This window comes from Caulobacter sp. GW821-FHT09B11 (assembly GCF_059418205.1).
This window is the reverse complement of sequence record NZ_JBWKPK010000011.1, coordinates 1-56,071: the sequence shown is the minus strand read 5'-3', so window position 1 is coordinate 56,071 and position 56,071 is coordinate 1. Positions and strand designations below refer to the sequence as shown.

Genomic DNA, 56,071 nt, shown 5'->3' with positions numbered 1-56,071 from the left:
GTGCGCCAGGCGCTTGAAGGGCGGCTTGTCGTGCGAGCCCCAGCCCAGCTCCAGGGTCACGCGCTCGGCGCGGCCGAACATCGCCCCGGCCACGGCGCGGGCCGTGTCCAGTTCACGCAGCAGGCGCGCCGACGGGCTGAAGGCCGGGGGGAGGGGATCGGGGGCCGCGGCGTCGGGGATCAGTTCGATCCGCGTCCAGGCCGGCCCCCGGAAGTCGTGCAGACGCTCGGCGCCGAAGACGTCGAGCATCCGCTGGCGGGTGGGATGGAGGCTGGCCTCTCCCACGGTCCGCCCCTAGGCGATGTCGATGCGGTAGCTTTCGATGACCGTGTTGGCCAGCAGCTTCTCGCACATGGCCTTGACCTCGGTCTTGGCGGCCTCGGCGTCCGTGGCGTCGAGATCGAACTCGATGACGCGGCCGACGCGGGCTTCCTTCACCGACGGCCAGCCCAGGCCGTGCAGGGCGTTCTCGACGGCCTTGCCTTGGACGTCGAGCACGCCGGGCTTCAGGAACACGTGGACGGTGGCTTTCAACGCAAAATCTCCCCAGCGGCGCACGGCGCCGCGACGCCTCCCGTCAGGGAGGCGTCCTGACTGACTTAGTGCACGCCGCCTTGGATGACGGTGGGCATTTCCTTCATGATGCCGAGGCGGCGGGCCACTTCGGTATAGCTCTCGATGACGTTGCCGAGGTCGCGACGGAAGCGGTCCTTGTCCAGCTTCTCGTTGGTGGCGGCGTCCCATAGGCGGCAGCTGTCGGGGCTGATCTCGTCGGCCAGGATGATCCGCGAGAAGTCGCCCTCGTAGATGCGGCCGAACTCGATCTTGAAGTCCACCAGCGTGATGCCGACGCCGCTGAACAGGCCCGACAGGTAGTCGTTCACCCGCAGGGCCATGGCCATCATGTCGTCGATCTCCTGGGTGGCGGCCCAGTTGAACGCGGTGATGTGCTCTTCCGACACCATCGGGTCGTTGAGCTTGTCTTCCTTGTAGTAGAACTCGATGATCGAGCGCGGCAGCGGCTGGCCTTCGGTCAGGCCCAGGCGCGTGGCGATCGAGCCGGCGGCGATGTTGCGCACGACGACTTCCAGCGGAACGATCTCGACTTCCTTGATCAGCTGCTCGCGCAGGTTCAGGCGGCGGATGAAGTGGTTCTGCACGCCGATCGCGTTCAAGCGAGTCATGATGTACTCGCTGATGCGGTTGTTGATTACGCCCTTGCCTTCCAGCTGGGCCTTCTTCTCGCCGTTGAAGGCGGTGGCGTCGTCCTTGAAGTACTGGATCAGCGTGCCGGGCTCGGGGCCCTCGTACAGGATCTTGGCCTTGCCTTCGTAAATCTTCTTGCGACGGGTCATGGCTCTCGTCGAGGCCCTTCCTGCGAATAAGCGCGCCGCCCTAGCCCGGTAAGGACTCCTGGAGAAACGAAAAGCGCGCGCGGCGGATAGCTGCGCGCGGCGTTCGACTCAAGGCCGCTCACTGAAAAATGTCTGTTGGAACCTACTCGAACGCGGCCTTTGGCGCAAACGTGGCCTGCCATCGTGGTAAACCTTCGCCCTGCGGCGTCGCGGGCGATTGCCCCCCGCCTCGCCACGGGATATGGAGCCGCCACAAGAACTACTTCGCCTCGCGGACACCCTATGTTCGCACGGGACGAAACCGATCTACTCTCTTACACTGGATCGCCGCTATACCGCTCTGGGTTGCAACCCATCGGCGGGGGCGTTTCAGAAAACTTGGGGCTTTCATGACGACCTTCGACGACCGCGAGCAGGCTTTCGAACGCAAGTTCGCGAACGACCAGGAGCTGGAGTTCAAGGCCACCGCTCGCCGCAACCGCCTGGTCGGCGAATGGGCCGCCGGCCTGATGGGCCTGGCCACGGTCGAGGAATACGCCCGCGCGGTGGTGAAGTCCGACTTCGAACAGCCGGGCGACGACGACGTGGTCCGCAAGGTCTTCGAGGACCTGAAGGGCTCGGGCGTGGCCGTGTCCGAAGGCGAGGTCCGGATGAAGATGGCCGAGCTGCTGGCCTTCGCCCGCGAGCAGATCCGCTCGGGCGAATAGGCCAAGCCGCCTTCCAGGGCGGAAAAATGAAGAGGCCCGGCCCGGTTCGCACCGGCCGGGCCTTTTCTTTTGGTCGCTATCGCCGCTCTGTGAAAACGCGCACCTTAAGGTTGTTGAAAATCTGAGATCGTCCTCAGGCTTTATCGGGCGATGAATTCGCCCGTCAGGCGCATCGTCGAAAGACGGGGCGGCGACCAAGCGACCGTCCCGCTAACCCGGAGGACGACACATGGCTGACGACGTCGGCAACCTGCACTCCCAAACCACCGAAATCAGCCCGGTCGGGCTTTATCTGGTCAAGCTCGTGGTCGGTAACGTCGGCACGCCCGGCGCCCCGATCGTCAGCCTGGCCCTGACCGTCGACGCGCCTTCGGGCCATGTCAGCGGCATCGCCGAGATCAACCAGGCGATCATCGGCGGCCAGCATCGCTTCCCGGTGCAGGGCAACATCTACCACACCGGCCTCGGCCAGGATCAGCTGCTGGTCGCCCTGCACGGCCAGTTCGTGGCCAGCGTGCCGCCGCCCGCCATCGGCGCGTTCCTGGTGCAGTTCCGCGCCGGCCTCGTGGTCGATAAGAGCTGGAACGGCCACGGCGGCTTCGACTACCTCAACACCCACGTCGACAACGTGCCGGTGAAGAACGTCGGCTGAGGCCTCTTTCTCCTCCCCCGCGTGCGGGGGAGGGGGACCGCGAAGCGGTGGAGGGGGCGAGACCGGGCGCAGAGCTTTGTCACTCGCCCCCTCCGTCACGCTGCGTATCCGCAGCGCGCCACCTCCCCCGTTTCACGGGGGAGGAGCAAGCCACGCCCTAAGCTCCAGCCACGCCTCGCGCTTGGCCTCGAATCCCAGGGCCGCATGGGCCGGGCTCGACGAGGGCAGGGGCGCCAGGGCCAGGCCCGAGCCCGCCAGCAGCCGCGTCCCCGCCTTGGCCGCCGCGCCGCCGTTGAAGGCCACGGCCCGCAGGCGCGGCAAGGTCGCGATCAGGCCCAGCAGGTCGTTGTTCGCCGCGTCCTTGATCGCCGCGTCCAGGCTGCCAGGGCGCACCGCCTCGGCATGCACGTCCCACAGGCCCACGCCCGCCGCCAGCAGGGCCGCCAGGCGCTCGTCGTAGGGCAGGGGAACGAGGTCGCGGTCGATGACCGCGCCGATCAGCCGCCAGAAACCGTTGCGGGGGTGGCCGTAGTACTGCGCCGCCGCCAGCGAGGCGTCGCCGGGCAGGCTGCCCAGCACAAGCAGGCGCACATCGGGGTTCACCACCGGCGGGAAGCCGCGTTTGCGTCCCGCCTCCATGGTCATTGCGCCCGCGGCGTGCCCGACGGCGGGCTGTCCTTCAGCCAGCCGGTCACCATCAGCCGCGGCGCGCCGGCATAGGGCGCGACGGGGGCCACCGAGTGCTGCCGGGGCACCTTGAAGATGGTCATGACGTTGAAGGCCGGGGCGAAGCCGCGCTCGATGTCGCCCTCGGCGTCGTGGAACAGCAGCTGGCCGCCCCAGTCGCTGCGCCATTCGCGCGTCAGGCTGATGGTGTAGGCCGCTCGCCGGTCGCCCTCGCCGGTGTCGTCGTGGCGCGTGAGAAAGTCGCCGGGACGGTACAGCGTCGCCTGGGCGTCGAGCTTGGTGATCCCGCTCTCGCCGGTCACCGCCGCCCCGAAGGCGATCATCTCGGGGCTGTTGAGGAAGTCGGTCAGGTCGTGGATCGGGTGACCCTTGTCGCGGCCCGTCAGGTAGGCGTTGATCATCGGATAGCCGAGATAGACGTAAGCAAAGCCGTTGCGGGCCCGCAGGGTGGCGGCCTTCAGCTTCTCGCCGACCCCGGCCGCGCCCAGCTTCTGGATCGTCGCCCGGTCCAGCACCTCGGCCTTGCCGGTCTCGGTGGACAGGACGACGTCCCAGTTCATGCCCTGCTCGAGCATGCCGGCCAGGACGTCGGCCGTGGCCGGCTCGAAGATCCCCGGGATCCGCACCACGCCGTCGCGAGCATAGGCGACCGCGAAGGCCGCCGGATCCAGCGCCGGGTTCAGACGAAGGATCGGCGGCTCGCTCAAGCGGTTCAGGCCTGTTCGCCGAAGACGCGCTTGAAGATCACGTCGACGTTCTTGGTGTGGTAGCCGAAGTCGAACAGCTCCTCGAGTTCGGCGTCGGTCAGGGCCTTGGAGACCACCGGGTCGGCCTTGAGGAAGTCGATGAAGCGGCCCTCGCCGCGCCACACCTTCATGGCGTTGCCCTGCACGGCGGCATAGGCGTCTTCACGCGACACGTCCTTGTGCGTCAGGGCCAGCATGACCCGCTGCGAGAACACCAGGCCCCCGAGCTTGTCGAGGTTCTTGGCCATGTTGTCGGGATAGATGTTGAAGCGCTCGATCACGCCCGCCAGGCGGCGCAGGGCGAAGTCGAGGTGGATGGTGGCGTCCGGACCGATGCCGCGCTCGACCGACGAGTGGCTGATGTCGCGCTCGTGCCAGAGGGCGACGTTCTCCATGGCCGGCACCACGGCCGAGCGGACCAGGCGGGCCAGGCCCGTCAGGTTCTCGGTCAGGATCGGGTTACGCTTGTGCGGCATGGCCGACGAGCCCTTCTGGCCCGGATCGAACGGCTCTTCGGCCTCCAGCACCTCGGTGCGCTGCAGGTGGCGGATCTCGGTGGCCAGGCGCTCGATCGACGAGGCCACGACGCCCAGGGCGGCGAAATAGGCGGCGTGACGGTCGCGCGGGATCACCTGGGTCGAGACCGGCTCGACGGCCAGGCCCATCTTGTCGGCCACGTGCTGTTCGACGCGCGGATCGACATTGGCGAAGGTGCCGACGGCGCCCGAGATCGCGCAGGTGGCGATCTCGAACTTGGCCATCGCCAGGCGCTCCTTGGCGCGCTGGAACTCGGCGTAGTAGCCGGCCAGCTTCAGGCCGAAGGTGATCGGCTCGGCGTGGATGCCGTGGCTGCGGCCGACGCAGACGGTCAGCTTGTGTTCCAGGGCGCGGCGCTTCAGGGCGGCCAGCACCAGGTCGACGCCGTCCAGCAGCAGGTCGGTGGCGCGCGACAGCTGCACGGCGAAGCAGGTGTCCAGCACGTCCGAGCTGGTCATGCCCTGGTGCAGGAAGCGGGCCTCGGGGCCGACGATTTCCGACACGTGGGTCAGGAAGGCGATGACGTCATGCTTGGTGACGCGTTCGATCTCGTCGATGCGGTCGCTGTCCCAGACCGCGTCGCGGCCTTTTTCCCAGATCGTCTCGGCGGCGAGCTTGGGGATGACCCCCAGTTCGGCCATGGCGTCGGCGGCATGGGCCTCGATCTCGAACCAGATCTTGTACTTGGTCTGGCTGGACCAGATGGCGGCGGCTTCGGGGCGGGCGTAGCGGCTGATCATGGGCCGGGGGTTTCGTCGCGTGAGGCCGCGGAGTCAAGGGAAGCGGCTTATTACTTAGGCTCGGCCTTGCTCCTCCGGGAAACGGGGGAGGGGCCGCGGGGCGATGGAGACGGGCGTCGTCACCAGACGATGTCGGAGGCCTGGAAGGTCGGCGAGATGATCTGGATCAGCATCTCGTTGACCCCGTCGCCGCCCTTGTCGACGAACAGGAAGGTCGCGCCGTCCTGGATGATCCAGCCATAGGCGTCGCTGGCCGAGGTGTGGATCGCCGACAGGTCGATCCTGTCGACCCCGCTCTGGAAGTCGTGGATGAAGTCGGCGGTGCTGACCGCCGACTCCGTCAGCGCCTTGTAGCGGAAGATGTCGGCGCCGGTTCCGCCATAGAGGGCGTCGGCGCCCTGGCCGCCCACGATCACGTCGTCGCCGGCCCCGCCCACGATGCTGTCGCGCTCGGATCCGCCGATCAGGAGGTCGGCGCCCTGGTCGCCCAGCATGTAGACGCCGCCGACATAGGACAGGTCGCTGGCGTTGATGTCCTGGGTCGAGCCGATGACGAAGGTCGAGCCGCCCGATACGCCCGAGACGAAGGTCCCGCCGCCCGAACGGACGATGCTGACGCTGCCGGCGTTGAGGGCATAGAGCGAGAGCCTGTCCACGCCCGTCTCGAAGTCGTGGATGATGTCGAGGCCGGCGTTCGTGGAGTCGCCCGCGCCGAGGTACATGAACCAGTCGGCCCCCGCGCCGCCGTAGAGGGCGTCCGCGCCGCCGCCGCCGGTGATGATGTCGCCGCCGCCGCCTCCGACGATGGTGTCCTGGTTCTGGCTGCCGGTCAGGGTGTTGGAGTTCTCGTCGCCCGCCACGTAGACGCCGCCGGTCAGGCCCAGGATGTCGGCGCCGGCGATGGTCCTGGTCGAGGCGATCTCGAAGGTCTCCGCGCCCGAACCGCCGAACACGAAGGTCCCGCCGTTGTAGCTGAGGATGCTGACGTTCGAGGGGGCCAGGGCGGTCAGGTCCAGCCGGTCGGTGCCGGTCTGGAAGTCGTGCAGCATGTCGTAGGCCGCGGCGTTGGAGTCGGACGCGGCCAGGTAGACGAAGGTGTCGGCCCCGGTCCCGCCCATCAGGGCGTCGCCGCCGCCGCCGCCGGTGATCACGTCGTCGCCGTCGTAGCCGAGCAGGTGTTCGACGCCGGCGGTTCCGGTCAGGGCGTCGCCCGCCGTCGAGCCGACCGTCCAGATCGGCCCCGGCGCGTAGCCGGCGAAGTTGGCGGCGGTCAGGCTCGCGGCGTCCACGTTCTTGAGCAGGAGGTAGGGCGTCGTGCCCTGGAAGGTGTTGCCGAGCACGAACACCGCCGTGTCTGTCCCCATCTGGCCGAGGAAGTAGGCCATGCCGCCGAGGAACAGGTTGCCGCCGCCGATCACGGTCAGGCTGTCGTGCTCGGCGCCGCCGACGGTGAAGTCGGTCACCGTGATCGTCGCCGGGCGCGTGCTGAGGCCAAGGCTGGGGCCGCCGGCGACCAGAGCGATGGTGTCGGCGCCCGCGCCGGTGGTCACGGTCGTGCTCGCGACGCTCGCCGACCAGCCGGCGAGGTAGCGGACCGACAGGTTGATGACGTCGTCGCCCGCCCCGGCGTCGATCGCGCCGTAGATCTCGTAGGAGGCGGTGATCCGGTCGTTTCCGTCGCCGCCCAGGATGGTCACGCCGCCCTGGCCCTGCGACCAGACGTTGGCGTAGGCGGTGATCACGTCGTCGCCCGCGCCGCCGTCCAGCAGGTCGCCGCGCCCGCCGTCGAGGGCGTCGTTCCCCGCCTCGCCGAACAGCTGGTTGCCGCCGGCGTCGCCGATATAGGCCGAGCCGAGAATGTCGGTGCGGCCGGTCGGGGTCTTGGCGCCGCTGTCGAGGGCGTCGTCGCCGTCGCCTCCGTGGAGGACGTCGACGCCCAGGGCGCCCTTCAGGGTGTCGGCGCCGCCCAGGCCGTCGATGGCGTCGTTCTCGCCGGTCCCGGTCAGGACGTCGGCGTCGTTGGTCCCGGTCAGCGTCGCCATGTCGGAGCTCCTGAAAGCCGCCCTTACCAGAGGTGGAGCAATCTATCCTCCGCTCGCCCCGGCGTGGTCAACGACGTTCGTGTGACATTCACGTCCCCGCCCGCGACTTCATGTGCTTGACCATGCCGATCGCCGCCAGGGCGTAGTGCACGCCGGCCCAGGCGTAGAAGCACAGCGAGACGATGATCCCCTGCTGGGTGGCGCGGGCCATGGCCGCGCCGCAGGCCTTGGCGACCTCGATCGGCGCGCCCTTTGGCGCGACGCCGCCGGGGCAGGCGCCGGCGAAGTCGATGGCGCCGGGCGAGAACATGCCGGAGAGGGCGGCGAAGATGCCGCCGGCCTGCGGATGGTTGAAATGGAAGCCGGCCAGGTGGTCGATCAGCCAGCCGGTGAACACCGGGCCGCCGCCAAGCGCGATCAGGTTGAGGAAGAAGAACAGCAGGGCCGTGGCCGTGGCCCGCCGGCGCGGCTCGACCGAGTTCTGCACCACCCCGAAGGTCGGGGCGAGATAGACGTAGTGGAAGACGCCCGGGATCAGCAGGATCAGGGCGGTCATCTGCCAGTCGGTCTGCAGGTAGGCGGCGATGTAGATCGGCGTGCAGACGATCAGGCCGATGGCCGGCGTCAGGGCGTACCACTTGGCGCTGCGCTTGCCGGCCCAGTCGCTGAGGAAGCCGCCGACCAGGGTGCCGACCCCGGCCGAGAAGCCGCCGATCAGCCCGACGATCAGGCCGACCTGCGCCAGGCCGAGCCCGAAGGCGCGGACGAAATAGGGCGGCACGAACGCGCCCGAGCCGTAGGAGCCGAACGAGGCGATGGTCACCCCCAGCACCATGTGCAGCACCGGCCACTTGCCGAACAGCACCTTGGTCACGGCCCAAAGCTCGGAGAATTCCGTGGCCAGCGAGAAGGCGGGCTTGGCGGGCTCCGCGGGCGTCACGGCCTCCGGCTCCAGCGGCGTCTCGACGACGTCGGAATGGCCGCGCGGCGGCTCCTTGACCACCAGCTTGACCAGCAGGGCCAGCAGGATGCCCGGCAGGCCGACGATGACGAAGGCGGCCCGCCAGCTCAGTTCCTGGGCCAGCCAGCCGCCGGCCACCGCGCCGAACATCGTGCCCAGCGGAATGCCGAAGCTGTAGATCGACAGGGCCGAGGCCCGCTGCTTGGGGGCGTAGTAGTCGCTGATCAGCGAGTGGCTGGGCGGCGAGCAGCCGGCCTCGCCGACCCCCACCCCGAAGCGGTAGAGCGCCAGCTGGGCGAAGCTGGCCGCCGTGCCGCAAAGCGCGGTGAAGCCCGACCAGATGACCAGCGAGATCGAGATGATCGACACCCGGTTCCAGCGCTCGGCCAGGCGGGCGATCGGAATACCGAGGATGGTGTAGAGCAGGGCGAAATAGAGCCCGCCCAGCAGGCCCAGCTGGGTGTCGGTGAGGTGCAGGTCGACCTTGATAGCCTGGCCGATGGTGGCGATGATCGTGCGGTCGATGAAGTTGAAGGTGTAGGTCGCCAGCAGCAGCGCCAGCACGGAGGCCTTGTAACCCTTGGAATAGAGCGGTGTCCCACCGCCCGGCGCACGCGCCTGGCCCATCCTGACTCTCTCCCTTCAAACGTTTGTTCTATTTGCGCCGACTGTGACCCAACGGCAGGGCGAGCGCCACCCTCTTTTCGAAGCTTCGGAATGGTGGCGGCTTTGCGGCGCGGGGATGAACCCCAGACAACGAACGGGGGCGCAGACGTTCAGGAAGGCGAGCGCCTACTCGGGCTACACAAGGCCGCTCGAACGGCCGCCGCGTCGGAAGTCCCTCATGCCAGCCGCCCGCCCGATCCAGCAGGAAACGCCCGCCCGTTCGGCCAAGGTCATCTCCCTGGCCGAGTTCAACCACGCCCGCTCGATGCGGGCCCTGGAGCGCTGGGACCTCGACGTTCCCGCCGACCGCTATCCGTTCGCATACGCCTTTCCGAGGTCTTGAACGATCCTTCTCCCCTTGCGGGAGAAGGTGGCGGCGAAGCCGTCGGATGAGGGGTCTCTCAAACGTCGGAGGCCCCGCCCACCCCAATCCGTAAAATCCCCGTGCAAGCGGGGACCTAGGCTTTGTCTGCCACCCGCGGCGCTCGACGATAAAACACCTGGGTCCCCGCTTTCGCGGGGATTTTACGGGAAGAGGGACAGGCCCCTACTCGTAATGTCCCTCGCCCCCCAACACCGCCTTCCTGGGCCTTGTGCCCAGGATCCATCGTTCAGCTGCTCAGACCTGTCGAGGACGGCCTAGGTCTGAGCGGTCGCCGGCATGGGCCCTCGCCACAGGGGCGAGGGAGGCGGGTTTGGGGACGAACTCGGGACGGAGCAAAAGCCTGGGTCCACGCTTTCGCGGGGACTTTACGGTGAAAAGATGCGGCCGGCGCGGCGGCGGCAGAAAACGGCCACCCTCCGTCGCTCCGCGACACCTCCCTCAGAGGGGGAGGATTTCGAATTACCCCACCATGTCCTCGCGGATGGTCTTCCGCGCCGCCCAGAACAGGGCGAAGGCCACAAGGCCGAACATCGTCGAGACGATCAGCGCCCAGCGCACGCCCTGCGCCTCGCCCAGGCCGACCGGTCCGGCCAGGACGTCGCTGAGCGCGCCGACGGCGACGGGGCCGAGGCCCAGGCCGATCAGGTTGATCACGAACAGCAGCACGGCCGAGGCCGTGGCCCGCATGGCGGGCGGCACGATGCTCTGGGTGGTCGCATAGACCGGTCCATACCACAGCGTGCCCAGCAGCATCGGCACGGCCAGGATCAGGATCGCCGCGCCCACGGCGTCGAGGCTGACCACGGCGATGTAGAACGGCAGGGTCGCCAGCGAGGCGATGGCCGGCACGGTGACGTAGGCCCGCACGTCCTTGGCCCCCAGGCGGTCGGCCAGCTGTCCGCCCAGCCAGGCGCCGATGACGCCGGCCGTGCCGCCGATCAGACCAAGCGAGAGCCCCAGGAAGCCGGCCGACTTCAGGCCGAACTGGGCGGCCAGGGCGGCGATGTCGGCGCCGTGGACGCGGAAGAAGTACGAGGCGATGAACGGCGCCTGGCCATAGCCGACGAAGGCCTTCACCGAGGCGGCGAAGGCCACCAGCCAGAAGGTCTTCTTGGCCATCAGCACCGCCAGGGCCGCGCCGAAACCGATCGGCTGGGCGGCGCGGGCGGCCAGGTCCTGGACCAGGCGCTTGCGGGGCTCGACCAGGGTGAAGGCCGCGATCAGGGCGAAGACCACGCCCGGCGCGCCGGCGATCATGAAGGCCACGCGCCAGCCGTAGGCGTCGGCGACCAGACCGCCCATGGCCATGCCGGCCAGGGTGCCCAGCGGCGTGCCGATCGAATAGAAGGCGATGGCGCTGGCCCGCTTTTCCTTGGGCACATAGTCGGTGATCAGCGAGTGGGCCGGCGGGGTGCAGCCGGCCTCGCCGACGCCCACCCCGATGCGGGCGGCGATCAGCTGCCAGACGTTCTGGGCCAGGCCGCACAGCAGGGTGAAGGCGCTCCAGGCCAGGATCGAGACGGCGATGATCCGCGGCCGGTTCCTGCGCTCGGCCAGCCGCGCGATCGGGATGCCCAGCACGGTGTAGAAGATCGCGAAGGCCAGGCCCGTCATCATGCCCAGCTGCCAGTCGGCCAGGCCCAGGTCGCGCTTGATCGGCTCGGCCAGGATGTTGACCACCTGCCGGTCGAGGAAGTTCAGGGTGTAGATGATCAGCAGCACCCAGAGGGCGTAGCGACGGTAGCCGCTCGACACAGGGGTGATCAAAGGCGACGGGGCAGCCGTCTCCGCCATGGACTCTCTCCCTCGAACATTTGTTCTAATCGTTGAGGCGACTGTAGACGCGGGGTAAGCGAGAAGGCCAGACGGCATCGCACAGGAGACCCTCATGGAACTCGTCATCGGCACCAAGAAGTGGTCGACCTGGTCGCTGCGCCCCTGGCTGGTGCTCAAGCGCGCCGGCGTCTCGTTCAAGGAGACGCTGATCCCGCTGCGCCAGGCCGAGGTCACCGACGCCGAGATCGCCAAGCACTCGCCCAGCAAGCTGATTCCGGTGCTCAAGGACGGCGACCTGACGGTCTGGGACTCGCTGGCGATCTGCGAATACCTGGCCGAGAAATTCCCCGAGGCCGGGCTGTGGCCGGCCGATCCGGAACTGCGGGCCCTGGCCCGCGCCGCGGCGGCCGAAATGCATTCGGGCTTCTCGTCGCTGCGCGGCGAGTGCCCGATGGACCTGGGCGTCATCAAGCACGCCGACCTCTCCGAGGCGACCCAGAAGGACATCCGCAAGATCGTCGAGCGCTGGAACCAGCTCCTGAAGCGCTCGGGCGGGCCGTTCCTGCTGGGCGAATGGTCGATCGCCGACGCCTTCTACACGCCGGTCGCCACCCGCTTCCGCACCTACGGCGTCCATCTGTCCGACTACGGCGACGCCGGGGCGGCCGGGACCTATTGCGAGCGCCTGCTGGAGACGCCGGAATTCCTGGCCTGGGAAGCCGAGGCCTAGGCTTCCGGGAACATGTGCAGGTAGGGTCCGGCCTCCTCCAGCGTCCGCGCATAGGAGGGACGGGCCCTCAGCCGCTCCAGATAGGCCGCCGCGTTGGGCCGGTCGGCCGCCAGCGGCGCGATCTTGTCGGCATAGAACAGGGCCGGGGCGGCGGCGCAGTCGGCCAGGCTGAAGGCCTCGCCGGCGACCCAGGTGCGTCCGGCCATCTCGCGCTCGACGATGTCGAGGCCGCGGGCCAGGTCGGCGTGGGCCGCGGCCAGGCCGTGCGGGTCCTTGGCGTCGGCCGGCCGGATGCGGTCCGCCACCACCTTCTGCATCGGCACGTGCACCGACAGGTCGAAGAACCGGTCCTTGGCGCGCACGTCCAGGGCGGCGTCCGGATCCTCGGGGATCAGGCGCACGGCGACCGGATGATGGATCTGCAGATATTCGATCAGGATCGAGCTTTCGGGCACGACCCGGCCGCGCCCGGCGTCCTCCAGCACCGGCATCCTCGCCATCGGCCACAGCGCCCGGAACGCCGCCGCCGAGGTCGGGTCGCCGAAGTCGACCATGCGCTGCTCGAAGGGCAGGCCGAACTCGTACAGGGCGATCAGCGCCTTGTGGCAGAACGACGAGAGCGGGTGGGCGTGCAGGATCAGCGCCATGCGGTGGTTTCCTTCGTTCGGTCCTCTCCTGCGGAGAGGCCCCCTCCGGCCCTTTGGGCCACCTCCCCCAGAGGGGGAGGATCTAGCTAAGCAGATGCTCCCCCTCTGGGGGAGCTGTCGCCCCCGGGTCCGGCCGTAGGCCGGCCCAAGGATAAACTAAGCGACTGAAGGGGTTTTTACAGTCCGAACGCCTTCAGCAGCCGATCCGCCGCCGCCGAGGCCGGCAGGTCGCCGGCGCGGACGGCGGCTTCGGTTTCTCCGACCAGGGCCGCCACGGACGGGGCGGCGCGGAAGGCTTCGGCCAGGCGGTCGTTGACCATCGCCCACATCCAGCGGCCGTCCTGGTCGGCGCGGCGCGCGGCTCGGGCGCCGTTGGCGGTCATCACCTCGCGATGGCGCTGGACCTGGCCCCACAGCAGGTCGAGGCCCGCGCCGGTCAGGCCCGAGACGGTAAGCACCGGCGGCGTCCAGTCGCGATGGGCCGGCGTCAGGATATGCAGGGCGTTGCGATAGTCGCGGGCCGAGCGCTCGGCCCTGGCCGGATCGGCGTCGGCCTTGTTGATCACCAAGAGGTCGGCCAGCTCGATCAGGCCCTTCTTGATGCCCTGCAGCTCGTCGCCGCCGCCGGGGATCAGCAGGGCCACGAAGATGTCGACCATGTCGGCCACGACGGTCTCGGACTGGCCCACGCCCACGGTCTCGACGATCACCACGTCGAAGCCGGCGGCCTCGCACAGCAGCATGGCCTCGCGGGTCTTGCGGGCGACGCCCCCGAGCGCGCCGCCGGACGGGGAGGGGCGGATGAAGGCGTGCGGATCGACGCTCAGCCGCTCCATCCGGGTCTTGTCGCCCAGGATCGAGCCGCCGTGCCGGCCGGACGAGGGATCGACAGCCAGCACCGCCACGCGATGGCCGGCGGCGGTCAGGGCGCAGCCCAGGCTCTCGATGGTGGTCGACTTGCCCGCGCCGGGCACGCCGGTGATCCCGACCCGCTGGGCCTTGCCTGTGCGCGGCATCAGGCGTTGCAGCAGGTCGCGGGCGGCGGCCTGGTGGTCGGCGCGGCGGCTCTCGACCAGGGTGATGGCGCGGGCCAGGGCCGCGCGCTCGCCGGCGACGAGGCGGTCGGCCAGATCGGCGATGTCGAGAACGGGCGGGCTCACCCTGCCGGACTTAGAGGACGACCGCCGTGCCGGAAACCGAAACCATCATCATCTGGCCGTTGGGGCCGACGGTGTTGTAGTCGAGGTCGACCGCCAGGATGGCGTTGCCGCCGACCTTCTGGGCTTCCTTGATCAGGCCCTTGAGGGCGTCCTCGCGGGCCCGTTCCAGCACCCGCTCGTAGGAACTGGAGCGTCCGCCGATGAAGTCGCGGATCGAGGCCAGCAGGTCGAGCACCACGTTGGCGCCGAGGATCGCCTGGGAATAGACCGCGCCCTTGTACTCCTGGACCGGGCGGCCCTCGATGAACGGGGTGGTCGAGATCAGCATCGGCGGCGGTCCTTCGATCGATGGCGCATAGTTAAGCATAAATGGCGAGCGCCGCGAGGGGCTCCCCGATCGCGTGCAGGTCGTGGAGCGAAGTTTCGCCTCTGGCGGGAAACCGGCTTCCGGGAAGCCTGGCCTTGAGGCAGATTGCCCCCGCTTACGCTGGGGGGCTGGCCGTTGTTCTTCGCCAAATCGCATCTCGACCTGCACAACATCCGGGGCAGCGTCGAACGCACGGTCAAGCTGTCCGACAACATCGTCGGCGTCGGGCCGGTCGGCATCGGCCTGGACGGCATTCTCGCCTGGTTCGGCGGGGCGGGCTCGCTCTACTCGCTGGGCGCGGGCGGGGTGCTGCTGTTCGACGGCGTGCGGGCCCGGGCCGCGCCCATGGTGCTGATCCAGATGACCGCCGTGCTGCTGATCGACGCCCTGCTGCCGCTGGGCCCGCCGGGCCTGGGCGCGGTGGCCGACACCCTGTTCACCGGCCAGAAGTGGGCCGGCGGCATGCTGATCAAGCACATGGACGACACCATCTATTTCGAGGGCTCGCGCAAGGACGCGCAGGGCACCGCCGAGTATCGCGACCTGCTCGAGCGCATCCGCTCGGGCAAGGAAAAGCGCCGGGTGGTGTTCCTGGGCTGACAACCAAGCTTGCGTCGAGGCGTTGAGACGACATGACCGACGAAGCCGCCCTGCATGGCGAAGTGATCGATGAAGGCCCCGCCGGCCACCGGCGCCGGGCGCACAAGGCCTGGCGCAACGCCGAGACCATCAAGCGGCTGTCCGACCGGCTGATCGGTCTGGGTCCCGTCGGCATCGGCCTCGACGGCGTGCTGGCCTGGGTGCCGGGCGCGGGCTTGGCCTATGGCCTGGGGGCGGGCGCGTTGCTGATGTTCCACGCGGTGCAGGCCAAGGCGGGCGCGGCGACCATGGCGCGGATGCTTGCCTATCTGGCCGCCGACAACCTGTCGGACACCGTGCCGGTGCTGGGCTGGGCGGTCGACACCCTGTTCCCCGGCCACCTGATGGCCGCCAAGGCCCTGCAGAAGGACATCGAGGCTCGCCACGGTCTGCCCGACGACGTCGATGTGAAACGGCGCAAGAAGGTCAAGGCCAAGGCCGGGAAGCGCTGACGTTCAGTCGTCGAGCGGCAAGTCCGTGACGTTGATCTCCAGATGCGGGAAGGCGGCCGGCGCGATCGATCCTCGCGCTCCGATCTCCTGCACGGCGCGATAGCCGCCCGCCGACGGTTCGCGGTGCACGACGATCCGGCGGCGGGGCGCATCGACCACCCAGTATTCGCGGATCCCGCTCTGGGCGTAGAGCTCGGCCTTGCGGCCCAGGTCGAAGGCCTGACTGGAAACCGAAACCTCGATCGCCAGCACGATGTCGACGCCGCGCACGTCGCGGTCGTGCAGGCGGCTCGGGAAGATCGCGAGATCGGGCTCGGGCGCGGTCAGGTCATCGAGGCGGGCCGGAGCGTCTGAATTGACCTCCCACTGGCCCTCGGCCAAGCGGCGGATAAAGAACTGGGTCAGCCACCGCCGGCAGCGGACGTGAGGCACGCTTTCCGGCGACACCGCGATCAGTTCCCCCTCGATCAGCTCCACGTGCGCGTCTTCCGTAAGGATGCCTGCCTCGACCATCCGCAGCACGTCGTCATACGTGAAGCGGTAGGGCGTGACGGTCTCTGCGGGGCGGCCCGGAGCGTTCATGGGTTTGAGAATAGCACGAGCGTTGCTGAACGTAATGCCGTGCGCTCAGCGGATGGGCGGCAGGTCGGCGAGGCACAGGCTGAGCTGCGGCAGCACCAGTGAAGTCACCGTGTCGCGCGCCGAATAGCGGACGACGTCGCGATAGACGCCGCCGTTGAGGGTGCGGTGCACGACGATCTCGGCGCTGTTGACGTCCACCACCCAATAGTCGCGCACGCCATGCTCGGCGTAGAATTCGGCCTTCACCGACAGGTCCTTGGCCACCGTGCTCTGGGCGACCTCGATGACGAGGCCGACGTTGCGGCCATCCACGGTGTTCAGCGGCAGGCGAGCGTCGTAGGCGTAGAGATCCGGATCGGGTGCGTAGGTCGCCGACAGCCGGAGCGTCGAGTCGACGATCACCTCGATCGCCTGCCCCGCCTGCGCGAGAAACGCCTTGGCGATCTGCATTTTCGCGCGGGTGTGCTCCGCGCCTTCCGAAGCCATCTCGACCAGCCCCCCGTCGATCAGCTCCACCCTGGCGTCGGCGTCGAGGATGCCGGCGTCCTGCATGCGCAGGACGTCTTCCAGCGTGAACCGGTGCGGTTCGGAGGTTTCGAGCGCGCGGGCCAGGGCGTTCATGGGGTGGACGATAGCACGGGCGTCACGGCGCGTAACGCCGTGCGCTCAGAGCACGAGCCGGCCGCGCGGAGGCTTGGCCACGGGGGCGAGTGCGGCTTGCCGGCCATAGGCGATCCACCACACCCCCAGGCCCGTCACCAGGCCGACGCCGATGCAGAGGGGATAGGCGATCGGCAGCTGAAAGAAGCTTCCGTTTCGGAAGGAGAACAGCGCCACGCCCGCGCCGACGACGAGGCCGACCAGGGCGGCGGCCCACGGGTGGTGGCGTTCGATCTGGTCGAGCATGGCCCAGACGGCCAGTCCGAAGATCACGTAGGGCCAGCCGAGCAGCAGCCCGAACATCGGCGCGGCCAGGATGGCGGACAAGGCTTCCGAGCCGTTGCGCGCGGCGCCGGGCGCGAACAGGCCATACACCGCGCCCAGCGTCATCGATGGCGCCAGCAGGCTGAACGCCGCGCCCGCGATCACCCTCGACAAGGTCGTCCGCTCGCTCGCCCGTCGCATGCCTGTCTCCCGCCCATGGCTGTAAGCCTATGGGGCGGCGCCTGGATGCAATCTATCCGGCGTTCGCGATGGAGAAACGGTGCAGACGCCGGTTAGCCGGTCAGGCACGTTCTCACCTCGGTTAGGATCCGGCCCAGCAGGTTCTCGCCTTTCCAGTCCTCCGGCCGCTGCAAGGCGGGATCGTCGGCGGAAAGGCCGACGCCCCAGTTCCAGTCGCGGGGATTGGCCTCGACCAGCATCGCCTCGCCGGTGGCCATGAGTTGGCGGCGCGCGCCGTCGTTCTGGCCGAACTTGGCCAGGCTGCCGCGATGGACGATATCGACCTTCCAGGCGTCCCAGGTCTCCTGCGCGAAGCCGGCGACGGTCTGGCCGAGACGTTTCTGCACCGAGGGATCCGGCGTGGCCAGGATTGCCGTGGCGACCGCCTCGTCGCCGAACAGGCGGGCCTTGCCGTACATCATCCACTGCTCGGCGGTGGCGAAGTCCAGGCCCTCCAGCGTGAACGGCGTGACGTGCCACTGGCTGAACACCCCCTTCAGGAAGGGATGGAAACTCGTGAACGCGGACGGATGCGGCAGGTCGTCGGCCGTGACCGTCACGCCGCCTCGCCTTGGGTGTAGCCCAGCTGCTTGTTCAGCTTGTCGAGCAGCTCGATCACCGCCTCGGCGATCACCGTGCCGGGCGGGAAGATCGCCGCGGCGCCGGCGTCGCGCAGGGCCTGGAAGTCCTGCGGCGGGATCACGCCGCCGACCACCATCATGATGTCGGCACGGCCCTGCTTGCCGAGTTCGGCCTTCAGTTCCGGCGCCAGGGTCAGGTGCCCGGCCGCCAGCGACGAGGCGCCGACGATGTGGACGTCGTTTTCCACGGCCTGCCTGGCGGCCTCGGCCGGTGTTTGAAATAGCGGGCCGATGTCGACGTCGAAACCGAGGTCGGCGAAGGCGGTGGCGATCACCTTCTGGCCGCGGTCGTGGCCGTCCTGGCCCATCTTGGCGACCAGGATGCGCGGGCGGCGACCGTCGGCCTGGGCGAAGGCCTCGACCATGGCCTTGGCGCGGGCGGTGGTGGGGTCCGAACCGGCTTCCTTCATGTAGACCCCCTGGATCGACTTGATCTCGGCCCGGTGGCGGCCGAACACCCGCTCCAGGGCGTCGCTGATCTCGCCGACCGTGGCCTTGGCGCGGGCCGCATCGACGGCCAGGGCCAGCAGGTTGCCGGTTCCGCGTGCCCCGTCCTCCAGCGCCTTCAGTGCGCCTTGCGTGGCGGCCGGATCGCGCTCTGCCTTCAGCCGGGCCAGCTTTTCGAGCTGCTGGTTGCGCACCGAGCTGTTGTCGACCTTCAGCATCGGGATGACGTCGGCGACCTCGGGCTTGTAGCGATTGACGCCCACCACGCTCTGGCGATTGGAGTCGATGCGGGCCTGGGTCTTGGCGGCGGCTTCCTCGATGCGCAGCTTGGGGATGCCCTGCTCGATGGCCTTGGCCATGCCGCCGGCCGCCTCGACCTCTTCGATGTGGGCCAGGGCCTTGACCGCCAGGTCATGGGTCAGGCGCTCGACGTAGTACGAACCGCCCCAAGGGTCGGCGACGCGGGTCGTGCCGCTTTCCATCTGCAGGAACAGCTGGGTGTTGCGGGCGATGCGGGCCGAAAAATCGGTGGGCAGAGCCAGGGCTTCGTCCAGGGCGTTGGTGTGCAGGCTCTGGGTCTGGCCGTTGACGGCCGCCATGGCCTCCACGCAGGTGCGCGAGACGTTGTTGAACACGTCCTGCGCGGCCAGCGACCAGCCGCTGGTCTGGCTGTGGGTGCGAAGGCTGAGCGAGCGGTCGTCCTTCGGCTCGAACTCGCGCTTCATCAGCCGGGCCCAGAGCAGGCGGGCGGCCCGCATCTTGGCCACTTCCATGAAGTAGTTCATGCCGATGGCCCAGAAGAAGCTCAGGCGCGGCGCGAAGGCGTCGATGCTCATGCCGGCCGCGACGCCCGCCCGGGCGTATTCGATGCCGTCGGCCAGGGTGTAGGCCAGCTCCAGATCGGCCGAGGCCCCGGCTTCCTGCATGTGGTAGCCGCTGATCGAGATCGAGTTGAACTTGGGCATGTTCGCCGAGGTGAAGGCGAAGATGTCCGAGATGATCCGCATCGAGGGCGCGGGCGGATAGATGTAGGTGTTCCGCACCATGAACTCTTTGAGGATGTCGTTCTGGATCGTGCCCGACAGCTTGTCGGGGCTGACGCCCTGTTCCTCGGCGGCGACGATGTAGAGCGCCAGGATCGGCAGCACCGCGCCGTTCATGGTCATCGACACGCTCATCTTGTCGAGCGGGATGCCGCTGAACAACGTGCGCATGTCGAGGATCGAGTCGATGGCCACGCCCGCCATGCCGACGTCGCCCTTCACCCGCTCGTGGTCTGAGTCATAGCCGCGGTGGGTGGCCAGGTCGAAGGCGACCGAGAGGCCCATCTGACCGGCCGCCAGGTTGCGGCGGTAGAAGGCGTTCGAATCCTCGGCCGTGGAGAAGCCGGCGTACTGGCGGATCGTCCACGGGTTGGTGACGTACATGGTCGGATAGGGGCCGCGCACGAAGGGCGCGACGCCGGGGCGGCCGTCGGTGAAGTCCAGCCCCGCCGCATCGTCGGCGGTGAATGAGGGCGCGACGTCGACGCCCTCGGGCGTGCTCCAGGCCTTCCCGGCCTCCGGCGCGGCCGTCGGCTCGGGCGTCTCGAAGGCGACGTCGGCGAAGTCGGGGAACTTGCTCATGGCTCAGGCTCCCTCGAAGGCGGCGGCGAAGCGGATGGGCGTCAGCGCCGGGCAGCGGCTGTCGGGGCCGGGCAGGCGCGGGTCGGGACCATCGACGGCGAAGGCGGCCGGATCGGGCGTCTCGACCTCGGGCGTCTTGTCGTCGGCGTTGGGGAAGGCGGTGACGCCCAGGATCTTGCGGCTCTTGTCGGCGAAGGACGCCTCCTGCCCTTCGCGCGTCTCGGCGACGATGTCGGCGATCAGGCCGCTCTCCAGCGCCTTGACGATGCCGCCGTCGGCCTCGATGGCCTGGAAGCCGCCCCAGGCGGCGCGGGCCAGCTGGTCGGTCAGGGTGTCGAGATACCAGGCGCCGCCGGCCGGGTCGGCGACGCGGCCAAGGTGGCTTTCTTCCATCAGCACCAGCTGTGTGTTGCGGGCCTGACGGCGGGCGAAGGCGGTCGGCAGGCCGACGGCGTCGGTGAAATTGCCCAGCATCACCGTGTCGGCCCCGCCCACCGCGCCCGCGAAGCCGGCGGCGGTGAGGCGCAGCAGGTTGGTCCAGGCGTCGGCCTTGGCCAGCATCCGCCCCGAGGAGCGGGCCTCGATCCGGGCGGGAGCCTCGACGCCGCAGGCCTTGGTCAGTTGCGCCCACAGCGTGCGGACGGCGCGCACCTTGGCCACGCCCGTGAAGTATTCGCCGTCCAGGCTGACGCCCAGCACGATGCGCGACCAGGCCTCGTCCATGGAGAGGCCCGCGCGGACCCCGGCCTTGGCGTAGGCCACGGCGGCGGCGGCCATGACCGCCAGCTCCTCGGCGTTGGAGCCGCCGGCTTCGTGCACGGCGCGGCCGGTGGCCAGGAACAGGCTGGCCGTAGCGTAGGTCTCGGCGAGGCGCGCGCCGACCGTGGCGGCGCTGAAGACGTGGCTCTCGATCGGGCCGGGGCTGACGCCGGCCTGCATCCAGGCGGTCAGCGGATCCATGTGGAAGGCCAGCGGCGCGTTGGGCGCGGCCTTGGCCAGGGCGCCCAGCCAGTCGGCGGCCCTGGGTCCCAGGAACCCGGCGTCCAGCGACACGGGGGCCAGATCCAGCAGCACGCCGTCCAGCACGCGGGCCAGGTCCTCGCGCGAGCCGACGGCGACGCCGGCCTCGCCCTTCGGGTCCAGCGCCAGCAGCACCGAGGCCGCGCCGTTCTCAAGATCCTTCAGGATCTCGCCAGCCGCGTGCCTGGGATCGGGGTGGGCGACGCGGGTGCGCAGGTCCCACGGGCGATCGACGTCGCGCGGGCGCAGGTCGCGAGCGACGGTCACCGCGTCTTCGGCGGTGTAGAGCGGGCGGATGGTGATCCCGTCGGGCGTGGCGCGTGTCAGGGTCTCGTCGAAATCGGCCCCCTTCAGGGTCTTCTCGACCAGCTTCAGCCACCTGGCTTGCGCCAGATTCTCGTCGGGCGGACCGAAGTCGGCGGCCAAAAGAGCGGGGGCCTCGCTCACGACGGGTTTCTCCTGCGGTGCGGCAATTTCTGGTTTTGACGTCCAGTTGCGCGCCTGCCGTGACGGAGGTCAAGCGCTTGCAAGGGGCATGAACGAGCGTTTAAGCTAACGCTGTTAACATGCGCGGCGCGTGACGTCGCGGAACGAGGAGACCCCCGTCCCATGGCTCTGCCGCCCATTCTGCGTGACCGTCTGCGCCTGCCGGTGATCGCCTCGCCGCTGTTCATCATCAGCAATCCGGATCTCGTGATCGCCGAGTGCAAGGCCGGCATCGTCGGTTCGTTCCCGTCGCTGAACGCCCGCCCGCTGTCGCAGCTGGACGAGTGGCTGGCCCGCATCACCGAGGAACTGGCCGCCTGGGACAAGGCCAATCCGGACCTGCCGTCGGCCCCGTTCGCGGTCAACCAGATCGTCCACAAGACCAACAACCGGCTCGAGCAGGACATCGAGCTGTGCGTGAAATACAAGGTGCCGGTGGTGATCACCTCGCTGGGCGCGCGCGAGGACCTGAACCAGGCGATCCACTCGTACGGCGGCATCACCCTGCACGACGTCATCAACGACCGCTTCGCCCGCAAGGCCATCGAGAAGGGGGCCGACGGTCTGATTCCGGTGGCGGCCGGGGCCGGCGGCCACGCGGGCGCCATCTCGCCCTTCGCCCTGGTGCAGGAGATCCGCACCTGGTTTGACGGCCCGGTGGCCCTGTCGGGCGCCATCGCCAGCGGCCGCTCGGTGCTGGCGGCCCAGGCCATGGGCGCGGACCTGGCCTATATCGGCTCGGCCTTCATCGCGACCGAAGAGGCCAATGCGCCCGAGGCCTACAAGCAGACGATCACCGAGGCCAACGCCAGCGACATCGTCTATTCGAACCTCTTCACCGGCGTGCACGGCAACTATCTGCGCCAGTCGATCGTCGCCGCGGGCCTGGACCCCGACAACCTGCCGGAAAGCGATCCGTCGAAGATGAGCTTCGGCTCGGGCGGCAACCAGGACGCCAAGGCCTGGCGCGATATCTGGGGCTCGGGCCAGGGCATCGGCGCCATCAAGGAAGTGCTGCCGGTGGCCGAACGCATCGCCAAGCTGGCGGAGGAATATGAGGACGCCAAGGCCGAACTGGCGGCCAAGACCGCGCTGACGGCCGGTAATCGCCTGGCTTTCGCCGCCGAGTAGGACGGGGATCGCGCCGGGGATGAAGGCGGCTTCGTCCCCGGCGACTCCGGCCGGGCGATCCTAGGCGGGTTCGAAACCCGCCAGGAGCGCCCTATGTCCGACGCCGCCACGCCCCGTCTTTCGCTGCCCTATGTGGCCGCGGGGCAAGCCCAGAAGCACGTCACCGTCAACGAGGGCCTCGCCCGGCTGGACGGCCTGGTCCAGCCCTGCGTCGTCAGCCGCACGATCGCGGCCCAGCCAGCCGCGCCCGCCGATGGGGCGATGTGGATCCGCCCCGCCACGGCCACCGGCGCCGACTGGGCGCCGGCTCCCGTCGGCAGGCTGATGCGCTTCGAGGCCGGGGCCTGGGAGGCCATCGCGCCGGCCGCCGGCTTCACCGCCTGGATCGCCGACGAGGGCCAGATGGCCGTGTTCACCGGCTCGGCCTGGGTTGCGCTGTCCTCGACCTTCCAGGGCCTGACCGCCGCCCGCTCGCCGTTCGGCGCCGAGGTTCGCGTCGAGATCCGCGAGGTCGAGGCGACCCTCAGCGGCGCCTCGGTGGCCACGGCCGCCGTGATCCCGGCCCGCTCGATCGTGCTGGGCGTTTCCACCCGCACCAGTGCGGCTGTTACTGGCGCGATCTCCTACAGCTGCGGCGTCGCCGGCGAGACCGGCAAGTTCGGCAGTTCGCTGGGCGTGGCTCTGAACGCCGGCAACATCGGCGTGGTGGGGCCTAGCGCCTATTACGCCGACACGCCGGTGGTGCTCACCGCGGCCGGCGGCAGCTTCGTCGGCGGCAAGGTGCGGGTGTCGATTCAGCTGCTGCGGTTCGAAGCGCCGGCGGCGGTTTAGGACCACTTTTCCTCTTCCTCCCGTCATTCCCGCCCTTGTGGCGGGAACCTCTGGTTCCGCTTGCACGTGAGGCGCAAGCGACGCGCTCTGCGCGTCGCCCCATCCGCCCTTGCAGCTGACAGAGGGTTTCCCGCCACAAGGGCGGGAATGACGGGAGTGGGGGGAGGGGCGGCGGGTTCACCGGACCCTCCGCCAGCCGACCACGCCGCCACTTGCGAATGGCTCTCTGCTTGATCCGGCCGGCCAGCCCGGCTAAACGCCCCTAACCCTTTGGGGAGTAGCCGCCCGCGCCTATCAGCGGGGCCCGCCGTCAACATACTTGCTCTCCGGAGCATGGCGCGGGTGAAGGAAGCACCGACAGCTTTCTTGGCGAGACCAACGGCGTCGTTTCCCGTCCGGGCTGGGCGGGGAAACGGTCGCTGTCGTCTTGTCTGCGCTCGGCCCCGCAACGGTATCTGATCCATGGAATCCCTCCTCGTCTCGACCCTGGTCGTGGCCGTGGCCGAAATCGGCGACAAGACCCAGCTGCTGGCCATCATCCTGGCCACGCGCTTCAAGAAGCCGATCCCGATCATCCTCGGCATCCTAGTCGCCACCCTGCTGAACCACGCGCTGGCGGCTCTCGCCGGTTCGCTGGTCGCGCAATATCTGCAAGGCGCCTGGTTCCAGTGGGTGATCGCCCTGTCGTTCATCGCCATGGCCGCCTGGGCGCTGATCCCCGACAAGGCCGACGACGAGGACGGCGGCGCGGTGGGCCGCTACGGGGTCTTTCTGACCACGGCCGTGGCCTTCTTCCTGGTCGAGATGGGCGACAAGACCCAGATCGCCACGGTCGCCCTGGGCGCCCAGTTCCACAACGTGCCGCTGGTGGCCGCCGGCACCACGCTGGGCATGATGCTGGCCAACGTGCCGGCCGTTTATCTGGGCGAGGCGGCGACCAGGATCGTGCCGCTGAAGTACGTGCGCATCGGCGCGGCGCTGATCTTCCTCGGTCTGGGCCTCTGGGGCGTCGCGACCCTGCTGGGCGTCTTCAAGTAATGACGTGAGGAGGGGCGGGAGCTATGCACGGGACGAACGTTCCGGAGTCTCCCGCCCCATGACCCTCGAAGACCCGCGCGCGACCGGTTGGGAATTCTGGATCGATCGCGGCGGCACCTTCACCGACATCGTCGCCCGCCGGCCGGACGGGCGGCTGGTCACCCACAAGCTGCTGTCGGAAAACCCCGAGCAATACGAAGACGCCGCCGTGGCCGGGGTCCGCGCCTTGCTGGAGCAAGGTGGCGGCGGGACGGTCGAGGCGGTGAAAATGGGCACCACGGTGGCCACCAACGCCCTGCTCGAACGCAAGGGCGAGCCGACGCTGCTGGCGATCACCCAGGGCCACGCCGACGCCCTGCGCATCGGCCAGCAGGCCCGGCCCAAGCTGTTCGACCGCAACATCATAAAGCCCGAGGCCCTCTACACCCGTGTCGTCGAGATCGACGAGCGCATCGGCGTCGATGGCGAGGTGGTGCGGCCGCTGAATGAGGCCGCCGCCCGCGAGGGCTTGCAGGCCGCCTACGACGCCGGTTTCCGCGCCGTGGCCATCGTGCTGCTGCACGGCTTCCGCTTCACCGACCACGAGGCGCGCGTCGCCGCCATCGCCCGCGAGATCGGCTTCACCCAGGTCTCGGCCAGCCACGAGGTCAGCCCGCTGATGAAGCTGGTCGGGCGGGGCGACACGGCGGTGGTCGACGCCTATCTGTCGCCGATCCTGCGCCGATACGTCGACCAGGTGGCCTCGCGGCTGGGGACGGAGACGCGCCTCTTCTTCATGCAGTCGAACGGCGGCCTGACCGACGCTCGCGCCTTCCGGGGCAAGGACGCTATCCTGTCCGGTCCGGCCGGCGGCGTGGTGGGCATGGCCAAGACGGCGGCCGAGGCGGGGTTCACCCGCGTCATCGGCTTCGACATGGGCGGCACCTCGACCGACGTCTGCCACTATGCCGGCGAGTACGAGCGGGCCTACGAGACGGTGGTGGCCGGGGTGCGGATGCGCGCCCCCATGATGAACATCCACACCGTGGCGGCCGGCGGCGGTTCGATCTGCAGCTTCGACGGCGCGCGGCTGCGGGTGGGACCAGCCTCGGCCGGCGCCAATCCCGGTCCGGCCTGCTATCGGCGCGGCGGACCGCTGACGGTGACCGACTGCAACGTCATGCTGGGCAAGCTGCAACCCGAGTTCTTCCCGCACGTCTTTGGGCCGAACGCCGACCAGCCGCTGGACCGCGACGTGGTGGTGGAGCGCTTCGAGGCCCTGGCCGCCGAGATCGCCGCCGCCACGGGGCGCGCCATGAGCCCGGCCGAGATCGCCGAAGGCTTCCTGACGATCGCCGTCGAGAACATGGCGAAAGCCGTGCGCCAGATCTCGATCCAGCGCGGCTACGACGTCACCCGCTACGTCCTCGCCTGCTTCGGCGGCGCGGGCGGCCAGCACGCCTGCCTGGTGGCCGATGCGCTCGGCATGAAGACGGTGATGATCCATCCGTTCGCAGGCGTGCTCAGCGCCTACGGCATGGGCTTGGCCGATCTGCGCCTGCTGCGCGAGACCACGGTCGAGCAGGGCCTCGACGAGGCCGCCGCCACCCTGCCGGCCCGCGCCGCCGCCCTGGCCGCCGAGGCGGAAGCCGCCCTGCGCGCCCAGGACGCGCCGCTGGTGACGGTCGAGACCGAGGCGGCCCTGCTGGTGAAGTACGCCGGCACGGATACGCCTCTGCGCGTGCCGCTCACCGATGCGGCGGGCGTGAAGGCCGCCTTCGAGACCCTGCACCAGCGCCGTTTCGGCTTCGTCTCGCCGGCGACGCCGCTGGTGGTCGAGACCCTCAGCGTCGAGGCGATTGGCCATGCCGACGCCGGCGCCGCGCCCGACCTCGGCGCCGGCGAAGGCGGGCAGGGCGGGGTGCTGGCCACCGTGCCCGCGCGCCTGGCCGGACAAGCCTACGACACCCCGGTGCTCGACCGCGCTGGCCTGGCGGTCGACGCCGAGGTCGCAGGGCCGGCGATCATCCGCGAGGCCACCGGCACCACCGTGGTCGAGCCCGGCTGGCGCGCCCGCGTCGACGCGCACCACAACCTGATCCTCGACCGCGTAGAGGCCCTCGCGCCGCGTCGCGCGGCCGGCACGGAAGCTGATCCTGTTATGCTGGAGGTGTTCAACAACCTCTTCATGGCCGTGGCCGAGGAGATGGGCTTCGCGCTGCAGAACACCGCCTATTCGGTCAACATCAAGGAGCGGCTCGACTTTTCCTGCGCCCTGTTCGACCGCGATGGCGACCTGATCGCCAACGCCCCGCACATGCCGGTGCACCTGGGCTCGATGGGCGACAGCGTGCGGGCGATCCGCGATGGGCGCAGCCATGACGGCCGTGGCATGGTGCCCGGCGACGTCTACATGCTCAATGCCCCCTATGCCGGCGGCACCCACCTGCCGGACGTGACCGTGGTCATGCCGGTGTTCGACGCGAACCAGGCCTTGCTCTTCTACGTCGCCGCGCGGGGCCACCAGGGCGACATCGGCGGGATCACCCCCGGCTCCATGCCGCCGGGCAGCCGGACGGTCGAGGAGGAGGGCGTCCTCATCGAGAACTTCCTGCTGGTCGAGGGCGGGCGGTTCCTGGAGGTCGAGACCCGCGCGCTGCTGGCCTCGGGCAGGTGGCCGGCGCGCAATCCCGACCAGAACATCGGCGACCTCAAGGCCCAGGTCGCCGCCTGCGCGCGCGGCGCCGAGAGCCTGACCGGCCTCGTCGCCGAGTTCGGCCAGGACGTGGTCGAAGCCTACATGGCCCACGTGCAGGACAACGCCGAGGAGGCCGTGCGCCGGGTGCTGGCCCGGCTGTCGGACGGCGACTTCGCCTACGAGCTCGACGACGGCAGCGTGGTGAAGGTGGCGATCACGGTGGACCAGGCCGCGCGCACCGCCCGCGTGGATTTCACCGGCACCAGCGATCAGGTGCCGACCAACTTCAACGCCCCGGCCTCGATCTGCCGGGCGGCTGCTCTGTATGTCTTCCGCACGCTGGTGGACGACGAGATCCCGATGAACGACGGCTGCCTGCGGCCGGTCGAGCTGGTCATTCCCGAAGGCTCGATGCTGAAGCCGCGCTATCCGGCGGCGGTGGTGGCCGGAAACGTCGAGACCAGCCAGGTGGTGGTCGACGCCCTCTACGGCGCGCTGGGCGTCATGGCGGCGGCGCAGGGCACGATGAACAACTTCACCTTCGGCGACGAGCGGCGGCAGTATTACGAAACCATCTGCGGCGGGGCCGGGGCCGGGCCGAACTTCGACGGCGCCGACGCGGTCCAGACCCACATGACCAACAGCCGCCTGACCGATCCCGAGGTGCTGGAGACCCGCTATCCGGTGCGGGTCGAGGCCTTCTCGATCCGCAGGGGCTCGGGCGGGGCCGGCGAGCATCGGGGCGGAGACGGGGTGGTTCGCACCATCGGCTTCCGCGAACCGATGATCGTCACCCTACTGTCCAACCGCCGCCGCGTGCCGCCGTTCGGCCTGCATGGCGGGGCGAGCGGGGCGCTGGGCCTGGCGCGGATCGAGCGGGCGGACGGGACGGTCCAGCCCTTGGCGGCCACCGACGAGGCCCAGGTCGCGGCGGGCGACCGCGTGGTCATCGAGACGCCGGGCGGCGGCGGCTGGGGCAAGGCCTGAGCCTTCCGTCGCGCGATCCCGCGCGCTAAGCATCCCCGAACGCAGGAGAGGCCCAGCCCATGACCGACATCGCCCGCCGCACCCTGATCGGCGCCGCCGGCCTGGTGGTCGCCACGCGGGGCTTGGCCCTCGCCGCCGGCAAGCCCAAGGTGGCGATCCAGACCAGCGCCGGGCTGATCGTGGTCGAGCTGGAGGACAAGAAAGCCCCGATCACGGCGGCCAACTTCCTGCGCTATGTCGACGCCAAGAAGTACGACGGCGGGACCTTCTACCGGGCCTCGCGGACCAAGGGCGTGAAGGGCGCGGGCTCGATCCAGGGCGCGCCGCCGCAGCGCGCTCGGCGCTTCGCCCCCATCGCCCACGAGAGCACCACCCAGACCGGCCTGCGCCACAAGCCGGGCACGATCTCGCTGGCCCGCAACGCGCCGGGCACGGCCACCTGCGACTTCTTCATCTGCGCCAGCGCCATGCCCTATCTCGACGCCCATCCGGGCGCGAAAGGCGACAACCTCGGCTTCGCCGCCTTCGGAACCGTGGTCGAGGGCCTGCCGATCGTGAAGAAGATCCTGGCCATGCCCACGGGCGGTCCGGCCTACACCGAGGCGATGAAGGACGAGATGCTGAAGGCGCCGGTCCAGATCCTGGGCATGAAGCGGACGGGATGAGCCGCATCTGATCGCCTGGCGGATACGTAGCTGTCTTCGGGGACGAACCTGGAGACGCCGTTGCGGACGATATCGCTCCTGATGCTGGGCTCGTCTTTGGCTTGGGCCGCCGCCGCGCCGGCCGGCGCCTTCGAGCTGTCGCCGGAGGCGCGGGCCAGCCTGGCGCGCGGCGAGGCCCATGCCGAGGTCTCGCCCGATCCGGCCGGGGCGACCGGCGGCCAGGTGCGCGGGGTGATCGACATCGCCGCCCCGCCCGACCACGTCTGGGCCGTGCTGACCGACTGCGCCAGCGCGGCGCGGATGATCACCAATCTCGAACGCTGCGCGGTGCTGTCAGGCGACCAGAAACGCGGCTGGGACGTCCGCGAGCACGTCACCCGCAAGAGCCTGTTCTTTCCCCGCATGCGCATCGTGTTCCGCTCGGACTACGAAGGGCGGCGGCGCATTCGTTTCCGGCTGGTCGAGGGCGACCTGAAAGCGGAGGAGGGCGAATGGCGGCTGCAGCCCCTGGCCGGCGGCGCGGGCACGCGGGTGTTCTACGAGAACCGCCTGGCCGTGGACTGGGTCATCCCCAAGGCCCTGCTGCGCGCCGGCCTGCGCAAGGATACGCCCAAGGCCTTGGCCAGGCTGCGCTCGGCCTGCCTCGAGGCCGGTTAGGTCTTCTCGTTCAGCCTGGCCTCCAGCCGGGCCAGCGTCGCCTTCAGCTCTTCCTGCTCGATGTGGCTGAACTCGTTGGCGTCCTTGATGCAGCGCGAGCAGATGTTGCCGATCAGCAGCGGCAGGATCAGCAGCAGGGTCACGTGCATCAGCGCGACGGCGGTCAGCCGGCCGCCGGTCGTGGCGGGATACATGTCGCCGTAGCCGACCGTGGTGGCCGTGACGCACGCCCACCAGACGCCGTCGACATAGGACTTGCCCTCGAAGAAGGCGTAGGCGCCGGCCGCCGCCAGCAACAGCACGACATAGACGATCAGCAGCTCGCGAACGGTGTCGAGGTACTTCATCATGGTCGCCTCCCAATCCTATTGCGCGAGGGCCCGTCGGGCCCGGATGGCGCGCTGGCCGTCGATGTTCATCAGGTAGCTGCCCGCCGCGGCCTTGCGGATCTCGACCTTGGAGCCCGGCTTGGGCGGGCTGGACAGTTCGCGGTCGTCGGCCTGGCGCCAGACGGCGCCGTCGGCCAGGGTCAGCACCCAGCGTCCGTCCGGCGCGCGCGAGGCGCGGGTCACCTCGCCGAGGATGCGATCGACCTCTTCCTTCTCCTCGCCGCGATCGAAGATCGACAGAGCCGAAAGATCCAGGCCGAAGGCCTGGCGGCGCGCGGCCTGGGCCTGCTGGCGGTCGACGATGATCACGTCGCCCTTCTTCTCGGCGGCGGTGATGGAGTCGACGGCGGCGTCGTAGCAGGCCAGGCGCTTGTCGCCGTCGGCGATGCCTCGGCAGTCGAGCAGGGCCTTCAGCGCCGGCGCGACGTCGCGGGCGATCGGCGCCGCGGCCTGGGCGGCGGCGACCGCGACGACGGCGGCGAGGCCGGAGGCGACGGCCGCGCGGCCGAAACGGATGCGGGTCATTGCTGCGCTCCTTGAGGGTCGTCGATCAGCCAGCCGGTGACCGACAGGCGCTTGGCGGCGGCGTAGGCGGCGACCGGCGCCACCGAGTGGGCGCGCGGCACCTTGAACAGGGTCAGCACGTTGAAGCCGGGCAGGAAGCCGCGCTCGATCTGGCCGTCGGTGTCGTGGAACAGCAGTTGGCCGCCCCAGTCCGGCCGCCAGCCGCGCGTGAAGCCCAGGGTGAAGGCGGCCAGGCGCGTGTCGCGCCCGTGCTTGTCGTCGTGCAGGGTCAGGAAGTCGCCGGGGCGATAGTTCGAGGCCTGTGCCCTGACGCCGGCCACCTTGTCGAGCCCGATCACGGCGGCGCCGAAGTCGAGAAACGCCTGGCTCTGCACCAGTTCGGTCAGCCGGTGGACGGGCGGGGCGGGGTCGCGGGCGTATTCGTCCTGCAGCGGGTAGGACAGGTGGATGAACGAGAAGCCCCGCGAGGCGCGCTTGATGGCCCCTTGCAGGAACTGGCGCACGGCCGCGTCGCCGAACCGGCGGATGGCCTCGTTGTTGATGACCAGCGTTTCGTTCTTGTCGTCGGGCGCGACGATCGCCCAGGACGAGACGCCGTCCAGCAGGGTCGCGGCGGCGTCGGCGTCGGCGGGTTCAAGAAAGACGGGAATCTGCACCACGCCGTCGCGAGCGAAGATTTCGGCGAACGGCGCCGGGTCCAGGTCCGCGCGGATGCGCAGGGCGGGTCTGGCGACCGTCATCGGGCGGCGTCGTGCACGGCGAATCTCCCCCGTCGCGCCAGAAGCGGCGACGGGTTCTAGCTAACAGATCGCCGTTCGCCGGTTCAATCGTCCCACGCCTGTCGAGGTGTATGGGCGCCGAATAAGCAGGCGCCGGCGCCTCGCCGACGGGGCTGCAGCGTTCCTGGGCGTTTCTGATCATTACTACATAGCAATGTTATTGCGACGCCCGGGCCGTGTCGTCTAGTCAAGGTTCCGAGGTTTTGTATATCGTCGACGTCGCAAAATTCGATCTGCGAACCGTCGGCTAAGCTGCAAGAATTTGCCGATAACCATCAGGCGGTCTTCAGAGCGCCGCTTACCGCTTATCGATAAGCTTCATTTCACTGAAATCCCGATCCCTGGGATCTTTTCCACCTTTATGGGCGAAGCTGGCGTCATATGTGGCGTCTTTAGGGCAGACTGCGTCTCTTTTGTTACAGTGTGAGCCAAATGTAACCTGCTGATGCGAGGCAAGATTGACCCTGGTTCGGCAAACGCCGTTCATGGCGCGGACCCGCATCGAACCTGACGCGGGGGGGCACTTACGCGCCGCACGGGGGAACGCTGGGCAGCGCGAAAATATGTTTTGGAGGTCTGATGTTGCACGCCTTGTCCATGCGTAAGCGTTTGCTTGCGTCCACCCTTCTCTGCGGCGTGATCGCGCCGGCCGTGGTGGCCTCGCCGGCTTTTGCGCAGGAAGAGCCTGCCGCGGTCGAGGAAATCGTCGTCACCGGTTCGCGCATCGCGCGTCCTGACCTGACCTCCAGCAGCCCCGTCGCCGCCGTCGGCGAAAAGGAACTGCAGCAGTCGGGCGTGGTGAACACCGAAAACCTGATCAACACCCTGCCGCAGGCCGTCCCCGGCATCACCTCGACGGTGAACAACGGCAGCAACGGCACGGCCTCGGTCAGCCTGCGCGGCCTCGGTTCGAACCGCACCCTGGTTCTGGTCGACGGCAAGCGTCAGACCCCGACCACCTCGGCCGGCGCGGTCGACATCAACCTGATCCCGCCGGCGCTGATCAAGCGCATCGAAGTGCTGTCGGGCGGCGGTTCGGCCGTTTACGGCTCGGACGCCATCGCCGGCGTCGTCAACTTCATCCTGAAGGAAGACTTCGAGGGCATGGAGTTCTCGGCTGGCTATCAGGTCACCGACGACGGCGAAGCCCCGATCTATTCCAGCTCGATGACCTTCGGCGCCAACTTCGGCGGCGACAAGAAGGGCAACGTCGTCCTGAGCCTGGGCTACAACAAGCGTGAAGCCCTGACCCAGGGCGAGCGCGGCGGCATGCTGAGCACCGCCTGGGGCGACAACGCCGCCCGCACGGGCCTGGTGCCCAGCGGTTCGGGTTCGAACGAGCCGGGCCAGGTCGGCGCCTTCGTGTCGGGTCGCTTCGTGACCCTGCCGGGCACCGCCAACAGCTCGGCGAACACCGCCCTGTTCCTGACCGACGGCAACGTGCGCCTCTACAACGCGGCGACCGACACCTACAACTTCGCGCCGGTCAACTACGTCCAGACCCCGCAGGAACGCTACTCGCTGACCTCGATCGCCAGCTACGAGGTGAAGCCGGGCCTGACCGCCTACGCCAAGGGCAACTTCGTCAACAGCCAGGTGACCACCCAGCTGGCCCCGACGCCGATCGGCAGCCGGACCTTCCGCTTCACCCTGGACAACAACCCGTTCCTGACCGCGGCCGCCAAGACCGCCCTGAACAGCCTGGGTTCGAGCACCGCCTACACGATCCCGTCGAGCGCCTCGTGGACCGCCGGCACCTTCACCGACGTGGATAGCGACGGCGACGGCATCTACGACACCGTCACCGGCGTCTTCAACCGCCGCCTCAGCGAAGTCGGCCCGCGCGTCTCGAAGTACAACTTCACCGGCTTCCAGATCCAACTGGGCCTGAAGGGCGAGATCGAAGCCATCAACGGCGGCTTCGACACCTACTTCCAGTACGGCAACACCCACGGCAGCAACTCGCTGCTGGGCGACACCAGCCTGGCCCGCATCCAGCAGGCCCTGCTGCTCAACGCGACCGGCACCGGCTGCGCCGACACCTCGAACGGCTGCGTGCCGATCAACCTGTTCGGCCAGGGCAACATTTCGGCCGCCGCGGCGAACTTCATCAAGACGCGGATCAACTCGTCGCAGGACTACGAGCAGCTGTACGCCGGCCTGATCTTCAACGGCGACACCAGCAACTTCTTCTCGCTGCCCGCCGGCCCGATCGGCTTCGCCGTCGGCGGCGAGTACCGCGCCGAAGACTTCGCCTTCAACCCCAGCCAGGACCTGGCCGTCGGCAACCTGACCGGCTTCAACGCCAGCCCGCCCGTCTCGGGTCGCTTCGACGTCTACGAAGCCTACGCCGAACTGGCCGTGCCGATCCTGAAGGACCTGCCGTTCGTCAAGTCGCTGGACCTGGAACTGGCCGGCCGCGTGTCGGACTACACCACCCAGCCGGATCCGGTCAGCACCTACAAGGTGGCCGGCACCTGGAAGCCCATCGACGACCTGATGCTTCGCGTGTCGTACAACAAGGCGATCCGCGCTCCGTCGATCGGCGAACTGTACTCGCCGCAGAGCAACGGCTTCCCGACCTCGACCGACCCCTGCTCGGCGCGCGCCAACCCGAACGCCCAGGTCCGTCAGGCCTGTATCAACTCGGGCGTCGCGGCGGCTCTGGTCGGCAACATCAACGCCAACCAGCAGACCCAGACCCTGTCGGGCGGCAACCCGAACCTGAAGCCGGAAAAGGGCGTCACCACGACCGCTGGCCTGGTCTACACCCCGCACTGGCTGCCGGGCTTCTCGGTCACCGTCGACTACTTCAAGATCGAGCTGAAGGACGCCATCGACACCTTCGGCGGCGGCACGGCCAACCTGATGGCCGTCTGCTACGGCACGATCGTCAACGGCAACCCGAACTCGCCCTACTGCCAGGCCATCAACCGCCTGTCGAACGGCAGCATCGACTTCGTCTCGTCGATCAACCAGAACGTCGCCGCGCGTAACGTCGAGGGCATCGACCTGGGCGTCACCTGGCGCACGCAACTGGAAGACATCGGCCTGCCGGACTGGGGTTCGCTGGCGGTGCGCTCGCTGTACACCAACACCTGGGAGTACACGATCATCCCGGACGACATCTCGGCTCCGATCAAGTGCGCCGACAAGTTCGGCACCCGCTGCTCGGGCGCCAGCGTCAACCCTCTGCCGCGCCACAAGATCAGCACGGCCGCCAACTGGAAGTTCAAGCAGTTCGGCGTGAACCTGGTGTGGAACCACCTGGACGACGTCATCGACGACGCCCCGGCCACCCGCTACACGGTCGAGCGTATCGGTGCGAAGAACTACTTCGACCTGTCGGCCGACTGGGACGTCACCGACAACCTGGCCTTCACCGCCGGCGTGAAGAACCTGACCCAGGAATCCTACCCGATCCTGGGCGGCAACGCCTCGCCGTCGAACAGCGGCTACCCGGCCGTCTACGACGTCATCGGCCGCGACTACTTCATCACGGCGCGTCTGCGTTACTGATCCGGACGGCGCGCCTCCCCAGGGCGCGCCGATACGGCGTTATGAAAGCCGGCGACCTCGCGGTCGCCGGCTTTCGGCGTTCTGGGGCCGGTCTCCAGCCTCAGCCGCGCCGGCGGGCGGCGTCGGCGAGATAGAGTTCGAGGTTGGTGTAGCCCGAGCCGTCCTTGGCCAGGGCCGGGCCGTCGGCGGCCTTCTTCGGGTCGAGGCCATGGGCCTTTTCCCAGGCGTCGGGCATGCCGTCGCCATCGCTGTCGGGCGCGGGCTTGCCGGCGGGCAGGGCGGGCCAGCCGCCCACGTCGTTCTGGCTGTTGATCACCGCGCCGGTGCGGTCGCGCACGCCGGCCACGACGCGGGCGTCGACGCTGTCGCGGAACACCGAGGCCCCGGCGTCGGCCAGCACGCGCTCATAGGCCTTGTCGGCCGGTTCGGGCGTGACGGGCGCGACCTCGATCGGCGCGGCCTGGCGATAGCCGGCGGGCTCGGGGATGGTGAAGGTCACCAGACTCCAGGGATCGGCCGGAACCGCGCCGGCCATGCTGTTGCCGGCGAAATAGGCCCGGGCGAGGGTGTTGCTCTCCTGGAACGCCACCGGCTTGCCGCTGCTCGGACCAGGGACATAGGCGTTGTCGACGAAGTTGTAGGCCGCCAGCGCCGCCTTGTCGGCGTCGTAGCCGGCATAGCCCTTGCCCCAGTTGTAGAAGACGTTCGACCGGAAATCGAAGAGCGCGCCGACCGGGTCCTTCTCCGGGCCGTCGTAGTTGCCGGGCCTGGGCATGCGGGCCATGTGGCTGGCCCACAGGTTGTGGTGGAAGCTGATCTTCGAGCCCTTGCCGCCGCGGATCAGGCTGCCATAGCCGTGGTCGCCCTTGGCGTGCAGCGAGTGGGCCATGGACTCGGCGATGATCGACCACTGCACCGTCAGGTCGAAGAAGCCCTGGCCCTCCTCGCCATAGCGGGCCGAGGCCGATAGGGTCTCGTCCACCGACCAGCTGGCCGAGACGTGGTCGAGAATGATCCGTCGGCCGTTGTTGATCCAGATTGCGTCGCTCTCGGTCTTGCTCTCGTCGCCCAGGCGCGAGCGGATGAAGCGGATGACGACGTCGTCGGCCGAGACCACCAGGGTGTGGTCGCGCAGGGTGATCCCGCCGCCGGGTGCGGTCTGGCCGGCGATGGTGATGCGCGGCTGGCTGATCTTCAGGTCCGACTTCAGCTGGATCGTGCCGGCCACCTCGAACACCACCGTGCGCGGACCCTTGGCCTCGACGGCGGCGCGCAGCGAGCCGGGGCCGGAGTCGTCCAGGTTGGTCACCTTGATCACCGCCCCGCCGCGGCCGCCCTGCGACAGCCGGCCCGCGCCCTCGGCGCCGGGGAAGGCGAGGGTCTGGCTCATGGCCGCGGTCGCGCCGCCGAGCAGGGCGAGCGCCGCGGCGCCGGCGAGCAGGCGCGGGAGGATGGGGCGGATGGTCATGGCGGTCTGTCTCTCCCCGGAGGCCGGCGAGCGTCGATCGCGTCTCGTCCTGGCGAGCCGACCCTGCCTGTCTCGCCGAAAAATGTCCACCGGTGTCATAAGGCGCGCCCGCCAAGCGTCTTGTGACGTTTGGTTGATTGATAACGACGTTATGTAGATTGCTTGAGCAATCTCTGCTCGAAAACTGTGCTGACGCGGGGCGCTCATTCGCCTCTTCTCCCGCCACGCGAAGTTTCCTTCCGAAATGGGCGGTAGAAACCTGACGCTGGTGTCAACCTTACCGGAGCTTTCGATTCGCGTTCCCGGGGGGGAGCATCCATGTCCGCCGAAGAGTCCACCCTCCGCCCGGAGCGCATCCTCGACCTGTCCGAGCGGCTGAGCATCGTCGCCGGCCAGAAGATCGGCGAGATCTCGACCGTCAACCGCGCCGCCAAGATGCTGGCCATCAACGCCCTGATCGTCGCCGCCCGCGCGGGCGAGGCCGGCAAGGGCTTCGCCATCGTCGCCGAGGAGTTCAAGAAGATCTCGACCCAGATCGACGAGGTGGCCGGGGCCCTGGAAAGCCAGGTGCGCGCCGACCTCGACGAACTGACGGCGATCGGCGGGGCGATCCTGTCGCACCTGCGCGGCCAGCGCCTGGCGGACCTGGCCCTGAACGCCATCGAGATCATCGACCGCAACCTCTATGAGCGCACCTGCGACGTGCGCTGGTGGGCCACCGACAGCGCTGTTGTCGACTGCGCCGTGGCCCCGTCGCGCGAGGCCGCCGACTACGCCAGCCAGCGCCTGCGCGTCATTCTCGACGCCTATACCGTCTATCTGGACCTGTGGATCTGCGACGCGGCCGGGCGGGTGATCGCCAGCGGCCGCCCCGACAAGTACCGGGGCGTGCAGGGCGCCTCGGTCGCCAACGCCGCCTGGTTCCAGGAGGCCATGCGCACCAAGAGCGGCGACGACTTCGCCGTCGCCGACATCGCCCGCCAGCGACTGCTCGAGGATGCTCCGGTCGCCACCTACGCCACGGCCATCCGCGAGGGCGGCCAGGCGCGGGGCAAGGTGATCGGCGTGCTGGGCGTGCACTTCGACTGGCGGCCGCAGGCCCAGGCCATCGTCGACGGCGTGCGCATGACCGACGAGGAGCGCTCGCGCTCGCGGGTCATGCTGCTCGATCAGAACCACCGGGTGCTGGCCGCCTCGGACGGGCAGGGCGTGCTGACCGAAAGCTTCAAGCTCGACACCTCGCACGGCCCGATGGGCAGCTACGCCGAGGGCGACCGCACGATCGGCTACGCCCTGACCCCGGGCTACGAGACCTACAAGGGCCTGGGCTGGTACGGCTGCCTGGTGCAGCGCCAGGCGGTGGACACGCCGCTGCCGGTGGCCGAACGGGTCGTGGACAACGTGCTGCGGCTGAAGGCCTAGCACCGCTTCGCGGACCCCCTCCGGCCCTCTGGGCCACCTCCCCCAGAGGGGGAGGATCTAGTCCGAGCAGATGCTCCCCCTCTGGGGGAGCTGTCGCGTAGCGACTGAGGGGGCCGCCGCAGGCGGACGACGGCGCGGACGCCTTTCACTCCACCGCCGCCAACACCTTTCGGATCGTCTCGACCACCCGATCGATCTGGGCCTCTTCGATGATCAGCGGCGGCGAGAGGGCGATGATGTCGCCGGTCACCCGGATCAGCAGGCCCTGGTCGAAGGCGGCCTCGAAGGCTTCCATGGCCCGAGCTGTCGGCGCGCCGGAGCGGGGCGCAAGCTCGATGCCGGCGATCAGGCCGAAGTCGCGGATGTCGATGACGTGGCGGGCGTCGGCCAGCGAATGGACGGCGGCGCGCCAGTAGGGCTCGATGGCCAGCGCGCGCTCGAACAGGCCCTCGCTCTGGTAGATTTCCAGCGTCGCCAGGCCGGCCGCGCAGGCCAGCGGGTGGCCCGAATAGGTGTAGCCGTGGAAGAGCTCGATGGGGCTGTCGGCGCCGTCGAGCATGGTCTCGTAGATCGCCGTGCTGGCGGCCACGGCGCCGGCCGGCACGGCGGCGTTGGTCAGGCCCTTGGCCATGCACAGCAGGTCGGGCGTCACCCCGAAGCGGTCGGCGGCGAAGGGCGCGCCGACCCGGCCGAAGCCGGTGATCACCTCGTCGAAGATCAGCAGGATGTCGTGCTTGTCGCAGATCGCCCGCAGCTTCTGCAGGTAGCCCTCGGGCGGCACCAGCACCCCGGTCGAGCCCGAGACCGGCTCGACGATGACGGCGGCGATGTTGGAGGCGTCGTGCAGGGCGACGATGCGTTCGAGGTCGTCGGCCAGGTGCGCGCCGTGCTGAGGCAGGCCCTGGGCGAAGACGTTCTCGGGCAGGCCGTGGGTGTGGGGCAGGTGGTCGACGCCGGTCAGCAAGGACCCGAAATAGAGCCGGTTCTTGGGGATGCCGCCCACCGAGATGCCGCCGAAGCCGACGCCGTGATAGGCCCGCTCGCGGCCGATCAGCCGGGTCTTGGTCCCCTTGCCGCGGGCGCGGTGGTAGGCCAGCGCGATCTTCAGGGCGGTGTCGACCGACTCCGAGCCGCTGTTGGTGAAGAAGATCCGGTCCAGGCCCTTCGGCGTCACCTGGGCCAGGCGCGAGGCGAAGGCAAAGGCCAGCGGATGGCCGAGGTTGAAGCTGGGCGCATAGTCCAGCTCGCCGGCCTGCTTGCGGATCGCCTCGGTGATCTGCTCGCGGCCGTGGCCGGCGTTGACGCACCACAGACCCGAGGTGGCGTCGAGGATCTCGCGACCGTCGGGCGTCTGGTAGTGCATGCCCTTGGCGCCGGCGAGCAGGCGTGGATTGGCCTTGAATCGCCGGTTGGGCGTGAACGGCATCCAGTAGGCGTCGAGGTCGTTGGCGCCGAAGTCGGGCATGCGGGAGGTCCTTCGCGAGAACTTGCATTGTGATCGCAATTATCGGCTAGCTGGCAAGCCCTGGATTGCATCGCGGAGAGGAGGGGACATGGCCGAGCCGAAAACGCGCCGTCCCCTGGCCGATTCCACGGCGGTGCATGACCAGGTCTATGACTCCATCCGCCAGGCCCTGATCACCGGCAAGATCGCTCCTGGCGTCGGGGTTTCCTTGCGCAGTCTCGCCGCCGAACTGGGCGTCAGCCCCATGCCGGTGCGCGACGCCGTCCGCCGCCTCGTCGCCGAGCGGGCCCTGGCGATCAACCCCGCCAACAAGCGGCTCAGCGTGCCATCCCTGACCGCCGAGCGGCTGGAGCAGCTGGAGCTGGCGCGGCAGTGGATCGAGCCGGAACTGGCCGCCCGCGCCGCGCCCAGGGCCGATGAAGCCTTGGTGCGCAAGCTGAAGCTCATCGACCAGGAGCTGGAGGAGGCGCTGCGGGTCGGCGATGTCGACGGCTACATGGTGGCCAACCACGCCTTCCACTTCGCCATCTACGAGCGGGCCGGGGCCGAGGTGCTGCTGGCCATGGTCGGCGGGCTGTGGCTGCAGATCGGGCCGTTCATGCGGGTGGTGTTCGGCCGGGTCGGCACCGGCAGCCTGCCGGCCGACCGCCACGCCGAGGCGATGGACGCCCTGAAGGCCCGCGACGCCGACGGCGCCCGCCGGGCCATCGCCGCTGACCTGTCCGAAGGCATGGACAAGATGCGGGCGGCGGTGGGCGGCGAGTCCGGCTTGACAGCGCCCGCGACGGCGCAAACTGTGATCACAATTTGATGAGGCCCTCCGCGTGACCGTGCCCGCGTCCATCTCCGAACAGCTGCGTCGCCTGGCCCTTCCCGGGCGGGCGGTGATCGACGGCGCCCTGGTCGAGGCGGCCTCGGGCGGGACGTTCCCCAATGTCGGGCCGCGCGACGGCAGGGTGCTGAACCGGGTGGCCGCCTGCGACGTGGCCGATGTCGAGCGCGCCGTGGCCGCCGCCCGCGCCGCCTTCGAGGACGGCCGCTGGCGCGACCTGCCTCCGCGCCAGAAGAAGAAGGTGCTGTTCCGCCTGGCCGAGCTGATGGAGCGCGACGCCGAGGAACTGGCCCTGCTGGAGAGCCTGGACGTCGGCAAGCCGATCCGCGACGCCCGAGCCGTCGACATCCCGCTCGCGATCAACACCACCCGCTGGTACGCCGAGGCCCTCGACAAGGTCTATGGCGAGGTTGGCGCCTCGCCGGCGGACCGTCTCTCCTTCGCCACCCACGAGCCGCTGGGGGTGATCGGGGCCATCGTGCCGTGGAACTTCCCGCTGCACATGGCGATGTGGAAGGTCGCGCCCGCGCTGGCCATGGGTAACTCGGTGGTCCTCAAGCCGGCCGAGCAGTCGCCGTTGACGGCGCTGAAGCTGGGCGAACTGGCCCTCGAGGCCGGGTTGCCGGCGGGCGTGCTCAACGTGATCCCCGGCTTCGGGGCGATCGCCGGCCAGGCGCTGGCGCGGTCGATGGACGTTGACATGATCGCCTTCACCGGCTCGGGCCCGACCGGCCGCCGGCTGATGGAATATGCGGCCCAGAGCAATCTCAAGCGCGTGTCGCTGGAGCTGGGCGGCAAGTCGCCCCAGATCGTCTTCGCCGACTGCCCCGACCTGGATGCGGCCGCCCAGGCCGCCGCCTGGGGCGTGTTCTATAACCAGGGCGAGGTCTGCACGGCGGCCTCGCGCCTGCTGGTCGAGGCCTCGATCAAGGACGAATTCCTTGAGAAGGTGGTCGCGGTGGCGCGCACCATCCAGGTCGGCGACCCGCTGGATCCCGAGACCGGCTTCGGGGCCATGGTCAGCGAGCGGCAGATGAAGACCGCACTTTCCTATATCGACAAGGCCCGCGAGGAGGGCGGCGATCCCGTGCTCGGCGGCGCCCAGGTGAGGGCCGAGACCGGCGGCTTCTATGTGGAGCCGACCATCTTCGACGACGTGAAGCCGGAGCACCGCCTGGCCAAGGAAGAGGTGTTCGGACCCGTCCTGGGCGTGCTGAGCTTCACGGGCGAGGAGGAGGCCTTCGCCCTGGCCAACGACACGGTCTATGGCCTGGCCGCCGGTCTGTGGACCAGCGACATCAATCGCGGGCTCAAGGGGGCGCGGAAGCTCAAAGCGGGCCTCGTCTGGGTCAACGGCTGGGACGCCTGCGACATCACCATGCCGTTCGGGGGCTTCAAGCAGTCGGGCTTCGGCCGTGACCGCAGCCTTCATGCGTTGCACAAGTACGCCGACCTGAAGTCGGTGTCCGTGACGCTGAGGTAGCCCATATGACCGCCCTGAACCTTGTCGAAACCGCCGCCCTGATCGACGGCCTCTGGATCGAGGGAGACGCGACCTTCGCCGTCACCAATCCTGCCGACGGCGAGACGATCGCCGACGTCGCCGAACTGGGCGCGGCCGAGACGCGGATTGCCATCGAGGCGGCGCATCGGGCCTTTCCCGGATGGGCGGCCAGGACGGCCAAGGAGCGGGGCGCGATACTGCGCCGGTGGAGCGACCTGATGCTCGCCCACGCCGACGACCTGGCCCGGCTGATGACCGCCGAGCAGGGCAAGCCGCTGGCGGAGTCGAAGGGCGAGGTGGCCTATGGCGCGTCGTTCATCGACTGGTTCGCCGAGGAGGCCAAGCGCGGCTACGGCCACACCATTCCGACGCCGGATCGCAGCAAGCGCCTGGCCTCGATCAAGCAGCCGATCGGGGTGTGCGCGGCCATCGCGCCGTGGAACTTCCCCATCGCCATGATCACCCGCAAGGTCGGCCCGGCCTTGGCGGCCGGATGCACCGTGGTGGTCAAGCCGGCCGCCGAGACGCCGCTGTGCGCCCTGGCCATCGCCCGGCTGGCCGTCGAGGCGGGCGTGCCGGCCGGCGTGCTCAACGTCGTCACGGGCACGGACTCCAGCGCCATCGGCAAGGCCCTGTGCGAGGACGGCCGGGTGCGCAAGCTGTCGTTCACCGGCTCGACCCCGGTGGGCAAGATCCTCTACGGCCAGTGCGCCGGCACGATGAAGAAGCTGTCGCTGGAACTGGGCGGCAACGCGCCCTTCATCGTCTTCGACGACGCCGATCTTGAGGCCGCCGTCGACGGGGCCATCGCCAGCAAGTACCGCAACACCGGCCAGACCTGCGTCTGCGCCAACCGCCTGATCGTCCAGGCGGGCATCCACGACGCCTTCGTGGCGCGCCTCTCCGAGAAGGTGGTGGCGATGAAGGTCGGGCCGGGGACTGGCGAGGGGGTCGTGATCGGTCCGCTGATCAACGAGAAGGCCCTGATCAAGGTCGAGGCCCTGGTGCGCGAGGCCGTCGAAGGCGGGGCGCGGGTCGAGGTGGGCGGCGAGCGTCACGAGCGGGGCGGGCTGTTCTACCAGCCCACGGTGCTCTCCGGCGCGACGCCGGACATGCGGCTGTTCAACGAGGAGATCTTCGGGCCGGTCGCGCCGATCGTGAAGTTCCACACCGAGGACGAGGCGGTCACTTTGGCCAATGCCACGCCCTTCGGCCTGGCGGCCTATTTCTACAGCCGCGACGTCGGCCGCTGCTGGCGCGTGGCCGAGGCCATCGAGGCCGGCATGGTGGGCGTCAACGAAGGCCTGATCTCGACCGAGGTGGCGCCGTTCGGCGGGGTCAAGGAGTCGGGCCTGGGCCGCGAGGGTTCGTCCGAGGGCCTCGATGAGTATTTCGAGACCAAGTACCTTTGCTTCGGCGGGGTGGGATGACCTCGTCGCGCCGCCATTTCCTTTTTCCCGTCATTCCCGCCCTTGTGGCGGGAACCCCTCTGTCCGCCGCAAGGGCAGATGGGGCGATGTGCGCGCGCACATCGCTGGCGCTTCACCTGCGGGCTGAACCAGGGTTTCCCGCCACAAGGGCGGGAATGACGGGAGATGGGAGAGCGGCGCGATGATCGCCGAACTCTCGCGCCCTTCGACCCTCCCCGACCTCCTCGCCAGCGAACGCGCCAAGTTCCTGGCCGAGCATCCGCGCAGCGTGGCGATGGCCAAGGCGGCTGCGCAGGTGTGGCGCGGGGGCGTGCCTATGCACTGGATGGGCGACTGGGCCTGCCCCAGCCCCATCTTCGCCGCTCAAGGCGTCGGAGCGCAGGTCACCGACGTGGATGGCAAGCTCTACGACGACTTCTGCCTGGGCGACACGCCGTCGATGTTCGGCCATGGCGACGCCTCGGTGGCGGCGGCCGTCGCCGACCAGGCCAGGCGCGGGGCGGGGTTCATGTTGCCGACCGCCTCGGCGGTGATCGTCGGCAAGCTGCTGGCCGAGCGGTTCGGCCTGCCGCTGTGGCAGGCGGCGACCACGGCCAGCGACGCCAACCGCGCGGCGATCCGCTGGGCGCGGGCGGTGACGGGGCGGCCGGTCGTGCTGGTGTTCGACGGCTGCTACCACGGCATGGTCGAGGACGCCTTCGTGGTGCTGAAGGACGGCGCGGCGGTCATGAAGCCCGGCCTGCTGGGCCAGGTGCAGGACCTGACGGCCACCACCCGCGTCGTCCCGTTCAACGATCTCGAAGCCCTGGCAGCGGCCCTGGCCCCCGGCGACGTCGCCGCCGTGCTGGCCGAGCCGGTGATGACCAATTGCGGGATGATCCTGCCTGATCTCGGCTTCCACGACGCCCTGCGCCGGCTGACCCGCGAAGCCGGGACCCTGCTGGTCATCGACGAGACCCACACCATCTCGACCGGCCCCGGCGGCTACACCAAGGCGCACGGCCTGGAGCCCGATGTCTTCGTGCTGGGCAAGGCCGTGGCCGGCGGCGTGCCGGCCGCCGTCTGGGGCGTGACGGGCGAGCTGTCGGCGCGGATGGACGAGGCCCAGGCGCGGATCGGACCGGGCCAGTCGGGGATCGGCACGACGCTGTCGGGCAATGCCCTGGCCATGGCGGCCATGCGGGCCATGCTCTCCGATGTCATGACCGACGCGGCCTATGCGAAGATGCTGGCCGGGGCGCAGCGGCTGGTGGCCGGGCTGCGCGGCGTGATCGAAGCGCGGGGCCTGCCGTGGTCGGTCGTCCATGTCGGGGCGCGGGTGGAGCTGGTCTTCGCCGATCCGCCGCCGCGCGACGCCGCCGCGATGCGGAAAGTTCTGGACCAGGATGCGGTGGAAGCGCTGCATCTGTGGCTGATCAACCGAGGGGCGCTGATCGCGCCTTTCCACAACATGATGCTGGTCTCGCCCGTCACCGATGACGCGGCGATCGATAGGTTGGCGGCGGCGATCGACGGATTCGCCGAGGCCTTCGGGGAGTTGCAAGCATGAGCGCCGTCGCCGATCCGCAGGAGTGCCGCGACTTCCTCGCCGCCCATCCGCAGGTGAAATATGTCGAGGTGTTCTTCACCTCGATGACCGGGGTGCCGCGCGGCAAGCGCCTGCGGGTGCACGAGCTGCCGGCGATCTACGACTACGGCCGGTTCCTGCCGGGCTCGATCCTGGTGGTCGACACCGTCGGGGCCGATTGCGAGGACACGGGCCTAGTCTGGGAAGACGGCGACGCCGACCGCCGCGCGCGGCCCGTGCCGGGAACCCTGACCCTGGCGCCCTGGCTTGGTCCCGACGTCGCCCAGGTGATGCTGTCGCTCTACGAGCTGGACGGAACGCCCAACGATCTGGATCCGCGCCACGTGCTGCAACGGGTGCTCGACCGCTACGCCGCCGACGGCCTGACCCCGGTCGCGGCCTGCGAGCTGGAATACTACCTCGTCGACATCGAGCGCGGCCCGAACGGTGAGCTGCTGCCCGCCAAGTCGGTGCTGACCGGCCAGCGGCCGACCGGCATCCAGGTCTATGGCCTGCCGGAACTGGAGGCCAACGCCCCGTTCCTGCGCGAGCTGTGGGACACCGCCGACACCATCGGCGTTCCGCTGGAGGGGGCGATCTCGGAGTTCGCCCCGGGGCAGGTGGAGCTGACCCTCAAGCACAAGCCCGACGCCTTGCGGGCCTGCGACGACGCCCTGCTCTACAAGCGGATGGCCAAGGGCGTGGCCCTGCGCCACGGCTGCGAGGCCACCTTCATGGCCAAGCCCTGGGCCGACCGGGCCGGCAACGGCTTCCACGTGCATGTCAGCTTCAACGACGCCGATGGCAACAATCTCTGCGCCGACGAGGACACGGAAGGCTCCCAGATGCTCAAGCACGCCATCGGCGGCATGAAGCAGCTGCTGGGCGAGGGCATGGCGATCCTGGCGCCGAACGCCAACAGCTATCGCCGCTTCAAGGCCAATTCTTACGCGCCGGTCGCGGCGACCTGGGGCGTCAACAATCGCACCGTCAGTCTGCGGGTGCCGGCCGGCCCGGCTCCGACCCGCCACGTCGAGCACCGCGTGGCCGGGGCCGACGGCAATCCGTACCTGGTCATGGCCGTGCTGCTGGCCAGCGCCCACCATGGCCTGACCAACAAGGTCGATCCGGGCCCGGCGGTGGTCGGCGACGGCTATGCGGCCGCCGCCAAGGAGAAGTCGCGCCTGCCGTCCAACTGGTTCGCCGCCGTCGACCTGTTCGATAAGTCCGAGGTGCTGCGCGACTATCTGGGCGACCGCTTCGTGGACATGTTCGTGTCGGTCAAGCGCACGGAACAGGCGCGCTTCTTCGAGGTCGTCACGGAGCTGGATTTCGATTGGTACCTCCGCAACGCCTGATGGCGGAGTGGGGCTTGGGTTGAACCGCCGGTGTGGGCCGGGAACGATAAGGGGAGTTTCGAGACCATGAGCACGATCACCCAACGCGGCCTGCAGAAGGCCGGCCTGAACCGCCGCTCGCTGCTGACCGCCACCGGCGCGGCGGCCATCGGCCTGACCTTCACCGCCTGCGGCGAGAAGCCGGCGGCGAGCGCCGGCGGCGAAGAGGCCAAGCTGAACTTCTACAACTGGGACACCTATATCGGCGAGACGACCCTGGGCGACTTCAAGAAGGCCACGGGCGTCGACGTCAACATGAGCCTGTTCGCCACCAACGACGAACTGTTCGCCAAGCTGAAGGCCGGCAATCCGGGCTTCGACGTCATCGTGCCGTCCAACGAGTTCGTCACCCGCATGGCCGAGGCCGGCATGCTGGAGCCGCTGGACCACGCCAAGATCCCGAACATCAAGAACATCGACCCGGCCTTCATGGACCCGGACTACGACAAGGGCCGCAAGTTCTCGATGCCCTACACCTGGCTGGTGCTGGGCATCGGCTATCGCAAGAGCAAGGTGAAGGGCGTTCCCGACAGCTGGAAGTGGCTGTTCGACAGCAACCAGTACGCCGGCAAGATCGGCCTGCTGTCGGAAAGCGCCGACCTGGTGCGCCTGTCGGCCAAGTATCTGCGCCACTCGGTCAACGCCATCCCGGCCGACCTGCTGCCGAAGATCGAGCAGATGCTGATCAAGCAGAAGCCGTTCGTGAAGGCCTTCCACGACGACAACGGCCAGGACTTGCTGCTGTCGGGCGAGGTGGATGTCGTGCTCGAGTATAACGGCGACATCGCCCAGGCGATGAAGGACGACGACGACATCGACTTCGTCGTGCCCAAGGAAGGCTCGCTGATCAACTCCGACACCTTGTGCATCCCCAAGGGCGCGCCGCGTCCGAACAACGCGCACAAGTTCATCAACTACCTGCTGGACGCCCAGGCCGGCGCCGAGATCAGCAAGACCATCCTCTATCCGACGCCCAACGCCGCGGCCAAGGCGCTGATGCCGGAGGACTACAAGAACAACAAGGTGATCTTCCCGCCCGCCGACATCATGTCCAAGTGCGAGTACGGGGCCTTCGAAGGGGCGGAAAAGGCCAGCCTCTACGAGGAGATCATCACCCGCGTGCGGGCGGCTTAAGGCCGGCGATCCTCCCCCTCTGGGGGAGGTGGCCCGGAGGGCCGGAGGGGGGACGGTTTCAGCTTCCGCAACGCTGCCCGTTCTCCCCCCACCGATCGCTCTCGCGATCGCCTCCCCCAGAGGGGGAGGTTCCTGGCGAACGCCGCTCGACGAGGATTGAACGGCCGTTCGACGCGCTCCATAACAGGGCATGGTCACCCTCGTCAGCGCTCCGTTCCGTGACGCCCGCTATGCGCAGCGCGCGCTGGAGGTCGAAAAGCACGGCGAAGCGCTGATCCTGCGCAACCCCATGCCCTATTCCGACGCCATGCGGACCACCACCGCCCCGCTGGCCCGCTGGGCCGTCGAGGCGCCCGACCGGGTGTGGCTGGCCGAGCGGGACGGCGACGGCTGGCGGACGATCACCTACGGCCAGGCCGCGCCGCGCATCGCGGCCCTGGCCGGCGGGCTGGCGGCGCTGGGCCTGTCGCGCGGCAGGCCGCTGCTGATCCTGGCCCGCAACGGCATAGACCACGCCCTGATCGCCTATGCGGCCATGAGCCTGGGCGCGCCGGCCGCGCCGGTGTCGCCGCAGTACGGGCTCGCGGGCGCCGACCTCTCGCGCCTGGCCCAGGCGGTGGAGCGGATCCGGCCGGCGGCGGTCTATGTCGACGACGCGGCGGCCTTCGCCACGGCCCTGGACCATCCCGCCATCGACAGCCTGCCGGTCATCGCCAGCCGCACCCCCCGTCCCGGCGACCAGCCGCTGGAGGCGCTGCTGGCCAGCCCGCCGGCCGCCGACGTCGCCCAGGCCGACGACGTCGCCAAGCTGCTGCTGACCTCGGGCTCGACCGGGCGGCCCAAGGCGGTGATCTGCACCCACGCCAACATCGCGCTGAACGCCGCCCAGATCGAGGCCTGCTACGCCGACCCTGATCCGCCGGTGCTGGTCAATTCCGCGCCCTGGAGCCACAGCCTGGGGGCCAACGCCATACTGCACATGGTGCTGCACCGGGGCGGCACGCTCCATATCGACACCGGCCAGCCCGTGCCCGGGCGCTTTTCCGAGACGCTGCGGAACCTGCGCGAGGTCTCGCCGACCTATCACAACATGGTGCCGGCCGGCTGGGGCCTGCTGGTCGGCGAGCTTGAGCGCGATCCCTTGCTGGCGCAGACCTTCTTCGCGCGGGTGCGGGTGTTGCAGTACGGCGGCGCGGCCATGGCCCAGTCGATCCTCGACCGGGTGCAGGCCGTGGCCCTGGCCGTGACCGGCGAGCGCATCACCTTCGCGGCCGGCTACGGCGCCACCGAGACCGGGCCGACCGCCTGCAACATCCATTGGCTGAACGCCCGCTCGGGGATGGTCGGCCTGCCGACGCCGGGCACGGCGGTGAAGCTGGTTCCGGCGGGAGAAAAGCTTGAGATCCGGGTCAAGGGCCCGCAGGTCTCGCCCGGCTATCTGGACCAACCCGACGCCACGCGCGAGGCCTTCGACGAGGACGGCTTCTACCGCCTGGGCGACGCGGCGCGGCTGGCCGATCCGGACGATCCTTCGGCGGGCCTCGTCTTCGACGGACGCCTCGTGGAGAACTTCAAGCTGGCCAGCGGCACCTTCGTCGCCGCCGGCGCCCTGCGGGTGGCGGCGATCTCGGCGATCGGCGGGGCGGCGAGCGACGCCGTGGTCTGCGGCGAGGGCCGCGAGGGCGTCGGGCTGATGCTGTTCCTGGAGCCGCGCACCTGCGAGCGCATCGGCGACGCGGCCGCCGTGCGGGCGGCGGTGCGGGCCGGGCTGGAGCGCTTCAACGCCGACGCCAGGGGCGGCGGCCGCGTGGCCCGCGCCCTGATCCTGCCCGGCGCCCCCGACGCCGCCAGCGGCGAGCTGACCGACAAGGGCTACATCAACCAGGCCCTGGCGCGGGAGCGGCGGCCGGCGGAGATCGAGCGGTTGTTCGCGGTCGTACCCGATGAAGACGTGATGGCGTTTGATTGATCTAGAAAGATCGTCATCCCGGACGGCGTAGCCGATCCGGGACCCAGGGGCCGGCGCACTGCCGCTTGCCCCTGGTCCCGGCTCTCCGCTTCGCTACGGCCGGGATGACGCGCGTTGTTGTTAGGCAAGGAAGAACCAAATGAACGGCGCCGACGCCCTGATCACCACCCTGGCCGACAACGGCGTGACGGCGTGCTTCGCCAACCCCGGCACCAGCGAGATGCAGTTCGTCTCGGCCCTGGACCACGAGCCGCGCATGCGCTCGATCCTGTGCCTGTTCGAGGGGGTGGCCACCGGGGCCGCCGACGGCTATGGGCGGATCGCGGGCAAGCCGGCCTGCACCCTGCTGCACCTGGGGCCGGGCTACGCCAACGGCGCGGCCAACCTGCACAACGCCCGCCGGGCCTTCACCCCGATCGTCAACGTCGTCGGCGACCACGCCACCTATCACCGCGGCTTCGACGCCCCGCTGAACAGCGACATCGCCGCCCTGGCCGCGCCCAACTCGCTGTGGGTGAAGTCGGCCGAGAGCGCCGACAGCGTCGGGCCGCTGGCCGCCGAGGCGATCACGGCATCCTATGGGACGCCGGCCGGCAACGCCTGCCTGATCCTGCCCGCCGACGCCGCCTGGAACGAGGCGACGGTGCACGGCGGGGTCGCCGAGATCCCCGCCCCCGGCGCTCCCGACGAAGAGACGATCGCCGCCGTCGCCCACGCCGTGAAGGCGGCCAAGGCGCCGGTGCTGCTGCTGGGCTCGGGCGCCTGCCGCGCCGACGGCATCGCCGCCGCCGGACGGCTGGCGGCCCTGGGGATCCGGGTGCTGACCGACACCTTCACCGCCCGCCAGGCGCGCGGCGAAGGCCGCTTCCGTCCCGACAAGCTGCCCTATTTCGGCGAGCAGGCCCTCAAGGAACTCGACGGCGCCGACCTGATGGTGCTGGTCGCCACCGAGCGACCGGTGGCCTTCTTCGCCTATCCCGACCGGCCCAGCGTGCTGGTTCCCGAGCACTGCGGGCTGGAGACCCTGTGCGGCCGGGGCGACGCCGCCGCCGCCGCCCTCAACGCCCTGGCCGACGCCCTGGAAGCCCCCGTCGCCGGTCCGGCCGAACCCTACGCCCCACCGGCCGCCCCGGCCGGCAAGCTGGACGCCTGGGCGATCGGGGCCAGCATCGCCCGCCACATGCCCGCCGATACCGTGATCTCCGACGACGCGGTGACCGCCGGCCTGCCGATCTTCACCCAGACCCGCGCCGCCCGCGCCCACGACTGGCTGTCGCTGACCGGCGGGGCGATCGGCCAGGGCATCCCGCTCGCCATCGGCGCGGCCGTGGCCCGGCCGGACGCCAAGGTCCTGGCCCTGACCGGCGACGGGGCGGGCATGTACACGGTGCAGGGCCTGTGGACGATCGCCCGCGAGCGGCTCGACGTGGTGGTCGTGGTCTTCGCCAACCACGTCTACCGCATCCTCGGCATCGAGCTTTCCCGTACCGGCGCGGGCGCGGTGGGTCCGGCGGCCGGCAAGCTGCTCGACATCGGCGATCCCCGCATCGACTGGGTGGCGGTGTCGCAGGGACTGGGCGTGCCCGCCGAGCGGGTGGAAACGGCCGAGGCCTTCGACGCGGCGTTCGAACGGGCGATGGCGGCCAAGGGGCCAAGGTTGATCGAGGCGGCGCTTTAGGCTTCCCCGACGCAAGGAACCTCCCCCTCTGGGGGAGGTGATCGCGAAGCGATCGGTGGGGGGAGTGTCTGCGAAGTCGGCCAGCGCCTCGCAAGCTGAAACCGTCCCCCCACCGGCCTTCGGCCGCCTCCCCCACGGGGGGAGGTTCCGCCGCGCCGCCCCCTCCGGCCCTCCGGGCCACCTCCCCCAGAGGGGGAGGATCTGGGTTCGCGCCGTCAGATGCTCCCCCTCTGGGGGAGCTGTCGCGGAGCGACTGAGGGGGTCTCCCCCGGACATAAAAAACCCCGCCGGTTCGCACCGGCGGGGTTCTTCGTCAGAGCTCGGAAAGAGCCCTTACTTCTTGACGTTGGTGGGCAGCTTGCAGCCGCCGCCGACGCCCTTGGCCTGCAGGCAGGACAGCAGTTCCTTGGGCTTGGGCGCGGGCGCGTTCAGCGGGTAGGACATCACCCAGCCCGGCAGGCCGTCGGCGCAGGCGACTTCGATGAAGCCGTCGGTCTCGGTGCGGCCGATGACCCGGGCGCCGGAAACTTCGCAGCTGCCCTTGCCGTAGCCCTTCAGGTCGGACCACAGGCGCGGGAACACCGCGTCCGGCTTAGTGTAGCTGCAGCGGAAGCCGTTCAGCTCCGAGAACAGGCAGTCATAGACGCGGTTCTCGGTGGGCGAGAACATGCCGATGCCGCCGTCCGGACGGTTCGAACACTTCAGCTCGACCACTTCCTTCTTGGGGTCGTTCGACGGGAACAGGCCGTAGGATTCGACCTTGCAGTCGAAGCCGGCCTTCTTGGCCAGGCTGGTGTAGAGGCCGGCCTGCTCGGTCTTGGCCGCGCGGCTGTCGGTCAGGGTGCACTCGGCGCCGCCCGGGGCGTTGGCGCAGTCGATGGCGCGGGCCAGGGCCCCGCTGGCCAGGGTCTGCTGCAGCACGTAGCCCTTGCCGTCCTGGCACGAGACTTCGAAGTAGTTGTCCGACTTGGTGGTCAGGATGTAGCGCTTGTCCTTCACCGCGCAGCCGTTGTTGGCGGCGGCGGCCAGGGTGTCGACGACCTGCAGCTGGGTGGCGCGGTCGGTCAGCTTGCACGAGATGTTGCCGGTTTCCTCGTACAGCAGGCAGCTGTTGGCCACCGCGCCTTCGAGCTTCATCGGAACCGGGATCTGGACGATATAGCCGGCGCCGCCCTTACAGGCGACTTCGAAGAACGAGTTGTTGTTGCCGGTGCCGATGGCGCGGGCGTTCTGCAGGTCGCAGGTCGCGTTGGCCTTGGCGAGGTAGGGCTTCAGGCCCTGCTTGGGATCGACGTTGGCGGGCAGCAGGCACTTCAGGCCCGATTCCTTGCCGTCGGCGCCGACCTGGCCGGTCTCGAGGCAGTTGAACGCCTGGGCCGGCGTGTCCTTCTTGGCGACGAGCGCGTAGCCCATGCCTTCCTGGCAGGCGACTTCGTAGTAGGAGGTGTTGGACTTCTTGTCGGCACCGATCAGGCGGGCGTCCGACACCTGGCAGGCCACGCCCGTCTGAGTGATCAGCGGCGGCGCTTCCTTCATTCCGGCTTCACGCGACTTGGCGTCGACGGCGGCTGCGGCGGCGGGCTTGGCATCCTTCGGCGCCGCAAGCGCGGCGGCCGGAACGAGCACGGCGACCGCGAGGGCGGCCGTCAGGCCGATCGCGAATGGCCTCATGTTGGTAGTCTCCTGGGGGTGAATTCCTCGCGGCGGACTTAAGCGCCCGCTTGCATCTAGGGTCAAGATGTCGTCCGACAGGGGCGCAATCATGGCGCGGCTTGGCCATAAAAAATGGGTGACTTGGCGCGCCAGGGTCAGGTGTGCGCGGCTGACCAGCCCGGGCGCGCGCCGACTACAGAGGGAGGAGACGGGCGATGAGCGACGGTTTCGAGGAGGCCGCGAGCGACGCGGAATCGCCGCGCCGGCCGCGCCTGGACTATCCGTTCGAGGTCGAGCCGGAGCCCGGCTCGGGCCAGGCGGTCGAGGTCGCGCCGGGGGTGCTGTGGCTGCGCCAGCCGCTGGGCGGCTCGCTGGGCTTCATCAACGTCTGGGTCCTTGCCGACGGCGAGGGCTGGGCGATCGTCGACACCGGCATGGCCACCAGGGAGACCAGCGGCGCCTGGAAGACCGCCTTCGCCGGGGCGCTGGAAGGGCGGCCCGTCACGCGGGTGATCGTCACCCACCTGCACCCCGACCATGTGGGCCTGGCCGGCTGGCTGACCCGCCGCTTCGACTGCCGGCTGTGGATGACGCGGCTGGAATACTTCCAGTGCCGGATGCTGGTGGCCGACACCGGCCGCGAGGCGCCCGAGGACGGGGTGCGGTTCTTCCGCGCCGCCGGCTGGGACGGCGACGCCATCGACAACTACAAGACCCGCTTCGGCGGCTTCGGCCGGGCGATCCACGCCCTGCCCGACAGCTATCGCCGCATCGAAGACGGCGAGACCTTCCGCATCGGCGCGCACGACTGGACGGTGGTGACCGGCCAGGGCCACTCGCCCGACCACGCCTGCCTGTGGTGTCCGGCGCTGGGCCTGCTGATCTCGGGCGACCAGGTGCTGCCGAAGATCTCGTCCAACGTCTCGGTGTTCCCCACCGAGCCCGACGCCGACCCCCTGACCGACTGGCTGGTCTCGCTGGCCAAGGTGAAGGCGGCCGTGCCCGACAGCGTGCTGGTGCTGCCGGCCCACAACGCCCCGTTCCGCGGCCTGCACGCCCGCATCGACCAGCTGATCAACGGCCACGAGCGCGGCCTTTCCCGCCTCAGGGGCAAGCTGGCCGAACCCAAGCGCGCCATCGATGCCTTCGGCGCCCTCTTCGCCCGGCCGATCGGCCCCGACGTGCTGGGCATGGCCACCGGCGAGGCCATGGCCCACCTCAACTGCCTGATCGGCCGGGGCCTGGCGGTGCGGGAGGCGGATGAGGCGGGCGTGGGGTGGTATCGGGCGGTTTAGTTCGCTCTTTTTCCTCCCGTCATTCCCGCCCTTGTGGCGGGAATGACGGGAGATGAGGATTGACGGCCTGTGCGGACCGGATCGCCAAAACACCCGTTTGATATTTCGCACACGAAGCATATAGTCGACGCATGTCGACGCCCCCCCCTCCTGCCCCCGATCGGCGCCTGTTCTTCCTGCTGGCTTCCGGCCATCGGCGCGTGCAGCGCTGGATCGAGGGCAAGCTGGCGACCGAGGGCAACGGTCTGACCGCCGCCCAGTCGGGGGTGCTGTTCTATCTGGGCGGGGCCGACGGGGCGCTGATCGGCGAGGCGGCCGAGGCGCTGGACCTGGCCCCCTCGGCCATGACTGGCCTCGTCGACCGCATGACCCGCGCGGGGCTGGTCGAGCGCCGGCCCGACCCGAAGGACGGCCGGGCCTTGCGCCTGCACCTGACCGACCACGGCCGCGCCGCCCGCGAGGAGGCGAAAGCCGGCCTCGCCCACCTCAACGCCCACCTCACCGAAGGCTTCACGGACGACGAGATCGCCGTGGTCGCCCGCTGGCTTTCGAGCCTGCAGACCAAGTTCCCCAAAGGAGACGTTACGCCATGACCGAGCCCGTGAAGACTGATCACGTGAAGATCGACCGCGAGGCCGGCGTCCTGACCATCACCCTGGCCCGCCCGGACAAGAAGAACGCCCTCAGCAACGCCATGTACGGCGCCCTGGCCGACGCCCTGGAGGGCGCCGAGACCGATCCGGAGATCCGGGTCGTGGTGTTCCAGGGCGACGGCGACAGCTTCAGCGCCGGCAACGACCTGGGCGACTTCGTGGCCCAGGCCACCGGCGCCTTCACCGAGGAGCGCCACGTGTGGCGGTTCCTGAAGGCCCTGGCCAACGCCACCCGGCCGCTGGTCGCCGCCGTCCACGGCCAGGCCGTCGGCGTGGGCACGACCATGCTGCTGCACTGCGACCTGGTGTTCGTGGCCCCCGACGCGCGCCTGACCGTGCCGTTCGTCAACCTGGCCCTGGCCCCGGAGGCCGCCTCCAGCTGGCTGCTGCCGGCCCGCATCGGCCACGCCCGCGCCTACGCCATGTTCGCCCTGGGCGAGGCGGTGGACGGAACGACCGCCGCCGCCTGGGGCCTGGCCAACGCCGTGGTCCCGGCCGACGAGCTGCGCGCCCGCGCCCGCGCCGCCGCAGACCAGCTGGCCAAGCGTCCGCTGGGCGCCCTGACCGTCACCAAGCGCCTGATGCGCGACGCCGAGGCCATCGCCGACCTGATGGACAAGGAAGGCGCCCTGTTCGCCGAGCGCCTGCAGACCGCCGAGGCCCGCGAGGCGTTCATGGCCTTCGCCGAACGCCGCGCGCCGGACTTCAGCAAGGCGGGGTAGAATGCAAAGATCCTCCCCCACTGGGGGAGGTGTCGCCAAAGGCGACGGAGGGGGGCCGTTTTCAGCTTCCGCTGATTGGGCCGGCTTCGCGGAAACTCCCCCCACCGATCGCTGCGCGATCGCCTCCCCCACAGGGGGAGGTTCCTCATGACCGACAAGGATCCTCGCCATGGCCGACCGCATCGTCTCGCCCTTCGGGGCCCGCAGCACCGCCGGCGAGGTGGTCGCCGGTCATGACCTCACGGGCCGGACGGCCATCGTCACCGGCGCGGCCACCGGCATCGGGATCGAGACCGCCCGCGCCCTTGCAGAAGCCGGCGCCCAGGTGGTGATCGCCGCCCGCAAGCCCGACCTGGGCGCGGAAGCCGTCGCCGAGATCGAGCGCACGGCCGGTCCCGGCAAGGCCCGTTTCGCCATGCTCGACCTCTCCAGCCTGGCCTCGGTGCGCGCCTTCGCCGACGCCTGGGGCGGCGCGCCGCTGCACCTGCTGATCAACAACGCCGGCGTCATGGCCTGCCCGCTCGCCTACACAGAAGACGGGCTGGAGATGCAGATCGGCACGAACCACTTCGGCCACTTCCTGCTGTCGACGCTTCTGGCGGAGCGGCTGGTCGAGGGGGCGCAGGGGTCGGGCGTCGCCTCGCGGCTGGTGTCGCTGTCGTCGATCGGCCACCGGCGTTCGGGCGTGGATTTCGAGGACCCGCACTTCCGCCACCGGCCCTACGACAAGTGGGAGGCCTACGGCCAGGCCAAGACCGCCAACAGCCTGTTCGCGGTCGGCTTCGACGCCCGGTTCAAGGACCGCGGCGTGCGGGCCAACGCCGTCATGCCCGGCGGCATCATGACCCCGCTGCAGCGCCACCTGCCGATCGAGGAGCAGGTCGCCCTGGGCTGGATCGGCGAGGACGGCAAGCCGCGCGACGGCTTCAAGACGCCGCAGCAGGGCGCGGCCACCAGCGTCTGGGCGGCGGTCGGCCCTGAGCTCGACGGCGTGGGCGGGCTCTATCTGGAAGACTGCAGGCAGGCCGCGGCCTGGACCAAGGACAAGCCCTGGGCGGGCGTGCTGCCGCACGCATTGGACCCCGACGCGGCCGAGCGGCTGTGGGCGCTGTCGGTGGAGACCACCTGAGTCCCCTCTCCCCCTGCGGGAGAGGGTGGCCCCCGCGAAGGCGGGGGTCGGGTGAGGGGTCTCTCAGAAATCAAAGCTGCATGCGGTGGTCAGGCCGGGTGGAGGGGCTCAGGTTTGAGAGACCCCTCATCCGACGGCTTCGCCGCCACCTTCTCCCGCAAGGGGAGAAGGGTCATGAAAAAGCCCCGCCGGTTCTCACCGGCGGGGCTCTTTCGTTTCAGCCGTCCGAAAGCCTTACGGATGGGCCGGGGCCGCGGTCGGCTTGTCGGCGGTCGCCGGGGCCGGAGCGGTCGCGGCGGCCGAGGCCGGGGCGCCGGCGGCGGGCGCCGCAGCGCCTTCAG

The 56,071-nt window shown here is 69.5% G+C and carries 50 protein-coding genes and 1 pseudogene (1 of these 51 cut by a window edge); 26 read left to right on the top strand and 25 right to left on the bottom strand.

The window, feature by feature from the left end; all coding sequences use genetic code 11:
• The 3 genes from AC07N1_RS10355 to purC form a co-directional block, all read right to left on the bottom strand.
• Window positions 1-285, bottom strand: the start of a protein-coding gene (locus AC07N1_RS10355; protein WP_494671724.1) for a DUF3885 domain-containing protein. The gene continues 378 nt to the left of window position 1, outside the view; 285 of the gene's 663 nt are visible here — the first part of the coding sequence; it begins with the start codon at window positions 283-285; its stop codon lies beyond the left edge, outside the window.
• 9 nt (window positions 286-294) lie between these two features.
• Window positions 295-534: a phosphoribosylformylglycinamidine synthase subunit PurS gene (gene purS / locus AC07N1_RS10350; RefSeq protein ID WP_494671723.1), complete on the bottom strand. Its 240-nt coding sequence runs from the start codon at window positions 532-534 to the stop codon at window positions 295-297.
• A 65-nt stretch (window positions 535-599) separates the two neighbouring features.
• Window positions 600-1,355 (bottom strand): phosphoribosylaminoimidazolesuccinocarboxamide synthase, encoded by a 756-nt coding sequence (purC, locus tag AC07N1_RS10345; RefSeq protein ID WP_109454828.1) that lies wholly within the window; start codon window positions 1,353-1,355, stop codon window positions 600-602.
• Between the two features lie 389 nt (window positions 1,356-1,744).
• On the opposite strand from purC, the gene AC07N1_RS10340 reads away from it, so the two are divergent.
• Both AC07N1_RS10340 and AC07N1_RS10335 read left to right on the top strand, forming a co-directional pair.
• Window positions 1,745-2,062, top strand: coding sequence for a DUF1476 domain-containing protein (locus tag AC07N1_RS10340; RefSeq protein WP_110121474.1), 318 nt, complete (start codon window positions 1,745-1,747; stop codon window positions 2,060-2,062).
• A gap of 229 nt (window positions 2,063-2,291) precedes the next feature.
• Window positions 2,292-2,714, top strand: a complete 423-nt coding sequence (locus AC07N1_RS10335; RefSeq protein ID WP_487287836.1) for a DUF1842 domain-containing protein — start codon at window positions 2,292-2,294, stop codon at window positions 2,712-2,714.
• Between the two features lie 132 nt (window positions 2,715-2,846).
• Here the strand turns inward: AC07N1_RS10335 and AC07N1_RS10330 are convergent, their stop codons facing one another.
• The 5 genes from AC07N1_RS10330 to AC07N1_RS10310 all read right to left on the bottom strand — a co-directional run bounded on the left by AC07N1_RS10330 (window position 2,847) and on the right by AC07N1_RS10310 (window position 9,054).
• On the bottom strand, window positions 2,847-3,353 hold the full coding sequence (locus AC07N1_RS10330; RefSeq protein ID WP_494671722.1) for a DNA-deoxyinosine glycosylase: 507 nt from the start codon (window positions 3,351-3,353) through the stop codon (window positions 2,847-2,849).
• Window positions 3,354-3,355: 2 nt separating this feature from the next.
• Window positions 3,356-4,108: a 2OG-Fe(II) oxygenase gene (locus AC07N1_RS10325; protein WP_494671721.1), complete on the bottom strand. Its 753-nt coding sequence runs from the start codon at window positions 4,106-4,108 to the stop codon at window positions 3,356-3,358.
• A gap of 5 nt (window positions 4,109-4,113) precedes the next feature.
• Window positions 4,114-5,424 (bottom strand): adenylosuccinate lyase, encoded by a 1,311-nt coding sequence (purB, locus tag AC07N1_RS10320; protein WP_494671720.1) that lies wholly within the window; start codon window positions 5,422-5,424, stop codon window positions 4,114-4,116.
• Between the two features lie 119 nt (window positions 5,425-5,543).
• Complete coding sequence (locus AC07N1_RS10315; RefSeq protein ID WP_494671719.1) at window positions 5,544-7,466, bottom strand: M10 family metallopeptidase C-terminal domain-containing protein; 1,923 nt, start codon at window positions 7,464-7,466, stop codon at window positions 5,544-5,546.
• 88 nt (window positions 7,467-7,554) lie between these two features.
• Entirely contained in the window at window positions 7,555-9,054 is a 1,500-nt protein-coding gene (locus tag AC07N1_RS10310; RefSeq protein ID WP_494671718.1) for a spinster family MFS transporter, read from the bottom strand.
• Between the two features lie 217 nt (window positions 9,055-9,271).
• On the opposite strand from AC07N1_RS10310, the gene AC07N1_RS10305 reads away from it, so the two are divergent.
• Window positions 9,272-9,436: a hypothetical protein gene (locus AC07N1_RS10305; RefSeq protein WP_494671717.1), complete on the top strand. Its 165-nt coding sequence runs from the start codon at window positions 9,272-9,274 to the stop codon at window positions 9,434-9,436.
• A 501-nt stretch (window positions 9,437-9,937) separates the two neighbouring features.
• Here the strand turns inward: AC07N1_RS10305 and AC07N1_RS10300 are convergent.
• On the bottom strand, window positions 9,938-11,272 hold the full coding sequence (locus AC07N1_RS10300; protein WP_494671716.1) for a spinster family MFS transporter: 1,335 nt from the start codon (window positions 11,270-11,272) through the stop codon (window positions 9,938-9,940).
• A gap of 94 nt (window positions 11,273-11,366) precedes the next feature.
• Here AC07N1_RS10300 and AC07N1_RS10295 point away from each other — a divergent pair, with 94 nt between their 5' ends.
• Entirely contained in the window at window positions 11,367-11,984 is a 618-nt protein-coding gene (locus AC07N1_RS10295; RefSeq protein WP_494671715.1) for a glutathione S-transferase family protein, read from the top strand.
• Here AC07N1_RS10295 and AC07N1_RS10290 read toward each other — a convergent pair.
• The 3 genes from AC07N1_RS10290 to AC07N1_RS10280 form a co-directional block, all read right to left on the bottom strand.
• Window positions 11,981-12,631, bottom strand: coding sequence for a glutathione S-transferase family protein (locus AC07N1_RS10290; protein ID WP_494671714.1), 651 nt, complete (start codon window positions 12,629-12,631; stop codon window positions 11,981-11,983). The genes AC07N1_RS10295 and AC07N1_RS10290 overlap by 4 nt on opposite strands.
• A gap of 176 nt (window positions 12,632-12,807) precedes the next feature.
• Entirely contained in the window at window positions 12,808-13,791 is a 984-nt protein-coding gene (meaB, locus tag AC07N1_RS10285) for a methylmalonyl Co-A mutase-associated GTPase MeaB (RefSeq protein ID WP_494671713.1), read from the bottom strand.
• A 10-nt stretch (window positions 13,792-13,801) separates the two neighbouring features.
• Window positions 13,802-14,119, bottom strand: a complete 318-nt coding sequence (locus AC07N1_RS10280) for a heavy metal-binding domain-containing protein (RefSeq protein ID WP_494671712.1) — start codon at window positions 14,117-14,119, stop codon at window positions 13,802-13,804.
• A gap of 174 nt (window positions 14,120-14,293) precedes the next feature.
• Between AC07N1_RS10280 and AC07N1_RS10275 the strand changes: the two genes are divergently transcribed.
• Both AC07N1_RS10275 and AC07N1_RS10270 read left to right on the top strand, forming a co-directional pair.
• The gene (locus AC07N1_RS10275) at window positions 14,294-14,758 is read left to right on the top strand and encodes a DUF4112 domain-containing protein (RefSeq protein WP_101712668.1); all 465 of its coding nucleotides are present in this window, start codon (window positions 14,294-14,296) and stop codon (window positions 14,756-14,758) included.
• A gap of 32 nt (window positions 14,759-14,790) precedes the next feature.
• A complete protein-coding gene (locus tag AC07N1_RS10270) occupies window positions 14,791-15,249 on the top strand; it encodes a DUF4112 domain-containing protein (RefSeq protein WP_494671711.1) in 459 nt (152 codons plus the stop codon).
• Between the two features lie 3 nt (window positions 15,250-15,252).
• Here AC07N1_RS10270 and AC07N1_RS10265 read toward each other — a convergent pair whose 3' ends face one another.
• From AC07N1_RS10265 to AC07N1_RS10240, 6 genes are all read right to left on the bottom strand, one after another.
• Window positions 15,253-15,831: a Uma2 family endonuclease gene (locus tag AC07N1_RS10265; protein WP_494671710.1), complete on the bottom strand. Its 579-nt coding sequence runs from the start codon at window positions 15,829-15,831 to the stop codon at window positions 15,253-15,255.
• A 45-nt stretch (window positions 15,832-15,876) separates the two neighbouring features.
• Complete coding sequence (locus AC07N1_RS10260) at window positions 15,877-16,452, bottom strand: Uma2 family endonuclease (protein WP_494671709.1); 576 nt, start codon at window positions 16,450-16,452, stop codon at window positions 15,877-15,879.
• A 45-nt stretch (window positions 16,453-16,497) separates the two neighbouring features.
• Window positions 16,498-16,956: a hypothetical protein gene (locus AC07N1_RS10255; RefSeq protein ID WP_494671708.1), complete on the bottom strand. Its 459-nt coding sequence runs from the start codon at window positions 16,954-16,956 to the stop codon at window positions 16,498-16,500.
• Window positions 16,957-17,048: 92 nt separating this feature from the next.
• Entirely contained in the window at window positions 17,049-17,555 is a 507-nt protein-coding gene (ybiA, locus tag AC07N1_RS10250; protein ID WP_494671707.1) for a riboflavin biosynthesis intermediates N-glycosidase, read from the bottom strand.
• Window positions 17,552-19,708, bottom strand: coding sequence for a methylmalonyl-CoA mutase (gene scpA, locus AC07N1_RS10245; RefSeq protein WP_494671706.1), 2,157 nt, complete (start codon window positions 19,706-19,708; stop codon window positions 17,552-17,554). The genes ybiA and scpA overlap by 4 nt, the downstream gene beginning before the upstream one ends.
• A 3-nt stretch (window positions 19,709-19,711) precedes the next feature.
• Entirely contained in the window at window positions 19,712-21,154 is a 1,443-nt protein-coding gene (locus AC07N1_RS10240) for a methylmalonyl-CoA mutase family protein (protein WP_494671810.1), read from the bottom strand.
• 183 nt (window positions 21,155-21,337) lie between these two features.
• Between AC07N1_RS10240 and AC07N1_RS10235 the strand changes: the two genes are divergently transcribed.
• The 6 genes from AC07N1_RS10235 to AC07N1_RS10210 all read left to right on the top strand — a co-directional run bounded on the left by AC07N1_RS10235 (window position 21,338) and on the right by AC07N1_RS10210 (window position 29,200).
• Window positions 21,338-22,345: an NAD(P)H-dependent flavin oxidoreductase gene (locus AC07N1_RS10235; RefSeq protein ID WP_494671705.1), complete on the top strand. Its 1,008-nt coding sequence runs from the start codon at window positions 21,338-21,340 to the stop codon at window positions 22,343-22,345.
• A 93-nt stretch (window positions 22,346-22,438) separates the two neighbouring features.
• Window positions 22,439-23,176, top strand: a complete 738-nt coding sequence (locus AC07N1_RS10230) for a DUF2793 domain-containing protein (protein ID WP_494671704.1) — start codon at window positions 22,439-22,441, stop codon at window positions 23,174-23,176.
• Between the two features lie 462 nt (window positions 23,177-23,638).
• Entirely contained in the window at window positions 23,639-24,214 is a 576-nt protein-coding gene (locus AC07N1_RS10225; RefSeq protein WP_494671703.1) for a TMEM165/GDT1 family protein, read from the top strand.
• 58 nt (window positions 24,215-24,272) lie between these two features.
• Complete coding sequence (locus tag AC07N1_RS10220) at window positions 24,273-27,878, top strand: hydantoinase B/oxoprolinase family protein (RefSeq protein ID WP_494671702.1); 3,606 nt, start codon at window positions 24,273-24,275, stop codon at window positions 27,876-27,878.
• Window positions 27,879-27,937: 59 nt separating this feature from the next.
• A complete protein-coding gene (locus tag AC07N1_RS10215) occupies window positions 27,938-28,543 on the top strand; it encodes a peptidylprolyl isomerase (RefSeq protein WP_494671701.1) in 606 nt (201 codons plus the stop codon).
• A 60-nt stretch (window positions 28,544-28,603) separates the two neighbouring features.
• The gene (locus tag AC07N1_RS10210; RefSeq protein ID WP_494671700.1) at window positions 28,604-29,200 is read left to right on the top strand and encodes an SRPBCC family protein; all 597 of its coding nucleotides are present in this window, start codon (window positions 28,604-28,606) and stop codon (window positions 29,198-29,200) included.
• Here the strand turns inward: AC07N1_RS10210 and AC07N1_RS10205 are convergent.
• Genes AC07N1_RS10205 through AC07N1_RS10195 form a run of 3 tightly spaced genes read right to left on the bottom strand, consistent with a single transcriptional unit; the run spans window position 29,197 to window position 30,854 of the window.
• Entirely contained in the window at window positions 29,197-29,550 is a 354-nt protein-coding gene (locus tag AC07N1_RS10205) for a potassium channel family protein (protein WP_494671699.1), read from the bottom strand. The genes AC07N1_RS10210 and AC07N1_RS10205 overlap by 4 nt on opposite strands.
• 15 nt (window positions 29,551-29,565) lie before the next feature.
• Complete coding sequence (locus AC07N1_RS10200) at window positions 29,566-30,114, bottom strand: single stranded DNA-binding domain-containing protein (protein WP_494671698.1); 549 nt, start codon at window positions 30,112-30,114, stop codon at window positions 29,566-29,568.
• The gene (locus tag AC07N1_RS10195) at window positions 30,111-30,854 is read right to left on the bottom strand and encodes a 2OG-Fe(II) oxygenase family protein (RefSeq protein ID WP_494671697.1); all 744 of its coding nucleotides are present in this window, start codon (window positions 30,852-30,854) and stop codon (window positions 30,111-30,113) included. The genes AC07N1_RS10200 and AC07N1_RS10195 overlap by 4 nt, the downstream gene beginning before the upstream one ends.
• A gap of 618 nt (window positions 30,855-31,472) precedes the next feature.
• Between AC07N1_RS10195 and AC07N1_RS10190 the strand changes: the two genes are divergently transcribed.
• Window positions 31,473-34,412, top strand: coding sequence for a TonB-dependent receptor domain-containing protein (locus AC07N1_RS10190; protein WP_494671696.1), 2,940 nt, complete (start codon window positions 31,473-31,475; stop codon window positions 34,410-34,412).
• 100 nt (window positions 34,413-34,512) lie between these two features.
• Here the strand turns inward: AC07N1_RS10190 and AC07N1_RS10185 are convergent, their stop codons facing one another.
• Window positions 34,513-35,880 carry a pectate lyase gene (locus AC07N1_RS10185; protein ID WP_494671695.1) on the bottom strand — a complete coding sequence of 456 codons (1,368 nt, stop codon included), beginning with the start codon at window positions 35,878-35,880 and terminating at the stop codon, window positions 34,513-34,515.
• A 318-nt stretch (window positions 35,881-36,198) separates the two neighbouring features.
• On the opposite strand from AC07N1_RS10185, the gene AC07N1_RS10180 reads away from it, so the two are divergent.
• The gene (locus tag AC07N1_RS10180; protein ID WP_494671694.1) at window positions 36,199-37,302 is read left to right on the top strand and encodes a methyl-accepting chemotaxis protein; all 1,104 of its coding nucleotides are present in this window, start codon (window positions 36,199-36,201) and stop codon (window positions 37,300-37,302) included.
• A gap of 145 nt (window positions 37,303-37,447) precedes the next feature.
• On the opposite strand, the gene aptA is transcribed toward AC07N1_RS10180, so the two are convergent.
• Window positions 37,448-38,767, bottom strand: coding sequence for an omega-aminotransferase AptA (gene aptA, locus AC07N1_RS10175; protein ID WP_494671693.1), 1,320 nt, complete (start codon window positions 38,765-38,767; stop codon window positions 37,448-37,450).
• A gap of 88 nt (window positions 38,768-38,855) precedes the next feature.
• Between aptA and AC07N1_RS10170 the strand changes: the two genes are divergently transcribed.
• From AC07N1_RS10170 to AC07N1_RS10140, 7 genes are all read left to right on the top strand, one after another.
• Window positions 38,856-39,578, top strand: coding sequence for a GntR family transcriptional regulator (locus AC07N1_RS10170; RefSeq protein WP_494671692.1), 723 nt, complete (start codon window positions 38,856-38,858; stop codon window positions 39,576-39,578).
• A gap of 13 nt (window positions 39,579-39,591) precedes the next feature.
• A complete protein-coding gene (locus AC07N1_RS10165) occupies window positions 39,592-41,082 on the top strand; it encodes an aldehyde dehydrogenase (RefSeq protein WP_494671691.1) in 1,491 nt (496 codons plus the stop codon).
• A 5-nt stretch (window positions 41,083-41,087) separates the two neighbouring features.
• On the top strand, window positions 41,088-42,533 hold the full coding sequence (locus AC07N1_RS10160; protein WP_494671690.1) for an NAD-dependent succinate-semialdehyde dehydrogenase: 1,446 nt from the start codon (window positions 41,088-41,090) through the stop codon (window positions 42,531-42,533).
• 181 nt (window positions 42,534-42,714) lie between these two features.
• Window positions 42,715-44,082, top strand: coding sequence for an aspartate aminotransferase family protein (locus tag AC07N1_RS10155; protein ID WP_494671689.1), 1,368 nt, complete (start codon window positions 42,715-42,717; stop codon window positions 44,080-44,082).
• A complete protein-coding gene (locus AC07N1_RS10150) occupies window positions 44,079-45,458 on the top strand; it encodes a glutamine synthetase family protein (RefSeq protein WP_494671688.1) in 1,380 nt (459 codons plus the stop codon). The genes AC07N1_RS10155 and AC07N1_RS10150 overlap by 4 nt, the downstream gene beginning before the upstream one ends.
• A gap of 66 nt (window positions 45,459-45,524) precedes the next feature.
• Complete coding sequence (locus tag AC07N1_RS10145; RefSeq protein WP_494671687.1) at window positions 45,525-46,631, top strand: ABC transporter substrate-binding protein; 1,107 nt, start codon at window positions 45,525-45,527, stop codon at window positions 46,629-46,631.
• 190 nt (window positions 46,632-46,821) lie between these two features.
• On the top strand, window positions 46,822-48,600 hold the full coding sequence (locus AC07N1_RS10140) for an AMP-binding protein (RefSeq protein WP_494671686.1): 1,779 nt from the start codon (window positions 46,822-46,824) through the stop codon (window positions 48,598-48,600).
• Window positions 48,601-48,629: 29 nt separating this feature from the next.
• Here the strand turns inward: AC07N1_RS10140 and AC07N1_RS10135 are convergent.
• Window positions 48,630-48,728 (bottom strand): annotated as a pseudogene (locus tag AC07N1_RS10135) (hypothetical protein); the annotation flags it as partial.
• Window positions 48,729-48,739: 11 nt separating this feature from the next.
• On the opposite strand from AC07N1_RS10135, the gene AC07N1_RS10130 reads away from it, so the two are divergent.
• Window positions 48,740-50,278, top strand: a complete 1,539-nt coding sequence (locus tag AC07N1_RS10130; protein ID WP_494671685.1) for an acetolactate synthase large subunit — start codon at window positions 48,740-48,742, stop codon at window positions 50,276-50,278.
• Between the two features lie 333 nt (window positions 50,279-50,611).
• Here AC07N1_RS10130 and AC07N1_RS10125 read toward each other — a convergent pair whose 3' ends face one another.
• The gene (locus tag AC07N1_RS10125; protein ID WP_494671684.1) at window positions 50,612-51,949 is read right to left on the bottom strand and encodes a hypothetical protein; all 1,338 of its coding nucleotides are present in this window, start codon (window positions 51,947-51,949) and stop codon (window positions 50,612-50,614) included.
• 197 nt (window positions 51,950-52,146) lie between these two features.
• Here AC07N1_RS10125 and AC07N1_RS10120 point away from each other — a divergent pair, with 197 nt between their 5' ends.
• From AC07N1_RS10120 to AC07N1_RS10105, 4 genes are all read left to right on the top strand, one after another.
• Complete coding sequence (locus AC07N1_RS10120) at window positions 52,147-53,226, top strand: MBL fold metallo-hydrolase (protein WP_494671683.1); 1,080 nt, start codon at window positions 52,147-52,149, stop codon at window positions 53,224-53,226.
• Between the two features lie 131 nt (window positions 53,227-53,357).
• Window positions 53,358-53,819, top strand: a complete 462-nt coding sequence (locus AC07N1_RS10115; RefSeq protein WP_494671682.1) for a MarR family winged helix-turn-helix transcriptional regulator — start codon at window positions 53,358-53,360, stop codon at window positions 53,817-53,819.
• Window positions 53,816-54,601 carry an enoyl-CoA hydratase gene (locus AC07N1_RS10110; protein ID WP_494671681.1) on the top strand — a complete coding sequence of 262 codons (786 nt, stop codon included), beginning with the start codon at window positions 53,816-53,818 and terminating at the stop codon, window positions 54,599-54,601. Before AC07N1_RS10115 ends, AC07N1_RS10110 begins: the two co-directional genes overlap by 4 nt.
• Before the next feature lie 169 nt (window positions 54,602-54,770).
• On the top strand, window positions 54,771-55,730 hold the full coding sequence (locus tag AC07N1_RS10105; RefSeq protein ID WP_494671680.1) for an SDR family NAD(P)-dependent oxidoreductase: 960 nt from the start codon (window positions 54,771-54,773) through the stop codon (window positions 55,728-55,730).
• The last annotated feature ends 341 nt before the right edge of the window (window positions 55,731-56,071 follow it).

Coding starts and splice junctions, on each gene's coding strand:
- purC (WP_109454828.1), bottom strand. CDS start 1,355: ATGACCCGTCGCAAGAAGATTTACGAAGGCAAGGCCAAGATCCTGTAC.
- AC07N1_RS10340 (WP_110121474.1), top strand. CDS start 1,745: ATGACGACCTTCGACGACCGCGAGCAGGCTTTCGAACGCAAGTTCGCG.
- AC07N1_RS10335 (WP_487287836.1), top strand. CDS start 2,292: ATGGCTGACGACGTCGGCAACCTGCACTCCCAAACCACCGAAATCAGC.
- AC07N1_RS10330 (WP_494671722.1), bottom strand. CDS start 3,353: ATGGAGGCGGGACGCAAACGCGGCTTCCCGCCGGTGGTGAACCCCGAT.
- purB (WP_494671720.1), bottom strand. CDS start 5,424: ATGATCAGCCGCTACGCCCGCCCCGAAGCCGCCGCCATCTGGTCCAGC.
- AC07N1_RS10315 (WP_494671719.1), bottom strand. CDS start 7,466: ATGGCGACGCTGACCGGGACCAACGACGCCGACGTCCTGACCGGGACC.
- AC07N1_RS10310 (WP_494671718.1), bottom strand. CDS start 9,054: ATGGGCCAGGCGCGTGCGCCGGGCGGTGGGACACCGCTCTATTCCAAG.
- AC07N1_RS10305 (WP_494671717.1), top strand. CDS start 9,272: ATGCCAGCCGCCCGCCCGATCCAGCAGGAAACGCCCGCCCGTTCGGCC.
- AC07N1_RS10300 (WP_494671716.1), bottom strand. CDS start 11,272: ATGGCGGAGACGGCTGCCCCGTCGCCTTTGATCACCCCTGTGTCGAGC.
- AC07N1_RS10295 (WP_494671715.1), top strand. CDS start 11,367: ATGGAACTCGTCATCGGCACCAAGAAGTGGTCGACCTGGTCGCTGCGC.
- AC07N1_RS10290 (WP_494671714.1), bottom strand. CDS start 12,631: ATGGCGCTGATCCTGCACGCCCACCCGCTCTCGTCGTTCTGCCACAAG.
- AC07N1_RS10280 (WP_494671712.1), bottom strand. CDS start 14,119: ATGCTGATCTCGACCACCCCGTTCATCGAGGGCCGCCCGGTCCAGGAG.
- AC07N1_RS10270 (WP_494671711.1), top strand. CDS start 14,791: ATGACCGACGAAGCCGCCCTGCATGGCGAAGTGATCGATGAAGGCCCC.
- AC07N1_RS10265 (WP_494671710.1), bottom strand. CDS start 15,831: ATGAACGCTCCGGGCCGCCCCGCAGAGACCGTCACGCCCTACCGCTTC.
- AC07N1_RS10260 (WP_494671709.1), bottom strand. CDS start 16,452: ATGAACGCCCTGGCCCGCGCGCTCGAAACCTCCGAACCGCACCGGTTC.
- AC07N1_RS10255 (WP_494671708.1), bottom strand. CDS start 16,956: ATGCGACGGGCGAGCGAGCGGACGACCTTGTCGAGGGTGATCGCGGGC.
- scpA (WP_494671706.1), bottom strand. CDS start 19,708: ATGAGCAAGTTCCCCGACTTCGCCGACGTCGCCTTCGAGACGCCCGAG.
- AC07N1_RS10235 (WP_494671705.1), top strand. CDS start 21,338: ATGGCTCTGCCGCCCATTCTGCGTGACCGTCTGCGCCTGCCGGTGATC.
- AC07N1_RS10230 (WP_494671704.1), top strand. CDS start 22,439: ATGTCCGACGCCGCCACGCCCCGTCTTTCGCTGCCCTATGTGGCCGCG.
- AC07N1_RS10225 (WP_494671703.1), top strand. CDS start 23,639: ATGGAATCCCTCCTCGTCTCGACCCTGGTCGTGGCCGTGGCCGAAATC.
- AC07N1_RS10220 (WP_494671702.1), top strand. CDS start 24,273: ATGACCCTCGAAGACCCGCGCGCGACCGGTTGGGAATTCTGGATCGAT.
- AC07N1_RS10215 (WP_494671701.1), top strand. CDS start 27,938: ATGACCGACATCGCCCGCCGCACCCTGATCGGCGCCGCCGGCCTGGTG.
- AC07N1_RS10205 (WP_494671699.1), bottom strand. CDS start 29,550: ATGATGAAGTACCTCGACACCGTTCGCGAGCTGCTGATCGTCTATGTC.
- AC07N1_RS10200 (WP_494671698.1), bottom strand. CDS start 30,114: ATGACCCGCATCCGTTTCGGCCGCGCGGCCGTCGCCTCCGGCCTCGCC.
- AC07N1_RS10195 (WP_494671697.1), bottom strand. CDS start 30,854: ATGACGGTCGCCAGACCCGCCCTGCGCATCCGCGCGGACCTGGACCCG.
- AC07N1_RS10190 (WP_494671696.1), top strand. CDS start 31,473: ATGTTGCACGCCTTGTCCATGCGTAAGCGTTTGCTTGCGTCCACCCTT.
- AC07N1_RS10185 (WP_494671695.1), bottom strand. CDS start 35,880: ATGACCATCCGCCCCATCCTCCCGCGCCTGCTCGCCGGCGCCGCGGCG.
- AC07N1_RS10180 (WP_494671694.1), top strand. CDS start 36,199: ATGTCCGCCGAAGAGTCCACCCTCCGCCCGGAGCGCATCCTCGACCTG.
- aptA (WP_494671693.1), bottom strand. CDS start 38,767: ATGCCCGACTTCGGCGCCAACGACCTCGACGCCTACTGGATGCCGTTC.
- AC07N1_RS10170 (WP_494671692.1), top strand. CDS start 38,856: ATGGCCGAGCCGAAAACGCGCCGTCCCCTGGCCGATTCCACGGCGGTG.
- AC07N1_RS10160 (WP_494671690.1), top strand. CDS start 41,088: ATGACCGCCCTGAACCTTGTCGAAACCGCCGCCCTGATCGACGGCCTC.
- AC07N1_RS10155 (WP_494671689.1), top strand. CDS start 42,715: ATGATCGCCGAACTCTCGCGCCCTTCGACCCTCCCCGACCTCCTCGCC.
- AC07N1_RS10150 (WP_494671688.1), top strand. CDS start 44,079: ATGAGCGCCGTCGCCGATCCGCAGGAGTGCCGCGACTTCCTCGCCGCC.
- AC07N1_RS10145 (WP_494671687.1), top strand. CDS start 45,525: ATGAGCACGATCACCCAACGCGGCCTGCAGAAGGCCGGCCTGAACCGC.
- AC07N1_RS10140 (WP_494671686.1), top strand. CDS start 46,822: ATGGTCACCCTCGTCAGCGCTCCGTTCCGTGACGCCCGCTATGCGCAG.
- AC07N1_RS10130 (WP_494671685.1), top strand. CDS start 48,740: ATGAACGGCGCCGACGCCCTGATCACCACCCTGGCCGACAACGGCGTG.
- AC07N1_RS10125 (WP_494671684.1), bottom strand. CDS start 51,949: ATGAGGCCATTCGCGATCGGCCTGACGGCCGCCCTCGCGGTCGCCGTG.
- AC07N1_RS10120 (WP_494671683.1), top strand. CDS start 52,147: ATGAGCGACGGTTTCGAGGAGGCCGCGAGCGACGCGGAATCGCCGCGC.
- AC07N1_RS10115 (WP_494671682.1), top strand. CDS start 53,358: ATGTCGACGCCCCCCCCTCCTGCCCCCGATCGGCGCCTGTTCTTCCTG.
- AC07N1_RS10110 (WP_494671681.1), top strand. CDS start 53,816: ATGACCGAGCCCGTGAAGACTGATCACGTGAAGATCGACCGCGAGGCC.
- AC07N1_RS10105 (WP_494671680.1), top strand. CDS start 54,771: ATGGCCGACCGCATCGTCTCGCCCTTCGGGGCCCGCAGCACCGCCGGC.